Annotated in this window: 38 protein-coding genes, 1 tRNA gene, 1 rRNA gene and 1 riboswitch; of the genes, 27 read left to right on the top strand and 13 right to left on the bottom strand. The window is 35.9% G+C overall.

What is annotated here, in order from left to right:
* Positions 1–178: 178 nt before the first annotated feature.
* The 4 genes from ltaS (at position 179) to PZE06_RS18235 (ending at position 6,431) form a co-directional block, all read left to right on the top strand.
* On the top strand, positions 179–2,143 hold the full coding sequence (ltaS, locus tag PZE06_RS18250) for a lipoteichoic acid synthase (protein WP_275791777.1): 1,965 nt from the start codon (positions 179–181) through the stop codon (positions 2,141–2,143).
* A gap of 514 nt (positions 2,144–2,657) precedes the next feature.
* The gene (locus PZE06_RS18245; protein ID WP_275791776.1) at positions 2,658–3,860 is read left to right on the top strand and encodes a coiled-coil domain-containing protein; all 1,203 of its coding nucleotides are present in this window, start codon (positions 2,658–2,660) and stop codon (positions 3,858–3,860) included.
* A 279-nt stretch (positions 3,861–4,139) separates the two neighbouring features.
* Positions 4,140–5,666: a glycine betaine uptake BCCT transporter gene (locus PZE06_RS18240; RefSeq protein WP_275791775.1), complete on the top strand. Its 1,527-nt coding sequence runs from the start codon at positions 4,140–4,142 to the stop codon at positions 5,664–5,666.
* A gap of 144 nt (positions 5,667–5,810) precedes the next feature.
* Complete coding sequence (locus tag PZE06_RS18235; protein ID WP_275791774.1) at positions 5,811–6,431, top strand: YitT family protein; 621 nt, start codon at positions 5,811–5,813, stop codon at positions 6,429–6,431.
* Positions 6,432–6,662: 231 nt separating this feature from the next.
* On the opposite strand, the gene PZE06_RS18230 is transcribed toward PZE06_RS18235, so the two are convergent.
* Genes PZE06_RS18230 through PZE06_RS18220 form a run of 3 tightly spaced genes read right to left on the bottom strand, consistent with a single transcriptional unit; the run spans position 6,663 to position 8,666 of the window.
* A complete protein-coding gene (locus PZE06_RS18230) occupies positions 6,663–7,349 on the bottom strand; it encodes a phosphoadenylyl-sulfate reductase (RefSeq protein ID WP_275791781.1) in 687 nt (228 codons plus the stop codon).
* Between the two features lie 25 nt (positions 7,350–7,374).
* Positions 7,375–7,914, bottom strand: coding sequence for a histidine phosphatase family protein (locus PZE06_RS18225; protein WP_275791773.1), 540 nt, complete (start codon positions 7,912–7,914; stop codon positions 7,375–7,377).
* The gene (locus tag PZE06_RS18220) at positions 7,896–8,666 is read right to left on the bottom strand and encodes a phosphosulfolactate synthase (RefSeq protein WP_275791772.1); all 771 of its coding nucleotides are present in this window, start codon (positions 8,664–8,666) and stop codon (positions 7,896–7,898) included. The genes PZE06_RS18225 and PZE06_RS18220 overlap by 19 nt, the downstream gene beginning before the upstream one ends.
* A 287-nt stretch (positions 8,667–8,953) precedes the next feature.
* Between PZE06_RS18220 and PZE06_RS18215 the strand changes: the two genes are divergently transcribed.
* The 3 genes from PZE06_RS18215 (at position 8,954) to PZE06_RS18205 (ending at position 12,052) form a co-directional block, all read left to right on the top strand.
* A complete protein-coding gene (locus PZE06_RS18215) occupies positions 8,954–10,180 on the top strand; it encodes an MFS transporter (RefSeq protein ID WP_275791780.1) in 1,227 nt (408 codons plus the stop codon).
* A 94-nt stretch (positions 10,181–10,274) separates the two neighbouring features.
* Complete coding sequence (locus PZE06_RS18210) at positions 10,275–10,559, top strand: hypothetical protein (RefSeq protein ID WP_275791771.1); 285 nt, start codon at positions 10,275–10,277, stop codon at positions 10,557–10,559.
* A gap of 314 nt (positions 10,560–10,873) precedes the next feature.
* The gene (locus tag PZE06_RS18205; RefSeq protein WP_275791770.1) at positions 10,874–12,052 is read left to right on the top strand and encodes a sensor domain-containing diguanylate cyclase; all 1,179 of its coding nucleotides are present in this window, start codon (positions 10,874–10,876) and stop codon (positions 12,050–12,052) included.
* Between the two features lie 45 nt (positions 12,053–12,097).
* On the opposite strand, the gene PZE06_RS18200 is transcribed toward PZE06_RS18205, so the two are convergent.
* Positions 12,098–12,502, bottom strand: a complete 405-nt coding sequence (locus PZE06_RS18200; RefSeq protein WP_275791769.1) for a hypothetical protein — start codon at positions 12,500–12,502, stop codon at positions 12,098–12,100.
* Between the two features lie 918 nt (positions 12,503–13,420).
* On the opposite strand from PZE06_RS18200, the gene PZE06_RS18195 reads away from it, so the two are divergent.
* The 3 genes from PZE06_RS18195 (at position 13,421) to PZE06_RS18185 (ending at position 15,742) form a co-directional block, all read left to right on the top strand.
* Positions 13,421–13,708 carry a CotD family spore coat protein gene (locus PZE06_RS18195; RefSeq protein WP_275791768.1) on the top strand — a complete coding sequence of 96 codons (288 nt, stop codon included), beginning with the start codon at positions 13,421–13,423 and terminating at the stop codon, positions 13,706–13,708.
* A gap of 245 nt (positions 13,709–13,953) precedes the next feature.
* Positions 13,954–14,229 carry a MerR family transcriptional regulator gene (locus tag PZE06_RS18190; protein ID WP_309145450.1) on the top strand — a complete coding sequence of 92 codons (276 nt, stop codon included), beginning with the start codon at positions 13,954–13,956 and terminating at the stop codon, positions 14,227–14,229.
* Positions 14,230–14,446: 217 nt separating this feature from the next.
* Positions 14,447–15,742: a hemolysin family protein gene (locus PZE06_RS18185; protein ID WP_275791767.1), complete on the top strand. Its 1,296-nt coding sequence runs from the start codon at positions 14,447–14,449 to the stop codon at positions 15,740–15,742.
* Positions 15,743–15,814: 72 nt separating this feature from the next.
* Here PZE06_RS18185 and PZE06_RS18180 read toward each other — a convergent pair whose 3' ends face one another.
* Positions 15,815–16,174 (bottom strand): response regulator, encoded by a 360-nt coding sequence (locus tag PZE06_RS18180; RefSeq protein ID WP_275791766.1) that lies wholly within the window; start codon positions 16,172–16,174, stop codon positions 15,815–15,817.
* 69 nt (positions 16,175–16,243) lie between these two features.
* Positions 16,244–16,328, bottom strand: a riboswitch (cyclic di-GMP riboswitch).
* A 96-nt stretch (positions 16,329–16,424) separates the two neighbouring features.
* A complete protein-coding gene (locus PZE06_RS18175; protein WP_275791765.1) occupies positions 16,425–17,033 on the bottom strand; it encodes a cupin domain-containing protein in 609 nt (202 codons plus the stop codon).
* A gap of 170 nt (positions 17,034–17,203) precedes the next feature.
* Here PZE06_RS18175 and PZE06_RS18170 point away from each other — a divergent pair, with 170 nt between their 5' ends.
* From PZE06_RS18170 to PZE06_RS18155, 4 genes are all read left to right on the top strand, one after another.
* On the top strand, positions 17,204–17,893 hold the full coding sequence (locus PZE06_RS18170) for a response regulator transcription factor (protein WP_275791764.1): 690 nt from the start codon (positions 17,204–17,206) through the stop codon (positions 17,891–17,893).
* Between the two features lie 3 nt (positions 17,894–17,896).
* A complete protein-coding gene (locus PZE06_RS18165; protein WP_275791763.1) occupies positions 17,897–18,901 on the top strand; it encodes a sensor histidine kinase in 1,005 nt (334 codons plus the stop codon).
* A 99-nt stretch (positions 18,902–19,000) separates the two neighbouring features.
* Positions 19,001–19,684: an ABC transporter ATP-binding protein gene (locus PZE06_RS18160; protein ID WP_275791762.1), complete on the top strand. Its 684-nt coding sequence runs from the start codon at positions 19,001–19,003 to the stop codon at positions 19,682–19,684.
* On the top strand, positions 19,681–22,263 hold the full coding sequence (locus PZE06_RS18155) for an ABC transporter permease (RefSeq protein ID WP_275791761.1): 2,583 nt from the start codon (positions 19,681–19,683) through the stop codon (positions 22,261–22,263). Before PZE06_RS18160 ends, PZE06_RS18155 begins: the two co-directional genes overlap by 4 nt.
* Positions 22,264–22,346: 83 nt before the next feature.
* Here PZE06_RS18155 and PZE06_RS18150 read toward each other — a convergent pair whose 3' ends face one another.
* A complete protein-coding gene (locus tag PZE06_RS18150) occupies positions 22,347–22,799 on the bottom strand; it encodes a hypothetical protein (protein WP_275791760.1) in 453 nt (150 codons plus the stop codon).
* Positions 22,800–23,408: 609 nt separating this feature from the next.
* Between PZE06_RS18150 and PZE06_RS18145 the strand changes: the two genes are divergently transcribed.
* From PZE06_RS18145 to PZE06_RS18105, 10 genes are all read left to right on the top strand, one after another.
* The gene (locus PZE06_RS18145) at positions 23,409–24,107 is read left to right on the top strand and encodes a response regulator transcription factor (protein ID WP_275791759.1); all 699 of its coding nucleotides are present in this window, start codon (positions 23,409–23,411) and stop codon (positions 24,105–24,107) included.
* A gap of 3 nt (positions 24,108–24,110) precedes the next feature.
* Positions 24,111–25,568, top strand: a complete 1,458-nt coding sequence (locus PZE06_RS18140) for a HAMP domain-containing sensor histidine kinase (protein WP_275791758.1) — start codon at positions 24,111–24,113, stop codon at positions 25,566–25,568.
* Positions 25,565–26,698 (top strand): WD40 repeat domain-containing protein, encoded by a 1,134-nt coding sequence (locus PZE06_RS18135; RefSeq protein WP_275791757.1) that lies wholly within the window; start codon positions 25,565–25,567, stop codon positions 26,696–26,698. The genes PZE06_RS18140 and PZE06_RS18135 overlap by 4 nt, the downstream gene beginning before the upstream one ends.
* Before the next feature lie 356 nt (positions 26,699–27,054).
* Entirely contained in the window at positions 27,055–27,933 is an 879-nt protein-coding gene (locus PZE06_RS18130) for a polysaccharide deacetylase family protein (protein ID WP_275791756.1), read from the top strand.
* A 92-nt stretch (positions 27,934–28,025) separates the two neighbouring features.
* Positions 28,026–29,051, top strand: coding sequence for an LCP family protein (locus PZE06_RS18125; RefSeq protein ID WP_275791755.1), 1,026 nt, complete (start codon positions 28,026–28,028; stop codon positions 29,049–29,051).
* A 577-nt stretch (positions 29,052–29,628) separates the two neighbouring features.
* Complete coding sequence (locus PZE06_RS18120) at positions 29,629–32,688, top strand: hybrid sensor histidine kinase/response regulator (RefSeq protein ID WP_275791754.1); 3,060 nt, start codon at positions 29,629–29,631, stop codon at positions 32,686–32,688.
* A complete protein-coding gene (locus PZE06_RS18115) occupies positions 32,688–33,800 on the top strand; it encodes a response regulator (RefSeq protein WP_275791753.1) in 1,113 nt (370 codons plus the stop codon). The genes PZE06_RS18120 and PZE06_RS18115 overlap by 1 nt, the downstream gene beginning before the upstream one ends.
* 219 nt (positions 33,801–34,019) lie before the next feature.
* Positions 34,020–34,268, top strand: coding sequence for an LPXTG cell wall anchor domain-containing protein (locus PZE06_RS30125; protein WP_369011854.1), 249 nt, complete (start codon positions 34,020–34,022; stop codon positions 34,266–34,268).
* Between the two features lie 527 nt (positions 34,269–34,795).
* A complete protein-coding gene (locus PZE06_RS18110; protein ID WP_275791752.1) occupies positions 34,796–35,560 on the top strand; it encodes a YiiX/YebB-like N1pC/P60 family cysteine hydrolase in 765 nt (254 codons plus the stop codon).
* Positions 35,561–35,741: 181 nt separating this feature from the next.
* Positions 35,742–36,902, top strand: coding sequence for a hypothetical protein (locus PZE06_RS18105; RefSeq protein ID WP_275791751.1), 1,161 nt, complete (start codon positions 35,742–35,744; stop codon positions 36,900–36,902).
* A 132-nt stretch (positions 36,903–37,034) separates the two neighbouring features.
* Here the strand turns inward: PZE06_RS18105 and PZE06_RS18100 are convergent, their stop codons facing one another.
* The 6 genes from PZE06_RS18100 to PZE06_RS18075 all read right to left on the bottom strand — a co-directional run bounded on the left by PZE06_RS18100 (position 37,035) and on the right by PZE06_RS18075 (position 42,234).
* The gene (locus PZE06_RS18100; protein ID WP_275791750.1) at positions 37,035–37,394 is read right to left on the bottom strand and encodes a response regulator; all 360 of its coding nucleotides are present in this window, start codon (positions 37,392–37,394) and stop codon (positions 37,035–37,037) included.
* A 706-nt stretch (positions 37,395–38,100) separates the two neighbouring features.
* The gene (locus PZE06_RS18095; RefSeq protein ID WP_275791749.1) at positions 38,101–39,450 is read right to left on the bottom strand and encodes a sensor histidine kinase; all 1,350 of its coding nucleotides are present in this window, start codon (positions 39,448–39,450) and stop codon (positions 38,101–38,103) included.
* A gap of 12 nt (positions 39,451–39,462) precedes the next feature.
* Positions 39,463–40,071, bottom strand: coding sequence for a response regulator transcription factor (locus PZE06_RS18090; RefSeq protein WP_275791748.1), 609 nt, complete (start codon positions 40,069–40,071; stop codon positions 39,463–39,465).
* 504 nt (positions 40,072–40,575) lie between these two features.
* Positions 40,576–40,851: a hypothetical protein gene (locus PZE06_RS18085; RefSeq protein ID WP_275791747.1), complete on the bottom strand. Its 276-nt coding sequence runs from the start codon at positions 40,849–40,851 to the stop codon at positions 40,576–40,578.
* A gap of 319 nt (positions 40,852–41,170) precedes the next feature.
* A tRNA-Ala gene (locus tag PZE06_RS18080) sits at positions 41,171–41,243 on the bottom strand.
* A gap of 295 nt (positions 41,244–41,538) precedes the next feature.
* Complete coding sequence (locus PZE06_RS18075) at positions 41,539–42,234, bottom strand: MgtC/SapB family protein (RefSeq protein ID WP_483314075.1); 696 nt, start codon at positions 42,232–42,234, stop codon at positions 41,539–41,541.
* A 290-nt stretch (positions 42,235–42,524) separates the two neighbouring features.
* Here PZE06_RS18075 and PZE06_RS18070 point away from each other — a divergent pair, with 290 nt between their 5' ends.
* The 3 genes from PZE06_RS18070 to PZE06_RS18060 all read left to right on the top strand — a co-directional run.
* Positions 42,525–43,436: a DMT family transporter gene (locus PZE06_RS18070; RefSeq protein ID WP_483314074.1), complete on the top strand. Its 912-nt coding sequence runs from the start codon at positions 42,525–42,527 to the stop codon at positions 43,434–43,436.
* A 19-nt stretch (positions 43,437–43,455) separates the two neighbouring features.
* Positions 43,456–44,025, top strand: a complete 570-nt coding sequence (locus PZE06_RS18065; RefSeq protein WP_275791745.1) for a GNAT family N-acetyltransferase — start codon at positions 43,456–43,458, stop codon at positions 44,023–44,025.
* Between the two features lie 623 nt (positions 44,026–44,648).
* Positions 44,649–44,774: ribosomal RNA gene (locus tag PZE06_RS18060) — 16S ribosomal RNA — on the top strand; the annotation flags it as partial.

Below are 44,774 nucleotides of genomic sequence, written 5' to 3'. Positions count from 1 at the left end.
GATGTCTTGAAGAAAACGAATAAACAAACACAGCAATTACTTAAAAATCAACTATCACAATGGGTTACAGGTTTACCCGGTTATATTAGGGCTTACCTGCCTGATTTGGTCTGCGAAAGTTGAGTAAATTATTCATGAAATAAGTATAATAGTTTGCTAGAAGGTAGGTGCAACAAAGATGAATAATGTATTAAATAAACGATTTAATATTTCACAAAAATATATCGGCTTTTTTCTTGTTGCCGTTGTATTCTTATGGTTGAAAACATATATCATTCAATTAAATCAGTTTGAACTAGGAGTTGAAAATGGCATTCAAAAGTTTTTATTATTTTTGAATCCATTGGGCTCATCTTTATTATTTCTAGGCTTTGCACTATTTTTTAAAGGAAGACGAAAATATAGTGCGTTAATGACGATTTATTTCATATTGTCATTCTTGCTATATGCGAATGTAGTTTATTATCGATTTTTTAACGACTTTATTACATTGCCAACGATTTTTCAAACGCAAAATTTTGGTGATGTATCAAGTAGTGTTGTTTCCCTTTTAAGACCATACGATATTCTCTTTTTCGTTGATTTTCTAGTCTTGCTTGCGCTGCTTTTATTTAAAGTTGTTAAAATAGAAGTAAAAGACATGGGCCGTCGAAAAATTATTGCTGTTTTATCATTGGCTTTGGGCTTTTCAAGTTTGAATTTGGCCCTTGCTGAAGCAGATAGACCTGAATTATTAACAAGAGGCTTTGATCGCAATTACATTGTTAAGTATTTGGGAATGTATAATTACACAATTTATGATGCGGTACAGAGCACAAAGGCTTCAGCACAACGAGTAATGGCCGATAGTAGTGATGTAACCGAAGTAATCAACTTTACAAAATCTAACTATGCTGAACCAAATCCTGAATACTTTGGAATTGGTGAAGGCATGAATGTGATTTATCTTCATCTTGAATCGATTCAATCATTTTTAATGGATTATCAATTACATGGTGAAGAAGTGACACCGTTTTTAAACTCGATGATTAGAGATGAAAATACGATTTACTTTGATAATTTCTTCCATCAGACAGCACAAGGAAAGACGGCTGATGCGGAATTTATGTTGGAAAATTCATTGTATGGCTTGCCACAAGGTTCAGCTTTTACAACGAAAGGGCTTAACACGTACCAGGCTGCTCCAGCCATCTTAGGACAGAAGGGCTATACTTCAGCCGTATTCCACGGTAACTCAGGAAGTTTCTGGAACCGTAATGAAATTTATAAATCTTTTGGCTTCGATAAGTTTTTTGATCTAAGCTATTACGATGCTGAAGCTGACCAAATGGCAGAGTATGGCTTAATGGATAAGCCATTCTTTGAACAGTCATTCTCGCTGTTACAGACATTACCACAGCCGTTTTATTCGAAGTTTATTACAGTAACACATCATTATCCGTATACGATGAATCAAGATGAAGCAACAATTGCTCCGCATACTACTGGTGACAAATCGGTGGATAATTATTTCCAAACGGCACGTTACGCAGATGAAGCATTAGAGCAATTCATCACAGATTTAAAAGAATCCGGTTTATATGATAATTCCATTATCATTATGTATGGTGATCACTACGGCATTTCCCAAAACCATAATAGAGCGATGGAACAAGTGTTAGATAAAGAACTGTCCACATTTGATAGTGCAGCAGGTTTACAAAGAGTGCCGCTCTTTATCCGTGTTCCAGGAATGGAAGGTGGAATAAACCATGAGTACGGTGGACAAATTGATATTTTACCAACATTGCTTCACTTATTAGGGATTGACTCTAAAGAGTATATCCAATTTGGTACTGATTTATTGTCCGAAGATCATGATTCACTTGTTCCATTCCGTAACGGAGACTTTGTCAGCCCAACCATTTCATCTGTTGGAGGAAAGTTCTATAACTCTGAGACAGGTGAATTAATTGACGAAGAACAAATGGAAAAGGCGCAACAATTACAGGAAGTTGTAGAATATAAACTGCATCTTTCAGATAAAGTAGTCAATGGCGATTTATTACGCTTTTACACTCCAGCAGAATTTACGCCAATCGACCGTTCTATGTATGAATATAATAGTTCTGACAAAGAAGCTAAAACGTCAATCGATGAATAAATATAACGATGTGAGACCGTCCTATTGGGACGGTCTCTTTTTGGTTGTTTGAGGCTAGTACTCTTATGAGAGTGTTACTTGGTTGCAAGATCTTCAGCAATAAGATAGGAAAAGTCGTTTTATCTATTATATTGTATTGTTTAACGAAGACTTCAGAAGTACTTTTTCTGACATATTTTTTGTTAAGGGAAAAATTGAGAACATAATAGAGAGTTTCCATCTAGTTATTTAGACGGGGGAAATCTAAGGTGGATCATACTATTATCCTAGTTTTTGTATAAAAAAATAGTACCTGGTACTATAAAATTGAAACATAACTGTAATATGATTATAACCTTGTTGTTATGATAGACTGCTATAGTACTAGGGGAGTAGAAAATTGTTAGTTTTAGATGTATTTTGTCATTATTAGGAATGTTGAGTTTAAAATTAAAAAACTTGTAGTTTGATAGAGTTTGTATTAAATACATAATTTAAAAACTTGTCGAAAACATGAAGGTCGGAGGAAATAAGAATGATGAAAAAGAAACTTGTAGCTCTGAATACCACTATCATCTTGGGAGTAGGGAGTTTAGTTACTATCCCGTCTGTGAGTGCGGACTATTCTTCACAAATTCAACAAGTAGAACAAAAAATCGATGAAACAGAAAATAAAATAGCGGCATTAGAAAAAAAGATTCAAAAAATGAATGAAGCGATTGAAGATAATAACAAATTAATCGCAACGACAGAAAAAGAAATTGCTGTTACTCAAGAAGAAATTAAAAAATTAAAAGAAGAGATCGCAGTATTAAACGATACGATTGAAAAAAGAACTGAAGTGCTGGCAAAGCGCGCTCAGTCTTTCCAAGAATCTGGCGGTAAAGTTGGATACATAGAAGTGCTTTTAGGTTCTGAAAATTTTAGTGATTTTATTGATCGCGTATTTGCCGTTACGCAAATTGCAAATGCGGATAGTGATTTAATTAAGCAGCATGAATTGGACAAAGCAGCAGTTGAGGAAAAGCAAGCAGAGGTTGATCAAAAGCTTGCAGAATTAACTGATAAAAAAGAAGAGCTAGAAGGCATGAAGGCTCAAATGCTTGAGCAAAAGAAAGAAAATGACCAATTGAAAAACTCATTAGAAGAAGCGCAGAAAGGAAATCTTGCAAAGTTGGATGAGCTTGAAGAAAAAGCTCGTCAAGAAGAAGAAGCAAGACGTCAAGCGCAATTAGAAGCAGAGAGAGCATTGAGAGCACAAGCGCAAACTAGTAATAGCAACTCAAGTGCTTCTAACTCCTCAAGCGGGGGTTCAAAAGTAGCTTATACACCACCAGCAAATGATGGTAGTCTTAATACCATTTTACAAGCTGGATATAAATACATAGGAAATTCTGTTTATGTATTTGGTGGCGGAAGAACAGCATATGATGTAGCAAATGGAAGATTCGATTGTTCTGGTTTTGTGAGTTGGGCATTTAGACAAGCTGGTATTAGCATTGGTTCAAGCACAAGTACTTTAAGAAACCAAGGTACTAAAGTATCGTATAGTGAAGCTCGTCCTGGTGACTTAGTATTTTTCGACACTTATAAAAAAGATGGACATGTTGGGATTTATCTTGGCGGTGGAAAATTCATCGGTTCGCAATCTTCAACAGGTGTAGCGATTGCTAACATGAACTCTGGATACTATAAAAATACCTTTAAAGGACATGTAAGAAGAGTTGCAAACTTTTAATTGATAATAACTATTGGGTCTATCCTTTAGTAGAGGGATAGACCCTTTTATTTTTGTTGGGAAATTTTCACCATTCAAGATTCATACTTATTTCGTAAATTGGGCTGTCTTCATTGAGGAATAGTAATAATTATTCTAAAATAACAATTATTGATGTTGTTCTATTTTGTGCATCGAAATATCATGGGGCATCTCTACATAAATCTCTTAGTTCTAAGAAAAAATAACTTTGACTTTTCTTATTAATCATTATGAGTTAAAAGGGAGAAGGGAGTAATAATGAAAAAAATATCAAATGTATTCTGGATCTCATTAGCCCTCGTACTTGCAGCTGTTATATTTGGAGCAACAGCTCCTAAAACGTTTGAGGAAGCGACGGGCAATGTACAACAATTTTTAACAACGGCTTTCGGGTGGTATTACTTAATCTTAGTTACAATTATCGTCGTTTTTTGTTTATTTCTTATTTTTAGTCCAGTAGGGGCGATAAAACTGGGCAAGCCAGATGAAAAAACGGAATTCTCTACGCCATCATGGTTTGCAATGCTATTTAGTGCTGGAATGGGGATAGGCCTTGTTTTTTGGGGAGCAGCTGAACCGCTGTCTCATTACATTGATCCGCCTTTAGCCGAGGGTGGAACAAATATTGCACATAAGGAAGCGATGCGCTATACCTTTTTTCACTGGGGGATTCATGCTTGGGCAATTTACGCTTTAGTGGCCTTGGCACTTGCCTATTTTCAATTTAGAAAAGGAGAACCTGGACTTATTTCATCTACCCTTAAGCCGATTTTAGGAAAGTGGATGGACGGGGTTTTGGGAACGATTGTCGATGTCTTAGCTGTTTTTGCAACAGTAGTTGGTGTAGCGACAACTTTAGGGTTTGGAGCGGCCCAAATTAATGGAGGCCTTTCGTATTTATTTGGAATCCCATCAAATTTTATTACTCAGTTTATTATTATCTTAATCGTTACGGTCTTATTTATGGTCTCCGCAGGAACGGGATTGGGGAAAGGGATTAAATATTTAAGCAATATCAATATGATTTTTGCTGTTGCATTGCTAATTTTAATGTTCGTTGTCGGTCCGACGATTCTAATATTAGATATGTTTACAGATACGATCGGAGGATATATTCAAAATATTGTTCAAATGAGCTTTCGCATTGCTCCTTTAGATGAAGAGCATCGCTCATGGATTAATGGCTGGACCATTTTTTACTGGGCTTGGTGGATTTCTTGGTCACCATTTGTAGGAATTTTTATCGCCCGTGTTTCAAAAGGACGAACCATCCGTGAGTTTATTATTGGTGTGCTGTTACTTCCAGCACTTGTTAGCTTTTTTTGGTTTGCTGTATTTGGAAATTCCTCCATTTTCATTCAAGCATCTGGTGCATTAGATTTAACGCAATATGCAACAGAGGAGGTTCTGTTTGCTGTTTTTAGTCAATTTCCTTGGTCAATGGTCCTTTCTATTGTAGCGCTTTTACTTGTAAGTACGTTTTTTATAACATCGGCGGATTCCGCAACATTTGTACTCGGTATGCAAACGACATACGGATCGCTGACTCCACCAACAAGAGTGAAGTATACATGGGGGATTGCTCAGTCAACCGTGGCTCTTATCCTTTTATATAGTGGTGGTTTACAGGCATTACAAAATGCTTTAATTGCTGCTGCATTTCCGTTCTCCTTTATAATGCTTTTGATGATGCTATCTTTGTTCAAATCATTAACAAAAGAGAAAAAAGAATTAGGATTGTATCATAAACCTAAGCCACGTAAAAAGCCAGAAGCTAAGGCGTAAAAAATGACATGATTCCGTTCAATCAGGAAAATGAACATAATTTCTTTTTCTGAGGCATAAAATGGACAAGGGGAGATGTCCAATAGGAGGGAATGCAATGAACGGGTTATACGAAAATATAAGTGAGCCTTTCGATTAAAAAGTATGAAAAAAATTATTTTGATTTATTCCTTCCTATTACTTGGCGCGATCATGCAAGGAATGGCGATGTCTATTTTTTTGTTTCCACATTCCATTCCTTCTGGTGGTGCTGCTGGTATAGCGATTCTTGTTAATCACTGGTTCCACTTACCTTTAGGATTTTCCTTGTGGTTAGCCAATGTTGTATTTCTCGTCTTTGCTTTAAAGTATTTCGGCTATACGTGGACATTCCGAACGATTCTTGCGGTCGCAGCAACCTCGACAACTGTCACATTAATTTCCACAACATTCAACAATATTCCTCATACTCATATTTTACTTGATATTGCTGTAGGCAGTGTCCTTTTTGGAGTTGGTGTTGGAATCCTTATTCGCACAGGTGCTTCTAGCGGAGGAATGGTGATTCCAGCATTGATGATTGCTACATATAAAAATTGGAGTCCTGGGAAAGTCATGATGGGAATTAACTTATTGATCTTTCTCTTAACTTCTTTTGTGATCGATTATAAAATTGTTTTCTTTGCCGTCATTTGTCAACTTATTTCCACAAATGTGATCGATTTAATCTATCAATTAAAGATTTATTCCACTACATTTTTAACACCTAGTTGGAGAAGAAAATAGCAGAACAATAACCTGTTTATCGGATGGTCTGTCCACCTCAAGGGTTTAAGTGGACAACCGCATAGTAAAATTGAGGAGTGTTATTCCGTATGAAGGGTTTAAGTGAATCACATAAGAGTAAAAACTTAAACTTGGGGATCAATAATTGTACTGTCTGCATTCGCATAGTGTGAGGGTGTCCGAAAAGGTAAAGCATGTTTTGGACACCCTCTTTCCATCATTTTTAGGAGTTTATTTGTTTTCTGCAATATGCAATCCACATTCTGTTTTTGTTTGGCCTGCCCATCGGCCATCGCGGAAGTTTCCTGGCTGCGTGCATGGTGCACATCCGATGCTGGCATATCCTTGATCGTGCAATGGATTGTATGGAAGCTTGTTTAATTTTATATATGTGATAACATCGTTCCATGTCCAATGGATAAGAGGGCAAATTTTTATTTTCTTAAATTTCTCATCTTTGTTGACGTATTGCGTGTTGCTTCTAGTTGGGGATTGGTCACGTCTTAAGCCTGAAATCCAAGCTTTTGCCTCTTTCAGGGCGGTTTGTAGAGGAAGGACTTTTCTGATGTGACAGCATAGATTTGGATTGTGTTTCCATAGTTCTTCGCCATGTAGTTCTACTTGCTGATCCAACGAAAGCTCAGGTTGGAGCATTTCTATTTGTAATGACGGGTAACGTTTTTTTATCTTTTCAATCAAGTCATATGTTTCATTAAAATGGAGCCCTGTATCGAGAAAGGTAATTTTGCCTTCTTTGTTAACTTTATGAATGAGATCAATGAGAACGATTCCTTCTGCTCCGAAGCTGCAAGCGTAGATAATTTCATTTTTATATTCCCGATAGGCCCATTTTAACACTTCTAAGTAATCTGACCGTTCATCAAATATTGGGTCACTCCAATTATCATAGGTTAACAGGGCAGACAAAAAAATCACTCCATTTCTAAATTTCAACTGTGATAAATTCAAGTGAAATGCATTCGTTATTGTTTACTGTCATTTTATTCATCGCATTGATGTGACCAAATCGATGATAAGAGCTTAATGCGCGTATCCAGGAACCGTGACCAAATACGAGTAAATGGGCAGCGTTATTGTACTTGTTTAAAAAAGAGATGATTCGTTTTTCTAGATTAGAAAGACTCTCGCCAAGTACGATTTTTTGCGGATGTTCAATCCAAAGCTCACCGAATTCGCAGAGCAGGTCTTCTTTTGGACGTCCTTCAAACGGTCCAAAGTCCAATTCATCTAACAGGGCATCTTGCACGGCGGTATAGCCGTATCGTTCTGCTGTTTGCTTCGTTCTTAGGAGGCTGCTGCAAAGAACATGATCAAAAGACTTTCCCATTAAAAGATTCGTGTTTTTAGCAATATTCAGATGCTGTTTTTCTGTGAGAGAAAGAATGGGAATATCTCTTTTTCCTTGTAATTTTTGCTTGATATTCCATTCAGTTGGAAGGTGTCTTATAACGGTAATGTCCATTCTTGTTCCTCCAAGTTAAAAGTTTCACTTCTTAAGCCACGTCGTTGAGTCTCCAATATTAAAACATCTGAAATTTTTACATTTCCTAAATTAACGTTAGAGCCAATACAATTGATAAAGAACATTTGATGTTTGGGTGATGGTGCTTCAAAGATCACTTTTTTCCAATCAATATCCTCGATCAGTTCAAAGATGAGTTCTGCTTTAATGGAGCCATTATTATCGTAAATTCCAGCAGTACCAGAATCCCTTCCTTCCGTAATCACATATTCACAACCTGCATGAAGCAATGAATTGATTTCTGTTTTCCAGTCACAAATCGGCATTTCATTAAAAGAATCTTTTGAGCCTACCTCGGCAATCACATGGAAATCTTTCTTTATGATAGAAATGATTTGCAACCGTTCATGAAGGGGGATATTTAATGTGCCATTCGAAACTTCAACCCATTCGATATTTAGTTCTTTAAGCCAGTCCAGATATTCAGTTATTTTATTTTGCTGATAACATTTCTCAAATAACGTTCCTCCACAATAAGTTTTAATATTATAGTCTTGGTAAAGCTTTATTTTCTCTTTCAGATTAGGAAAGACATAAGCAGTACCGATACCTAATTTAGCAATATCAATTAGCTGATGATAGTCCTCGAGGATATGTTGTAATTGACCAATGGGCGTTCCAAAATCAACGACCGAAGTAAGCCCAAAGCTTCTAGTTCCTTTTGTTCTTGATGGTAATTGCAAAAAATCCATACGGATCGTTCCTCCTCATTTTTTGAACGCTGCCTTGATAATTAAATTACAGAAAATTCGTGATAACTGTATATAGGTACAACATCATCACAATCTTCACTTGTAAAATTAGCCTATTCAAAAACTGGGTGAATGTGTATATATTGGGCTCTTTTGGCTGGATTTAGGCTTGTGAGTGAGTGTATAAACTTTTATTTTCATTCAAACAATAAAGAAGTGTACTAGCAAAAATCTTGATTTTCATCTAAGGGGGTGTTTGAGCATTGGTAAAGCAAAAACTTAAAGGAATGACAATTTTTGCAATAGGCTCAATTCCGCTCATTCTTGTTTTGGGAAATTCGATGCTGATTCCAATTCTTCCAAAGATGAAAACAGAGTTGGATATTTCGCAATTTAAAGTAAGTCTGATCATTTCTGTGTTTTCCATTGCGGCGGCGATTTCTATCCCTGTATTAGGATATCTTTCGGATCGCTTTTCGCGTAAGGCTATTATCATTCCTGCTCTTATTCTTTATGGGAGTGGTGGACTGCTCGCAGGAATTGCGGCAGCTTGGTTTTCAAATGCTTATACATGGATTATAGCTGGGAGAATCATGCAAGGCCTTGGAGCTGCTGGAACAGCCCCAATTGCGATGGCACTGACCGGAGATTTATTTAAAGGTGGGGAGCAAAGTAAAGTACTTGGTCTTGTCGAAGCGTCGAACGGATTTGGCAAAGTGATAAGTCCGATTATAGGCTCACTCTTTGCACTAGTGTTTTGGTATGCAGCTTTTTTTGCTTTTCCTGTATTTTGTTTAATCTCGGTACTTTTAACCTTCTTCTTTATAAAAGAAAAAAAGGCACACAAAGAGCCTCCTCCTGTCGGAAAATATGTTAAAGGGCTTGTATCCGTTTTTAAAACAGAAGGACGTTGGTTGTTCGTTGCCTATTTAACAGGTGCGACCTGCTTATTCACTTTATTCGGTATTCTGTTTTATATTTCTGATATTTTGGAGAAAGAACACCACATTGATGGTGTGTTAAAAGGAGGGATTCTAGCAATTCCCCTCCTATTTATGACAACTACTTCTTATATAACTGGAAGCAAAATTGGCAAAAAAATGAGATTGATGAAAGCACTTATCGTGTTAGGCCTTCTCCTTATGACGATATCTTTTTCCACACTCGTCTTTTTCGAAAAATTAATACCTTTTTTCTCGGTGCTTGTCATTAGTAGTATTGGAACGGGTTTAGTTCTTCCTTGTATAAATAGCTTTATTACAGGCTCTGTTTCAACAGATAAGCGAGGCTTTGTTACCTCTTTATACGGATCTGTGCGCTTTTTAGGAGTTGCGATTGGACCGCCGGTATATAGTACTTTAATGGAATGGTCTCGAACAGGGATGTTTTTAACGACAGCAGCATTAACTTTTTTAGTCGCCCTATTATCACTTATCTTTATTCATGTCCAAAAAAAGAAAACGTCAGAAGAGAACGATCATGATTCACTGTTTGAAAAATGGCAGTTTACTTAAGTAGTGGAATGAATGGTTTAGTAAGTCTTTCACTTTGAATAGCTGTTTCTTTTCGCCTCTACCCTTTCATTGATATGGCAAAGGAGATGATACTGTGCAAATATATTTTTCACCTGAAGTGATGACAGCAGAGTTTCAAGTGTTGAATATAGTTAATTCGGCAAATAAGGCAGTGGGAAATATCGCTTTTTTATTTGATGAGAAAAAGCTATACGTATATGGTATTTTGGAAGAGGAAGGAGTTAGAGAGGATTTCAAGGATTTGGTTAAACCGTATGTAAAAGGGCTGGCGAAGGCAAAAGAAGGCTTAGAAATCTATTCTTGCCTCTATGTTGGCTGTAAAAAAATCGAATTAAAAGTCGAAGAGGAGAAAGAATGACGAATAAGGTGAGTCCTTCTATTTGGAGGCTCACTTTTTTTTTGATTTCGCCATATGCGCTCAGAGAAAGTAGTCCATCGTTGGACTAACTTTTCCTGAGACATTGTCCATTTGGAACGTTATATGCGCTGTGAGTCTTAATAGTATTGAAATTCCCTTATTCATTGCTCAAAAAAATATGCTTTCTGAAGCTAACAATTAACAGTTAATTTAAATTTGTCTTATAACAAGGCGAGTGGTACGATAACGATTGTGGACCGTTCCCAATAAAACGACAAAATTCGCTAAATAAGCAGACTTTAAAGGAGAACATTATGAACCGCTCGAATGTTGTCAAGATTACCGCCATATTACTGTTTACAATCGTTTTGCTTGCCCATAATTATATATTAGTAAATTCGCTACAAGCTATTACTGTGATGATTATATTGGTTGGTGCGATCAGCATTTGGTCGTTTGCCCATCTTTATCAAAAAACAAGTAAAAAAGCGGCTTTATACGAATTAACAAAAAAAGAACTGGAAACAATTAACGAAGAAAGGCGGCTGATTGAAGTTGCACTCGATACAGTTAATGATATCGCAGTGTTTTCTTATAGTACAGAGACAGGGGATTTTTATATTTCTAAAGGAATTGAGCATATATATGGCTATCCATATCGTGAGATTAGAGAGGATCTAAATTTATGGAAACTAATTGTTCATCCGGAGGATATAGAAGAAATTGAAAGAAAAATTGGCCAACTGACCACCGGAACGGCGACTTCGACTGAGCTTCGTATTATCCGACCGGATGGGGAAATGCGCTGGATTATTTATCGAGGGACACCGATAAAAAATAATTTTGGTCATGTAATCAGTATTACAGGCGAAATTATTGATATAACTGAAAGAAAAATGCTTGAGATGAAATTAAAACAACTCGCGTTTTTCGATGAATTAACTGATTTAGCAAATAGAACACTGTTAGAACGGCATTTAAAAAAGGCGCTTTCCCGCTCAAGGCGGCTCTCCCATCCATTAGCTGTAATGTTTATTGATTTAGATGGATTTAAAAAAGTAAACGATACGATGGGGCATGAAACGGGAGATTTGTTATTAAAGGAGGTCGCAATTCGATTAAAAAATTCAGTGCGAGATGAGGATTTCATTGCTCGGCTAGGTGGTGATGAGTTTATCATTTTATTTGAAGAAACAAAAAGAGAGGATATTCAAGATATCGCTCAGAGGGTATTGACAAATGTTTCCTTTCCTTATTTGCTAGGAGATAAACAACCAAAAGTGACACCTAGCATAGGGATTGCCATGTATCCAGAGGATGGGGAGGATGAGGAAACATTATTAAACAATGCAGATAAGGCAATGTATTATGCGAAAAGCAAAGGGAAAAACAATATCCAATTTTATATGGAAGAAATACGCGATCTGCCGGTTAAAAAGAAAGGGGTGCTCAAGAAAATCTTTCAACAATTACAAACAAATTTTTCCAAGTAGCTGCAAGGCCCCGATTTTTCAGAAATCGGGGCAATCTTAACTGATTTAAGGGGTGAGTCCATCAAGGCTTTTGCGCATCGCATCTTGTAAAACTCTTTCTCCACCAATGGCTTCAACAATCCCACCAATTGATTGGATCCAATCCCCGGTGACAGCATGTCTTTGACCGTAAAAAAATACTGATTCATCCTCTGTCAATAGCTGTTCAGAGAGACCGATCGCTTCCAATAGTGTACCGATTACTTGAATCCATACTCCGTGAACGATTTCAAGGGAGCCTGGTACTTGCTCCTCTAAATAGAATAATTTTGTTACTGCCGCTGCCTCCGCTAATCCTGCAAATGCTTGAATCCAAACATTGGCGACAACTTGCTGCCTTAGTTTTAAAATTCTTCGCTCTCTCTCTTCTTCCAATAATATGGGCACTTGTTCTTTTTCTGTTTTGTTCACGCCACTCCTCACTCCTCAAGTCTTGATTCTTTATAACATATGCTTCGGTAGCTTTTTTTGTTGATGGAGGATGAAGAGTGATTTTAAGAAAAAGAAAAATATCCAGCCATTGACCGGATATTTGAAAGGAATACTATGAGGGTAAATGAAAAGGCAAGCTTTTCTTATTTTTTATTGTAGCTGGTAAATATGAACAAACTATGAATAAATACGTAATAATTGATGAATGGCAAGTCGTTGCTGCTCTTGAAGGAGGGCTTGGAGGGAGTTTTAGCCGTCCATGTTCCTTATTTTGTTTTCAGCTCTATGCCAAAATGTCCTTTTCAAAACTTTTTATTCATCATAAGTTAATATCGCGGCCAATACTTTGCTAATGTTAGTTGAACACATCACCATGTTCAGCTACTTTGATTGCTAAAAGCCTGGCAATATCTCAAAACTGTTGCTTTTTCAACTGAGCTTGGAGGTGAATTTAGTCTAAATTTGCGGGAGTGGCTGGTTCTCTTAAAACATTACTTTCTCAAATTCTTTTTTTAAAAAAAACTAGTTTTTTCCATCATGTAATAGTTCATGATATAGACAGGTGATTTCTATTAAAGATATTCTTCCACTATTGCGGTATAGTAAGCGATTATCCTTTTTTTGCTAATGTGAAGATTTATTTTGCTTCAGAGTCAAATCTTGTTATGACATTATCGCATAATGCCACTATGTTATTTGGCACTTTCGATAAGTTAAACGTATGATACATCGATATGAAGTTTTATATATTTTTTAACAGAACTTCTTTTTAGTATTTTATGCTTTAAGGCGCTCTCATCAATTATCGAAAAATAATAAATCTAACTAAGGAGAAACTTCTCCCTTTTACATATGATGTAGCGTAAGACAAATAGAAATAGAAAGGAGGGAAATGCTATGAGTAGAAAAAAATGTGGATGCGAGAATTCACATGGAAATGTTCAGGGTGATAAAACAATTGTTTCACCAACAGAAACAATTGTAAAGGTGCATACAACTCAGCGCACGGTTAGACGAATTCACCCTACTGAAATTATTAACGTTAACCGAACAGTCGTAAGAAATGAGAATTTCTATCCTGTTACGCAAAGACAGGTAAATGAAGTGGTAGAGGAAAATTACGATTGCGGAAGTGATGTTAATAATCCAAGATGTAGACGAGCTGGGGGAATGTTCAGCTTGTAACTTGCAAGCACAGGAGCACTTACTTTTTTAGTAGGTGCTCCTTTTATAGTGAACGGAATTGCTAGCAGCTCAAAATGGTGAAACGAACAAAACGATATAAATAAACAGTTCGTGAAATATGAGAGGATTCGGTGTATGAAGAATGGCATTCTCTAGCTTTTAAAAAAATTAAAGCCGTAGAAGAACTTTTTTAAGGATATATTTGCTCTGAGAACAAAATATACTTATAATAAAACCACAACGTTATAGTTAGAGGTGAAAAAATTGGGGCTGAGAAGCTGAAAATTGGTGAATTAGCAGAAAAATCTAATGTTACTAAAAGAACAATAGATTACTATACACGTTTAGGTTTGTTAAAAGCAGAACGTTCCTCTTCAAACTATTGCTATTATGATGATTCATCGATCGAAAGAATACATTTTATTGAGAAGCGGAAAGCTGTAGGTATGACGCTCGACGAAATTAAAAAGAGATTATCGAAAAATTCTCTGAAGAAATTGATGTATTTGAAATCCGTTTAAAAATGCGCGGGTTAGAAAAAGAGGTTGCAGAGATTGTATCTCAACTTGAGCAGACAGATGACAAGAAAAAGAAGAACATAAAAAAGAATATTTCTTCTGAGACTTTGTCTTTGATACAGCATTGTTGTTGCTCCTTAGCTGAATTGGACCAGATGAACAAAGCAAGCAAACGAACTTACTAGGAGGTGTACGTCTTACTTTTGTGTAAGACTGATGATTGACGACCATTAATTTATTTTTAATTGTTTTATTAATCGCTTTAACCGCATTTTTTGTTGCAACTGAATTCGCAATTGTAAAGGTCCGTGTTTCACGAATAGAACAGCTGATTTCAGAAGGGAAAAAAGGGGCCGTTTCGGCTAAAAAAGTGGTAACGCATCTTGATGAATATTTGTCAGCATGTCAATTGGGGATCACGATAACTGCATTAGGTTTAGGGTGGTTGGGTGAGCCGACTGTTGAGAAATTATTACATCCGCTTTTTGAATATTTTCATTTAAATCAATCTCTTACCCAAATATTATCATTTGCAATCGCTTTTGCTTTAGTTACTTTTTTACATGTTGTTATTGGGGAATTGGCGCCTAAAACAGTTGCTATTCAAAAAGCAGAAGCTGTCACACTTTTATTTGCGGTTCCTATTATTTGGTTCTATAAAATCATGTTTCCATTCATTTGGTTCTTAAATGGCTCGGCACGAGTACTGGTAGGATTATTTGGTTTTAAGCCAGCTTCTGAGCATGAGGTTGCTCATTCTGAGGAGGAACTTCGCATTTTGTTATCCGAAAGTTATAAGAGCGGGGAAATCAATAAGAATGAGTTAAAATACATGAATAATATTTTTGAATTTGACGAAAGAATTGCTAAAGAAATTATGGTCCCGAGAACCGATATTGTTTCTTTATCTATTGACAGCACACTGGAAGAAATGATCAATACGATTAAAAAAGAGAACTATACGCGATATCCAGTTGTGGATGGAGATAAGGATAATATTGTTGGAATCATTAATGTGAAGGAATTTTTAACAGCTACTTTGCATCAGCAAAGAACAGAAGAAAAATTTCGGATTGATGATTTTATCAACCCAGTTATTCGTGTTATCGAAACGATTCCCATTCATGATTTACTCGTAAAAATGCAGAAGGAACGAATTCATATTGCTATTTTGATGGATGAATACGGGGGGACTTCGGGGTTAGTAACCGTTGAGGATATTTTAGAAGAAATTGTTGGCGAGATAAGGGATGAATTCGATTACGACGAAATTCCAGACATCAGAAAATTAAGTGATAACCATTATATTTTGAAATCACGCGTCTTGATTGAAGATGTAAGTGATTTATTAGACATTTATCTGCCCCATGATGAGGTTGATACAATTGGCGGCTGGTTTTTAACGCAGAACATTGATGCTGAGATTGGTTCAGAAATTGAATACAATGGCTATAATTTTAAAGTCCAAAGTAAAGAGGGGCATCAAATTCTTTATTTAGAAGTTTCTAAAATTTAAACTATAACAAACAAAAAGCACTTGGAATGAATTTCCTCGTGCTTTTTTATATGTTAGGGAATGCTGGAAACTTTACCAAAATAATTTTCTCATTACCGGAATCAGTTCGGAGAAATGAGGTTTAACGACAAAATCCTTAGCACCGAGCTTTAAAGCTTCGATAATGAGTCTTTTTTGTCCCATTGCTGAATAAATAATGACCTTTGCACTCGGATCATAATGAATAATTTCCCGCAATGCATCTAACCCATTCAATATAGGCATGGTTAAGTCTAGCAAAACAATGTCTGCGCGTTTTTTCTGATAGGTAGTAACAGCGCTCCTTCCGTCAGCAGCTTCAGCAATTACCTTGAAGCCATTTTCGCTAACAAGACCCCTAATCAAATTTCGAGAAAATTTGGAGTCATCAGCAATTAATACAGTTTTACACATTTTCTTCACCTTTCGCTATTAAATAAGGCAAATTAGCGAAAAAAGTGTTTCTGTCAATAATAGAATCTTTTTTGCAACCCGGCTACCATAACCATTAAGTCTTAGGCCCGTGGCTTTGCGTCTCTTACTTTCGTAAAATTTGCCCGAAGGTAATGATAACATGGCAAAAAGAGATTTAGCAAACTAAATTAATGATTCAGGAAAAGGGGCTTCAGCATAATAGTTAGACGGGAACGATAGCGTGTTTATTCTAAATGCGATGTTCAGGTTGTTGATGGGCATAAGGATGGATCAACGGTTCGGTTCGTGTCTTTTTTTTCTTGTTTTTATGGCAGTTTTTATATGGACCAATATATGTGCTTGGCTGCACCGGTTGAACGGTCTTAATCCAGCTTTGTTCATCGATGCAATACGTATGGGCAACGATATTTGCTGGAGTGAATTTGAGCAGATCAGAGCCTAGGATCACCTCGGGAGTAGGGGCATTAAAGATGGCAAGTAAATGGGTATGATCTGTTGTTGCCACCTCATAGTGCCACCATGCTTGTGGAACATTTGCGACTTGACCAGGTTTTATTGGATAATTTTGAATTTGCTTTGTGAAGGGGTTAAGAATGGAGACGATCGCTGCTCCGGATATACAGTAAACAAGCTCGGCTGCATTTTGATGATAATGTGGTTCAATGACATTATTAGCACTTAAAAATATATCGAGCAAGGATGTATTTTCCAATGTATTGAGCTGATGTATGCCTAATATATTAATGAGGTTGTCATTATCCTTTTTGAATAATGTGCTTTTATTGACGTCAAAAGTGTACTGTAAGGTTGGTGATGTGTAATCTAAGTAGGCCGCCATATTGTTTTCACCTCTTTTTTCACATTTGAAAACTCTTAGGCATGTTATGCAAATGAAGTTCTTTTCGTGTTTTGTACAATTGTGAGTTAGAATCACTTACGTAAGCCTTTGACGCTTAAGTAGCAATAAAATATGATAAACATAAGAATCCCGTGTAAGGACGTGCTAGAATGAAAATTTTATTAGTTGAGGATGATAGGACGATTGCTGCTGGCTTAGAGTACTCCCTGCAGAAGGATGGGTTTGAAACAGTGCTGTATCACGATGCTAAATCAGCTGAAAGCTTTTTAACAAAGGGATTAAATGAAGTTGATTTGTGTTTGTTTGATTTATCCCTTCCAGACGGTAGTGGTTATGAGCTATGCCAAATTGTTAAAAAACACAGTGATAAGCCCGTTATTTTTTTAACTGCATTCGATGACGAGGTCAATGTTGTAATGGGGCTTGATATGGGGGCTGATGACTATATTACGAAGCCTTTCCGAATTCGTGAGCTTATATCTCGAATTAAATCTGTTCTTAGAAGATATGACCTACATCTGCAAACGCAGCCCAAAACGGTCATTGAAATCGGAAATATCGGCATTAATACGTTGGAAGGAACGGTTTGGAAAAATGGGGAGGAGGTTCTTTTAACGGCATTGGAATATAAATTACTATTAATTTTTGCTAATCACCTTGGACAAGTTTTGACAAGAGTCCAGCTTTTAGAACGAATATGGGATGTCGCTGGTGATTTTGTCAATGATAATACGTTAACAGTTTACATAAAACGCTTAAGAGAAAAGCTGGAAGATGATCCGCAAAGCCCAACAATCATAAAAACCGTAAGAGGTATAGGCTATAAGGTTGGTGAATAGGGAATGCTTCGCAATCGTGAAATCCGTTTTTTCATGCTCGTACAATCTATGATCACTGTTATTGCGGCAATAATGACTGCAATCTTCTTTTCGCTAGAAGTTGCTATTGCAGTGACGAGCATTTCTGTCATTTTAATCATTGTCTCATTCTATTTTACAAGATGGCATTATTCTGAATTAAAAAAGCTCTCTAGTTCGATTAGAAAAATTATAAGTGGAGATTATAGCCTTGACGTTCGTGATAATGATGAAGGGGAGTTAAGTATATTAAAAAATGATCTTTATAAAGTGACATTCATGCTATCTGAACAAAGCTCCTTATTGCAAAAAGATAAGCTGCGGTTAACGGATGCAATTTCAGATATATCGCACCAGTTAAAAACACCGCTTACGTCGATGATCGTTATGTCTGATTTAATAAGTGATCCCACATTAGATGAAGACAAAAGAGCTGAGTTCACAAGAAATATGCGTATGCAATTAGAACGAATTGAGTGGCTCGTTTCCTCTTTGTTAAAATTGTCAAAAATTGATGCAGGCACAGTTCTATTTAAAAAGGATAGAATTCCCGTACACTCATTAGTTAAGAGAGCTGTCGAGTCCATTTTAATTCCCATCGATATTAAACGGCAGTCTTTAAAAATATCAGGGGATGATAATGCGATCTTTATCGGTGATCTTAATTGGACGGTAGAAGCGTTGATCAATATTTTGAAAAATTGTGTAGAGCATACCGATGAAGGTGGCTATATTGCTATTTCTTTTTCAGAAAATCCACTTTATACAGAGATTACGATTCAGGATGATGGCAAAGGAATCGACAAAGAGGATTTGATCAATATTTTTAAACGATTTTATAAAGGAAAAAATGCGGGAGAGGATAGCGTTGGAATAGGGCTTGCCTTATCTTACAGTATCATCACCAACCAGCAAGGAGATATCGAGGTGAGAAGTGAAGTTGATAAGGGAACCACTTTCCAAATTAAATTTTATAAACAGGTGATTTAAGTTAGTATTTAAATGACTATATTGTCATTTTATAGTCACTGAAAAGTCATTTTAGACAGATATACTAAATAGCAATGACAAATGGTGGAGGTTTTTTGCATGGATATTTTAAAAATAGAAGATCTGTCTAAAGTGTATGGAAAAGGGATTACAGAGGTAAAAGCGTTGGATCGGGTATCGTTTTCTGTAAAAAAAGGAGAATTCGTTGTGATCATCGGTCCTTCCGGTTCAGGGAAATCCACTTTGCTTCATTTATTAGGCGGAGTTGATCGACCGACAAGCGGGAATGTTTTTATCGATAATACAAATATTTATGAGCTGGACGAAACACAATTAGCTATTTTTAGAAGAAGACAAATCGGCTTAATTTACCAATTTTATAATCTTATTCCGATCTTAACGGTTGAAGAAAATATAACATTACCGGTGTTGCTGGATGGGCATAAGGTAGATGGCAAACAATTAGATGAGATTGTGAGAATTCTTGGCTTGAAAGAGCGCTTAAGCCATTTGCCGAATCAATTATCTGGTGGTCAACAGCAGCGTGTTTCGATCGGACGGGCACTGATCAGCAATCCGGCTATTATCTTGGCTGACGAACCGACAGGAAATTTGGATAGTAAAAATAGCAGCGAAATTATGGAATTGCTAAAAATGTTTAATAAAACTTTTAATCAAACACTCATCGTTATCACCCATGATGAACGTATTGCTTTACAGGCTGACCGTGTTATTTCGATTGAGGATGGTAGGATTGCCAAAGATGAGGTGCTCCGTCCATGAATATTGTTAATAAACTAACGATTAGACATTTACGCAAGAATAGAAGAAGAACTCTTATAACGATTATCGGAGTTATTATTTCCGTTGCCATGATCATGGCGGTTTCGACTTTAGCAGTTTCCTTTCTTGATTTAATGAAAAGGCAATCGATCGCTTCTAATGGTGAATGGCATGTTCAATATTCAGATGTAACAAAAGGGCAACTGGAGACGATCGCAAAGGAAGAATCGACGAGCAAGCTAGTCGTTTCAAGAGATCGTGGCTATGCAAAGTTAGCAAATTCCCAAAATAAGAATAAACCATATTTGTTTGTAAAGGAACTTAGTGAGCCAGGATTTGAGCAATTTCCAATTGAGTTAAGTGAAGGGCGGCTTCCACAAGCTGCTAATGAGATCGTTATTTCAGAGGAAATTAAAAATGATGCTGGTGTAAATTACAGGATTGGTCAACAAGTCACTCTCGATTATGGGAAGAGGGTTGTAGAAGGATACGATGATCAGTTGAGGCAAAATGATCCACTTGCCAAAGATGAGAACGGGGTAAAAGAACAATTAGAAATTGAGGATTCACAAACATTTACGATTGTTGGTGTCATTAAAAGACCAATATGGGAATCTACTTGGTCACCGGCTTACACAGTTATCAATTTAATCGAACCGAGTTTACTGGCCAATGACGATGTGGTCGATGCTGTTGTCGTCGTTGATAAGATCAATCGTTCCCTTTATAAAACCGTTGAACAAGTAGCAAGTGAAAATAAGATAGAGACAATTAAATTTAATAAGGAACTTCTACGTTTTTATGGAGTAACAGATAATGATGAATTGCAACGAACATTGTATTCCCTTGCCTGTATCATTATGGTTGTAATCGTAATCGGTTCCGTATCTCTCATATATAATGCCTTTGCTATTAGTGTATCGGAGCGGGCAAGACAATTAGGAATGCTTTCTAGTGTAGGGGCAACGAGGAAACAAAAACGAGATTCCGTATTCTTTGAGGGAGCAATCATTGCTTTAATAAGTATTCCCCTTGGAATTGTTGCAGGATTAGGAGGCATTGCTGTCACCTATTTGTTTATTAATTCCTTTATTGAAGGAGCACTCGGAGTTACCGAGAAATTAGAAGTAGTCGTGACACCGTTGTCGCTCTTGCTTGCATGTGTGGTTTCGCTGTTGACAATATTCATTTCCACCTTTTTACCTGCGAGAAAAGCGTCAAAAATTGCTGCAATCGATGCGATTCGACAAACTCAGGACATTAAATTATCTGGCAGAACAGTAAAAACATCAAAGCTAGTGAGAAAAATTTTTGGAATTGAAGCAGAAATTGGTTTAAAAAATGTGAAACGTAATAAAAGAAGATATAAAGCCACTGTATTTTCTTTAGTCATTAGTATTGTTTTGTATTTATCGGTCTCTTTTTTTACAAGTAATATCAGTAAGTCTGCCCAATTGTCACAGGACGGAATCAATTTTGACATTCAAGTGGAAGTGAATGAGAACGATTTGACCAACGAGGAAATACAATCCCTCACAGGTTTGACGGGAATTACGGATTATAGCATTCAAAGGAAAATGCAGTTAATAGCACCAATAAAAAAGGAAGCGTGGCCAAAAGAGCTTCATGACATCATGGAGAATGAACAATCTCAAGGAGATACGTATGATTTTGTCATCAATCTATATGGACTTGATGATTCGAGTTTTCAAAGATATGTAGAGAAAATCGACGCTAATAAAAATGACTTTGAAGACAACTCAACCATTAACGCTATTGTGATTGATCAGATTAAATATCAGGATTATCGTTTAGGTAAATTTGTTGAGACAAAGGCAATTGAGATGACACCAGGGGAAGTGTTGGATACGGTCGTAATGGATGATGACAGCGAAGAGGAAGCATCCCATCAGCAAATAAAGATTGCAGCGTTAACAGACCACGTTCCAATGGGAATAATGACATCAGGTGTAGGAGCATTAGAAGTGATCGTCCGAGAAGAGGTGCTCGAGCAAATAATAAAGGAGGATGTTTCCGATTCAGTGCAGACGAACTTATTTATAAATAGCTCTGATCCGATGGAGACACAGAAGGCGCTAGAGGCTCAGGTTTCCACTACTACCTATGTCTATAATGTTTCTTTGCAGAAACAGAAAGAGGAACAGTTTATTATGCTTTTATCTGTGTTCACTTATGGCTTCATTGCCTTAATTTCATTAATTTCTGTAGCCAATATATTTAATACGATTTCAACAAGTATATCTTTGCGTAAACGTGAGTTTGCGATGTTAAAATCAGTTGGAATGACGCCAAAAGGATTTAATAAGTTGATCAACTATGAAAGTATTTTTTATGGTGTGAAAGCATTGCTTTATGGGCTACCTATTAGTGCAGTGGTAATGGCGCTTATACATTGGTCCTTACAAGGCCCCTTTTCCTACGGATTAATGGTGCCATGGATGAACATTGTTTATGTCATTATCGCTATTTTTATCATTGTGAGCTCGGTGATGCTGTATTCGATTCGGAAGATCAAAAAAGAAAATATCATTGATGGTTTAATACAAGAGAATATTTAGGAGCCTCTAAGAATGTCTTTTCGCCGATGCTTGTGAACTAAGGCACTTTCCCGAATAAATAGGAAAGTGCCTCTTTAAATTCTTTAATGTTCTCGAAGCTTATTATACCCTATTTGAAAAAGGTAAATTAGGATGGATAATGCTTGTTGTATGAGAAATATACCAAAATAATTTATTTTATTAATATCGAAGATGCCAAACTTCTCATATAATTCCATGAATACAAAACAATAGATTAGATCGCTAACCAAATTAAGAATCCAGTAAAGCCAAAAGTAGCCAAAAGTGATGTACAAAAAAAACATCGGTAACACAATATATAATCCATATGTAGCTGGGGGGACATTTGTGAGAGGCACAATCGTTTCTTTTACGTTTACAATATCCCATCTTTCATAGATTTGAAATACGATCGTGATTAAAAGTGAGGAAAATAACCCTGCCGGTAAAAATTGGCTCACCCGCTGTTTATCTAAAAAAAACAATAATCCCCATGGGAGAATCAACATCACCCATAAAATAATTTGATTTAACATAAGATAAATTCCCTTCATGTTTTACTATTATTGTTTGCCAAAAATGTTTTTTTATTAAAAAGTGGCTAAAATTCGATAGGTGTAAATTTAGCTCAAAAAAGATTTGAATGAAACAAGGATAAGTGGTTATTTAAATGCAATGAACTATAATCAAGAGGCGTTTAATGATCGTGTGGTGTGAAGAAACAATAATGTTCACTTAGTTTGGCTTGATGTAAAGGAGACAGTAAGTAAGCATTCTCCTAGCAATTTCTTGAGCCCAGGCGATCCTTCGTCAGAACAAAAAAGCGAGAGAAATTAAGGTTTTTCATCGATAAATAGCTGCAATAGTACGTAGGAGTTAAATAGAGGAGCAGAGAGGAAATGGAGTGCAGCTGAATTTGTTGTGCTACAATAATTTAAAGAGTATCTATGTTTTTAAATAGGCTTTATTGTATGTCGGTGTCGATTTTTGGGGGCTCTTTTTCTCTCTGACTTGTCTGTTTTATGAACAAAGGTGTAAAACCAAGCAGGCAACAGATGCAATGAGTTCAAAATTATTTTTTCAATAGGGCTTTAAAATAATTGCGAAGTAATAATACATACGATAAAAGGAATGAGTGACTGTTTATGAACGAAACAAGGGTTCTTATTATTGAAGATGATGAACCGATTGCGGATTTATTATCTTATCGACTAACATCGGAAGGTTTTGAAACGTGTATTGCAACAAGTGGATCGGAAGGAATGAGTAAATTGGTGCAGTTCAAACCTGATCTTCTTTTACTCGATTGGATGCTTCCTGATTGCAGTGGTCTAGACTTATGTAAAATGGTTACGGAGAATTATAATATACCAATCCTAATGATTACGGCCAAATCTGATATCGCGGATAAAGTACTAGGATTGGAATATGGTGCTGATGATTATATAACAAAACCATTCGATCTTCGGGAAATCGTAGCAAGGATTCGTACGATTCTTCGCCGTTTAAATCATGCAAATTTAAGCGATTATGGAAATACAAAAAACGAAATAATTCGCATTAAAAACCTTGTGATTATTCCAGAGGAAAGGATTGTAAAGAAGGATGAGCAATTAGTGGAATTGACGCCTAAAGAGTTTGATTTGCTCATGACTTTAATTGAATCACGTGGAAGAATCTACTCTCGTTCCGAACTGTTAAATCTTGTGTGGGGATATGATTTCGTAGGGGACACACGCACGGTCGATACCCATATTCAAAGGCTCCGTAAAAAGCTAAATGCAGGTGATTTGATTACTACTGTTTTTGGAATTGGATATAAGTTTGAGAAGCTGGGGGGATAAAGGATGTTTCGAACGATAAAGGCTAAGTTTATCATTGGCTTTTTTGTCATTTTTGTCCTTTCTTTCCTTGTGCTTACTCAAACGGTAAAAGAGACGATATGGTCAAACAATCAAAAGGTTGTTACTTCAGATTTAGTGGATCTGAAAAAAAATAGTATTGTCTATGTAAGACAAGCGTTTCTGATTAATCATTATAAGAGCAATGAACTTTATTTCAGTGATATGGCGACAGATATGGTAAATGATTTAACTCATTCCACAGGTAGCAATGTTAGTGTTTATAGCGTAGATGGTGAATTGTTAGCATCGTCTGATGAAACAGCATTTTTAGCAAAAAGTGATGATGATCTAAAAGAGGCTCTTAATGGAAATACAGCTTATCATATTACTTATAATCGAAGTAAGGCAGAAGCTCTTTTTTCATATCCAGTTGTCATTGATGGAACCAAAGTAGGGATACTCCGTTTTTCAAAAGATTTTAGTCTTCTTTACAAGCAGAGTGGGGAAATTGTGGATTTCATCTTTTATATCGCATTAGCAATATTTGCGATTGCGTACCTTTTTTCTTATATTTTATCCAGAAATATTACAATTCCTCTGACAAAGCTGACGGAGGCATCATCAGAAATTAAGAAAGGGAATTTGGATGTCGATATCAACTTTCAAAGAAAAGATGAAATTGGGCAACTTGCTATTAATTTTAATGAAATGATTTATAGAATAAAGGACCAAATCTCTACAATCGAAAGGGATCGGGATCAGTTAAAGGAATTGAATGAACAGGAAAAACGCTTTTATGATAATATCACCCATGAGCTTAAAACACCGTTAACCTCCATACTGGGGTATGCTGAAATGATAAAAGAAAAGGGAGAATCCGATCAGAAATTTTTTGATAAGGGAATGAATCACATCATAGAAGAGAGCCGACGCCTTCATAATTTGGTACTAAAGCTTCTCGAAATATCACGGAGTTCTTCTATTAATCAAAAGTTTGACAGAGTGGATGTTGGGGGAATTCTAAAAGATGTTTGTGAGTCAATGTCGTTTCGGGCAGAACGATATAAGAGAAGGATTCGATACGATGTTGAAGAAAATTTATTCGTATACGGCCAAGCAGACAGATTACGTCAATTATTTATTAACCTCCTGGATAATGCGATTAAATATAGCTTTGCCAATTCAGAAATAAATGTTGAGGCGAAGACGGTTGAAGAAAAAATTCATTTTATATTTAAAAATCCTAGTCCTCCTTTTGAGGATGTTCAATATTCAAAACTGTTTCAACCTCATTATTCAGCAAATGAAACAGTGGCGGAAAAGGGAAGTATGGGGCTGGGTTTAAGCATTGTAAAAGCGATCGTTGAGGAGCATAAAGGTACGATCAAAATCTTCTATGAGGAAAATCAGACCATTGTTGTGATGGAAATCAATCGTTTAGGAGAGGAGGAACCATCATGAACAAGCAGTTTATTAGAGCGATATGGATCGTATTGTTTATGGTCTTGTTCGTATCCGGTTGCAGTGGAGAAAGAGCGGAAACAATCGTGATTCCAACACAGGAAGAAAACAATATTGAAAATCATAATTCCCATCCATTCCTGGTAAAAAAGATCTATCCTCTCCCTGCTGTTAATAAACTATTTGGTTGGTCCTCAACGAATTCTATTATTGGCGTTTTTAAAAAAGAAGAGCTTGCCAAACAGGTAAGTAATTATCTTCACACGCTTGCGTTCCCTTATGAAACACCAGAGATGTTACAAGAATGGAATCAGTATACTTTCAATTTGTTAGTCTCACCAGATGGCAAGAAGATAGTTGAATTCATGATGTCTTCAACCTCAAATAAGGGAATCATAAACTTGATATCCGTTCAGGATGGCAGTAAAACGGAAATAGCTACCATTGATTATAATAAATCAATGTATGTACAGGGAGGATCGTGGTCCAATAATAGCCGTTATATTTGTTATCTTGTACTAACGGCAAAGAAAAAGCAGCCAGCCGAAGTTCATCTCTTCGATACCGACACAGGATCACTTAAAACATATCCATTAAAGGAGATAGAAAATGAATCTCCTACAGCTATAAGCATTTCTGACAATGGCGATAATTTGTTATTGACGATACTACCGAACTCAAAACGAGATTCCAGTATCATCATGGGAACCATTACTGAAACTGGGATTAATCTTCATTCCGAAAAGTTAAGAACACTTGGTGAACCTACATGGTTGAATAATAACCAGTTTGTATTTTTGGGACCAGAAAACACTCTTTATGAGTACGATCAGCGGAATGGTGAACTTTCAGCACTACTTGAAAAAGTCACCAGTTTTAAATTTTCTCCTGATCGTAAGAAAATAGCTTATTTTTTATACGATCGTGACACCGTTTATGCAGGAAAACTTCAAGGAAGGAATATTTTGTTTCAAGAACCTGTATATCATGGCATCGTGCCGTTTGAATTGTTTTGGAGTCCTGATGGCAATAATCTTCTCATTCATGGGCAGAAGCAAAGTTCACCGGTGGAAGGCTCCTTAACGCAAATGGTTCCCAGTAATGACTCTGCTTATATAGTGACCTTTTAACTATAAAAATGTAAGCTTCTTATTGATTGTGTAAGCCTCATTTTAGCTTTTGGCTAAGAGGAGGCTTTTTAATTTGTTCTGCTTTTAAAAATGGGCTCTTGTCTCACAGTTATATTTTACGTAAAGACATAGACCGAAGTCGTAAGAAGCTTCCTTCATTTCTCACACAAAAAGATAGATAGATATTTTTGTGACATTTTGTTTACAAGTAGGTCAAACTTCTATGACATTTGTATTTTATATTTAATCTTGCAAAGAAATATGTCGGGTTTTGTCTAAATACAGCAAAATGATCGAAGCGATCATTCTTGTAAAGAAGATTACTGTGTAGTGTGGTTATATTTGGGGGGATCAATATGTCAAGTTCACAAAGAAAAAGATATAAATTGAATGTTAAGGGGAAAATAACAGTATTTATACTAACTATATTAATGGTATCATTATGCGTAACATGGGCAGGAAAGGTCGTCGGACAAATGTTTGACTTGGCTAAAGAAGATACTAAAATAGCAGAAGCAAAGATTAAAGATGCTGATAGTCAACAAGTGAAAGATGTAATTGAAAAGGATGTTGATGAAGATACAGGTAGAGCAATCATTGAAGATGAAGAGAGAGAAGAGTTAGAACTTGGGAAAGTAGTCTACTTAACTTTTGATGATGGGCCGCATTCAACTGCTTCAGAAAAAATATTAAATCTGCTTAATCAGTATAATGCCAAAGCGACTTATTTTATGTTAAAGCCAAATATCGAACAAAATTCTGCTATGGTGGAAAAAGTGGCTGAAAGTGGTCACTCTATTGGCGCTCATGGTGTCACACATGATGTATCGAAAATCTATCAATCTCCTGGAAATTTTGTAGCGGAAATGAATGAAACGTTAGCGGCGATTTTTGAAAATTCCCATTTGAGATCTCGGTTGATAAGAGCACCATATGGTTCAAAACCTTATATCACTCAGCCTTTTAGAGAAGCAATTGAGGATGAGCAATTTATTTTATGGGATTGGAATATTGATTCAGAGGATTGGAAGATGACGAAAGGTCAATACGTGAATAATGTGATTCAGCAGGTAAATCAATATGTTGGTAAGAGACCATTGGTTATTTTACTGCACGAGAAGCCAACTACAGCTAATCATTTAGAAAAACTGTTAAGTTATTTTCATAAAAATGGATATGAGATGAAAGCAATAGATGAGTCGATGAAGCCGTTGCAATTTAAAGTGGATCAATAAATAATAATAGTCCTCTTTTGCTAGTCTCGAAGGAATACCACACTCCATTCATCACTGTAAATAAATTTTAGCTTAGAAAAGAGGAAATACGTTTGAGAGCGAAAAAAAGAATTAAGTGGAAAAAATATATAATAAGTGTTCTTTTGCTGTTAGTAATGACTGCTGTTGCGTATGGTGGATATTTCTTTTTTCATGCTTATAATGCAGCAACTGAAGCATATGAGGAGATAGATCGTCCAGATGGAAACTCAGAGCTGAGAAACGCAGCTGTTCATATAGGAAAGGAACCGATATCACTTCTATTAATTGGTATCGAGGAATATGCGACAAGCGGAGAAAATGGGCGGGCAGACTCCCTTATTGTTGTGACATTAAATCCAAAAACAGAAAATGTAACGATAACGAGTATTCCACGTGATACAAGAGTGGAATTTACGGAAGAAGAGGCTGGAAAATATGCCGGTACTCATAAAATTAATGCAGCATACTCATATGGATCCATGAATGATTACGGTGCCAATAAACTTACAGTTGAAAAAGTCGAGCAATTATTAAATATTCCAATTGATGAGTATGTTACTGTTAATTTTGATGGTTTTAGAGATCTTGTTAATGCATTGGGTGGTGTTACCGTCAATATTAAAGAACCATTTTGGGAAAAAGATATATATGCTGGTGGCGAAAGAATTTATTTTGAAAAAGGTGAAAAGAAATTAAATGGTGAAGAAGCCTTAGCCTTTGTGCGAATGCGAAAACGAGAAATTAACAATATTTATTCGCGCGATGAAAGACAGCGACAATTTATTGAAGCTACTATCGATGAGGCCATTTCGACCAATACCCTATTTAAAGTTGGCGAAATTTCTAAAATACTAGGGAAAAACGTTACAACAAGTTTAAGCCCGACAGAGATTTTTCAATTGCAACATGTCTATTCTTCGATCAATACAGCTAAAATCAAATCCTTTGAACTAGAGGGAGAGGGGCAAATAATAGATCGGATATATTACTTTGTTCCATCCGAAGAAGGACTTGATAATATCTCAAATACATTAAAACAAGAGTTGGAATTGGCTATGCAAGAGGGTGCAGAAGATATAGAAATTAAAAATAATTAGTTCTTGTATTTTTCCATTTATGAAAAAAGCTTTTGATTAATAATAATTTTGTACCTGTTTCTGTGGCCAAACCTAAATTGAAAAGTAAAAATAGCGTAGAGAGTGTTTCAAAGCATTGCTTTTGAAAGGCTCTCTTTTTTATGCGGGTGGAAATTTTTTCACCTGTCGAGTATGGATCTCTTATACTTGCTGCTCTAGATTACCATATTTTAAAGCTTGAATTTTTAAAATGTTCGCTTTGTTAAACAAAATTGTTGATTAAACGATTTTTGGCTCATTTCGTGGGCAATTTTTGTTTCACACGCCTTTCAGTTATACTGAAAGGTCTTCTGATTTATGAAGCAATGTGAGAAAATAAGTTTTCTCCATCGTTTCATGAAATCAGAGAGAAATTAGCCTAAAACAAAGCCAAAATATTTAATAAAACCACTATTTTTTATTGAAAGTGTTCTAATGTGATTGAACATACTTACTATTGTTATATAATGGGAAACAGAGACTTAAGTTTAAATCTATTTATCTCACAAAAATAAAGCAATCATTGTTTATATGAAATATGACTATTTGTAGGTGACTAATGGAAAGAAAAGTTACGTTATTTTTAACAGCGTTTGTTATTTTATTTACAGTGGTGTACGTCATTAATGTATCAGATTGGAAAGATTCTGAACTTCCTAAATCTAATAAAGGTTTATTAGATGTGAGCCATTTAACATTTACGAATAATCAAGTGATTACATTAGATGGGGAGTGGGAATTCTATCCTGGCGTCCTTATTGATCCTGAATCGGATAAATTTGCTCTCTATGAGGAGCAGAGGCAGTATATAACAGTCCCAGGCAAATGGGATGATCATATCTCAGCTGAAAAGCCGTTTGGAACGTACCGATTAATCATTAATACCCCATTTTCTGGTAATTTTGGTATGAAGATCAATATGATCGGCTATTCTAGCAAAATTTTTGCTAATGGCAGTGTGATTGGGAGCAGTGGACAAGTATCTGAACATGAGAAAGATTATATTTTTGGTAATGCAAGTTACAATGCCTTCATTCATAGTGATTCAAACCAGCTTGAATTGGTTATTCATGTCTCAAGTCACCAGGTTACGACCGGAGGAATTTTGCGTCATATAAAATTTGGTCCGGCAGACAATATTTTAGCAAATCGGGATCTGTTTAAAATATTGGATGCAATGGTCTTTTCTGGCTATCTAATTTTAGCATTAATGTATATCGTTACGTACTTGCAACAGCGCAAAAATTTGTATGAATTGTATTTTAGCTTATTTTGTTTTATTCAAGGATTTTATACAGCAGCGATAAATGAAAGATTATTATTATTGGTATTTCCGGAAATTGGAGAGAGATTATTGCTGCAATGGCAGCTCATGACGATTCATTTATCTATGCTCTTCTTTTTATTGTTTATGTATAGTTTTTTTATAGAATATGTCAACAAGAAAATGACTACAGCTCTTTGTTTTTTACTTTTAATACCCGTCATTTTTTTAGGACCGTTTCGTCCTATACAGCTTTCAGATTTCTTTCCTCTTATATATTTACAGATCTTTGTTGTTGTCGTTATTGGAATTGCTTATTGCTATATACTGTTTATATTAATAAAAGCTTATCGAAATAAAATGGAGGGTTCACTGTATATCATAAATGTGGTTGTATCTTATGCATGTTATGGAACTCTTCTCGGTGTTAATTTGTTATTTGAGGTGGAATTTGGTGGAGCACCGCTTTTCTTATTTTTATTTATGATCTTTGGTCTGTCATCGCTGATGAGTTATCGCTCTCAACAAGCCTTTAAAAAGGTTGATGAATTGACGAAGGAACTTCTGCATTTCGATTCCCTTAAAGATGATTTCCTTGTCAAGACGTCACATGAATTACGGACTCCTCTGCATGTGATTCTTAATTTATCAAAATCAATTTTGGAGGGCTTCTTAGGACCTTTAAAAAAAGAACAACAGGAAAGTCTACTGCTTATTCATAATGTTGGGCGAAGGCTAGCTACTTTAGTTGAAAACTTGCTGGATGCAGGAAATATTAAAAGAGGGGAAATTCATAATGAACCAGCACCAACGTCCCTCCAAGTCGTAGGCGATATTATAGCAGAGATGTCCTATTTACTGCCTGATCGACAATCTGTCAAAATCATTAATCGCACTGATCCTTCGCTCCCATTGATGTATGTAGATGAAAATAGATTGAAGCAAATCCTCTTTAATCTCATACATAATAGTATTAAATATACGAAACAAGGCGTAATAACGGTTACAGCAGAAGTGCAAAATAACCACATGCAGTTTTCAGTAGAGGATACTGGTATTGGAATTGATGAAGAAAATTTAACACGTATTTTTTCCTCCTTTTATCAAGTGAAGAATCACCATGATCGGAACCAAATTGGCCTAGGTCTGGGATTGAGCATTACAAAGGAATTAGTAGAGCTTTCCGGAGGAAGCATTTCCGTAACGTCTACTCGAGGGGAAGGGTCGTGTTTTACCTTCACGATACCTTTGGCAGAGGATGGGCAAAAAAACAATGATAGAACTGAAAAAACAGTTGCTTTACCTCAAGTGGCTGCCGCTGAGCAATTGCCAGTACAGTATCATTTTCCACAATCGATAGCAGGGGAGAAAGACTACACCATTCTAATCGTAGATGATGAACATCCAAATTTGAAAATATTAATGGATATGATCGTCTCACTAGGGTATACGGTTATTGCTGTTGATAATGGGCAAGCTGCATTGGAGGTAATTCACGAACAGGAAATTGATTTGGTCATTTTAGATTTAATGATGCCAAATTTATCTGGCTTCGATGTCTGTCAACAATTGCGCAAAGAGTTCGACTTATTTGATTTACCGGTTATTGTTTTAACGGCTTCCGGGCAATTAACTGATTTGATTCATTCACTGCAAATTGGTGCAAATGAATTTTTACAAAAGCCGATTATTTTAGATGAGTTAAAGGCCCGCGTTGAGTTTCTTTTATCGATGAAGAAATCCGCGAAAGATGCGCTAGTAAATGAATTAACGATGTATTATTCTCAAATTAAACCACATTTTCTCTATAATACTCTGAATACGATCATTGGTTTAACTTTTACAGACACGAAGCAAACAAGGGAAGCGTTGGTGCATTTAGCTACTTATTTTCGCGCGAAACTTGATTTTACGAGCTATCGTTCAATCGTGAGACTAGAAGATGAAATTGAACTCGTTCAATCGTACTTAGAAATTGAAAAAATAAGATTCGATGAACGTTTGCAGGTTGAATACGATATCGATGATACAGCGGATGCTATTATCCCATTAATGATCATTCAACCGCTTATTGAAAATGCGGTTCAGCATGGGATTGCTATGAAAGAGAACGGTGGTATAGTTAAGCTCTCAATTGATAAAGTCGGTGATCAAGTGAAAATTGTGATTGAGGATAATGGGGTCGGCATTTCAAAGCAAAAGCAACTGGAATTAATGAAAGGGAGAAATTCACGGGTCGGATTTACAAACCCGTTTAAAAAGCTCAAATTAATAAAACGCTCTTCCTTCACGTTGGAAAGTGAAGAAGGAGTTGGAACAAAAATCACAATACTTTTACCAGGAGTTAAAGAGTGATGAGAGTTAGTATTTTGGATGATGAACCTTACGCAATTGAAGTGTTAAAAGATTTGCTTCAATCATTGAATGATGTTGAGATTGTAGGAACATTTACAAATCCTTATACTGTTATGGAGCAACTTCCTCATCTGCAAGTGGATGTTCTTTTTCTTGATATCGAATTAGGAGACAGACATGGTATTGAAATTGCTAAATGGCTGCATCGGGAGTTTGAGCATTTAGAAGTTGTGTTTGTTACCGCCCATCCCCAGTATGCGTTAGATGCTTTTGAAGTGAGTGTGATTGATTATTTGCTTAAACCAGTAAAGCGTAATCGCCTTCAAAAAACGATTGCGAAGATCAGGGAAAGGCTGGAAATGTACGAAAAATTGCAGGAAACTTCTTCGCAATGCAAAGAGCTGTATATTTACACGATGGGAAGCTTTCGTCTGCTCGATTCAAAGGGGAATGATGTCTCTTGGCGGACGAGAAAAGTGAAGGAATTATTTGTTTACTTATGGCATTTTCGTGATAAGCCTGTTCATAAAGCAAAAGTAATTGAGGATCTTTGGCCGGAAATGAGGGCTGATAAAGCCATTGCACTTCTACATACAACGGTTTATCAGCTTAGAAAAACGGTAAGGGCTGCAGGAGTGCAGAAGAACCCTCTAAAATTTAATAATGATCACTATCAATTAATGATTTCTCCTGAAAGTGACGTAACCGAAATTCTTAAAATTTGTGAGCAGGATGTTATCGATCATACAACCGTCGAAAAGTTGTTGAACCTTTATGCTGGCGATTATCTTGAAGAAGAAGATTTTCATTGGGTATTTTTAGAAGGTGAGCGAATAAAAAAATCTGTTCAATATGTTCTAGCGAACTTTATTAAAGATAATATCGACGTAGAAAAAAACCACATCATTGTTGAAAAATGTTTAGAAAAACTACTCCAGTTTGATTTGTATAATGAGGAGTACATGCTGATGTTTATGAAATTTTTAATTTCAAGCAATCAGTTGCAGCAGTTGAAAACATTATATCGCGATTTTAAAATTATATATGAAGCCGATCTGGGAATGGAATTACCAAAACAGATTGAGAAATTATATAAAAGCCATCTAGTTTAACATAGGCAGTCTCCTGCTATAAGAAACTATTAAAGAAAAATGTGTGATTTTTCTTTAATAGTTTTTTAAAAGTGTGGTAAGAATCTGCAAATCGTATACCATGTTCAGATTTTACATGTTCTTAATGTTTATAGTTAAAAGCCATTGTCTGTTCTTTTTCTCCTTAGCGATGAAAAGTTCAATATCTTTGTTTAGTGAGTATGATTAAAATTTGTTGAGATGTGGCGGTATTTACTATATACCATAAATCTAAAGAGTGGAGGGAATCATTCCTTTCACTCAAGATTAAATCATTTTTTGTCAGAGTCATGTAAGAAGGGGAGCAACAAAAGCTCCCAAAATAGTGACATAGCTGTTCTTCCACAAACAGGGGAAGAAAGTTCAATCATGAACATCATAAGTGGACTGGTCCTCATAATATTCGATTTAGTCTTTCTTATGTATAAAAGAAAAACGACTATAAACTGAAAAAAGCTGTTCTTTATCTGAAAGGGTAAAAGAACAGCTTTTTATAAGTAGTGGTGTTGAAGCATTGTTATGATTGCTCAAGTTTTTGTTTGAGGCTCTTGTTTTGAGAAATGATCGTTAAACTAAAAATTGTTGTTGTAATGATACTTAAAATTGAAAAGAAGATAAGAACAGCAAATTTGTTTTCCATTTGACACCCCCTATATTTATCGTTATTATGCAATTTCTAAGTGAATTATATTCAATCTTAACCACGGTAAAGCTTGTTGTTTTATGTATACATGACTTGTCCAGCTTTTTAACAAAAGACCAACCGTCTGTAAGCAATTTTACGATACTATAAACGATCATCACATGGAGATAAATGACAGAATAGCGAGGCGTTCAAGATAAATGAAAGGCTCGATGTCAGTGTAAGAAATTATTATATTTAAACAATGAATTAACAATTCTTAACTTAAATACTATACATATATTTTCCATTTCCGTCATAATATCCTAGGGAATCTCAATAAAGGAGGAATGAAATGGTGGTAAAAAGGAAAAGAGCGTTTGTACCCTTTGCTATCGTCGTTTTAGGACTATCACTCTTATTCTCACCGTCTAGCTATGCTAAATCCTCAGAAATTGACATGTACCTCAAGGAAATAGTTCAACTTCAGCCTGGTACGACAGAACAAGAAATTCTTGAATCGATTACCGACTATGCCAAATCTCAAAAAATGACAAAAGACGAAGTAATCAAAATGGTTTATCAAGAGTTAATAACAGATAAAGAAGAGGGAGACAAGGTAGCGAAGGAAAACGGCAATGAGAAAAAAGATGCGGTTATTTTTGGCGGTTCATCCGGTTCCTATGTGTTGCCAATGAGTACGAAAGGAAATATTTTTTATTCAGATTCCTATACCGCTTACTATAACCATGGTCATGTTGGGATGTATTCAGCATCTGATAAAATTGTTGAGGCTGTTCCGGGGGATGGTGTTCGTCAGATTAAATATAATGCTCGTAATGTAGAAAAAAACAGTATTATTCAAAGGGTAAACGTTACGACCACTCAAAAGAATAACGCAGCAGATTGGGCAGTCAGTCAGGTGGGAAGCTCATATTCTTTTAATTTTGCAACCAATAGATTAACAGGGCACGATGGAGATAAAAATTGTTCAAAATTACTTTGGTCTGCCTTTACTTTGAAAGCTAACATCGATATAGACCATAATGGTGGCTTAGGGGTATATCCGCGTGATATTACCGCCTCATCTTACACAACCACGATCGCGACGATTAATTAAAAGCTTATCAATAGATTTGGCACTTTTATAAGGGAATATGGAGTTAAAAAACGAATATTTACAACTTCATTGATGTTAAAAATAGTTTTTGCACTCAATCTTTTATAGATATTCGTTTTTTAATTCATCATGGTGCATTGTGAAACCGCTTTACTCACTAAATTAAGTATGAGGAGAACGTATGAGGAAGAGATGGATGGTGCTCATTTGTTTCATTTTAATAACGATATTGGTAGGCTGGTTTTTTACAAAGAATGGCGATACGAAAAAAGCAAGTGATAGGGATCTTGACGAGGAAAATTTCTTAGATAATAAGGAAGCGATCGTTTATTTCTCAACTACAGCTGACCAAGATACGTATGGCGGAGGAAAAAGTGCAGCAGTATTTATTGATCATAGAGGTAAACTGATGACTTATGAGATGGAAGGACTGGAGTTGGGAAGCATTGGTGTGAAAGAGAATGAGATTCTTTTAGTGGATAAGAGTCGCTTTTATAAAATTTCGAAAGGGTTTAAGAGGATTGAAAGAGATGATTACCAGCATACGGGAGACCATCTTGGATTCCTTGAACAAACGGCTGGTTTTTATGCTGTTTTTAATTCTGGCTACGATAAAACAAACGGAGGCTACCGTTCGGATTTTTATTGGGAAAAAGATGGGCATTTCGAAAAAGGGGTCATTCCTTTCTTTATTGAAGCCTCTGTGTTGCATCAGGGGAGTCTTTATACACTGTCATCATCAGAAGATGAAAAAAGCTATCAGCTTAATGAAGTAATATTAGGAGAAGAGCCAATTGTTAAGCAAATGTTGGAAATTGAGAAGGAAGAGAATAGTACGACATTTGGACAACTTCAGACCGACGGGCATCATTTATATTTCATTCGGCAAACTGGAGCTTTAACCGAAATGGTCAAGGTTAATTTGCAGTCAAAAGAGTATTATTTTAAAAAAGTGGCGGCGTATGCTAATGATGAGCAAACTTTTTACAAGCAGATACCTTTTAGTTATAAAAGATGTGTATTTCTTTATCAAGATAACCTTTATTTTATCGATGGCTTCGGAGATGTTTATCGAATATCGACTAAGACAGGAAACAGTGAAAAAGCATTTTCTCTATTGGAGACCAGTTTTGAAGGAAGCTTAGAAGTGTTCCCCAAAAATGGCACTCTTTATGTCTTCTCCCTTGAACATGAAAATAGGCTTGCAAAAATTGAAGGCTTTAATCTCCTTACTGGAAAAAAGCAAGAGGAGCTAGTCCTGAAAGATTTTCCAGAGTTGAATACTTTTAATACAAAAATGCATTTATATGATTTTGTGATGATTCACCCTGAAAATGACTGAGTCGTAGCTTTAATTATGAAAAGGGCGATTTAAATAATGGGTATATGTGTAGATTCTTCATAGTTCAGTTACAGCAGCATCTTTTGATAAAGTTGTCCTATTGAATATACTACTGATTGAAAATTTTAAACTTTACCAAAATATTTTTTTCATGGCAGGGAGCAGTTTATTTATATTAGGTTTAATGACGAAATCTTTTGCGCCAATTTTGAGAGCCTCGATAATCAATCTTTGCTGCCCCATTGCCGAGTACATAATTACTTTTGCTTTTGGGTCATAATCAATGATTTCTTGTAATGCCTCCAAACCGTTTAATAAAGGCATGGTTAAGTCTAGTATCACGATATCAGTCGCTTTTTCTTGGTAGGAAGTAACAGCGCTTCGTCCATTAGAAGCTTCTGCTATCACCTCGAAGCCGTTGTCACGAACAACATTTTTGATCAAATTTCGAGAAAACATTGAATCATCAGCAATTAATACGGTTTTAGACATTTCTTTCACCTTCTGTTTATAAATGGATCAACAATGAGATAGTTGCTGAATAAATAAATCCACTGACTTTATTATTACAACAAAGGGGAGATGGTCGCAGTTTCACCTTATAAACTTTTAAGATTGTTTTGATACTAAGGAGTAGTCCACTATCACTTGCTTTTTCACTTCATCCTTGTTCTGGTAAGGTATTGAGAAATTTCTCCTTAACAAGGGGAAGGTTGCAAACTTTACGTCATTCCGGCGGATAACGCATGGTCCATGGTGGTTAAGTGATATTGACACTTTCTTTATAGTGAAAATTACTTAAAATTAAAAGCACTTTCGCAATGTATTCTCTTAATGGAATGGCTTTGTAATAAGATAGCGCAAACGTAATGCAGCTTTTTCGCCCTGGAATGATAAATGCTCATCTGTTCACATAATTGATGAATGTTGCTCGCATAAAAATGATGAGAAATATACAAGTAAGTTAGCTAGAATTTTTTATTAAACTACCTGATACATATCTTTCTAACATCCTTTCAATATTTAATTCATACTAATTATACTTTCTGCTTTTTTAAGGATGGAAGTGGAAACTTTTTTGTGTACTTTGCTTAAATACCTAAAAAACCTTTATATGCTGCTGGTTGGTTCTGCATGCAATTCTCGATTTAATGCAAGTGTAGCGAACGGGTCATGATGAAACTTATATCTGAATCGTTTATTGAGGCTGTAGTTTTTTTGTCTTCGCTAAAATAATGGAGATAGTCGTCCCTTTAGTTGGCTGACTTACCACTTTGATTTTTCCTCTATGCGCATTGATGATTTTTTTTGCGTGAAACATTCCTAGTCCAAAATTTTGGCCTGTTTTATGTTTTGTTGAATAAAACGGTTCAAACATATTGTTAATCTGCTCCTTGTTCATCCCTTTTCCTGTATCTGAAAAATGAATCTTTATATGACGTCTTCCTTTTTCTATCGTAATGGTAATCTTTCCTTGACAATTCATGGCTTCGATTGCGTTATTGATAATATTTGTAAAACATTCTGCGATTAAAGTACGATCAATATTTACAATTTCCGAAGAATAGTTTTTCTCTAATGAGACTGATGTATAGTGAAATTGGTCAATCAATTCATCCAATAGTAGAGAAATATCAGTTGGTTTAAGTTCAGCTGATAGTCGACTTTGGGTTAAATAAGAGAGCTTGGACACCATATTCATTAGATGTTCATTGGAACGCAATAAGCTTCTCAAGTGATCGTCGACAACTTCATAATGTTTTCCTTCAAGGCTGCGCTGCATATTGAGCGCATGCAATTTGTTTTTGGATATCGCATTTTTGAATGCGTGTTGCATCAAGCTTGTTCCAAGTTGCATTTTGGTTAACACAGCAGAGGCTTGGAAGCGAGTAAAGACATTATAGACAAAAAAAATCAAACCAAAAAGCAAACTAATTAGACATAGTATCGGAATTAAAATGAGAATGTCGATAGGAAATTGAATATAGGTACCTTCCAATTGTAAAAGTAGTAGAAAAATTTCAGGAATTAAAATGATCATCCCGATACCAAAATATTGAAGCTTCTTGATTATTTCGTTTTCAGCAGTGAGAATTCCCCTCACAAATAGCAAAATTGATGCTAACATGTAGGGAATACCCCAGCTCAATATATAGGAGTAGTTCATTTGAGAAGTGCTATATACATCGGTAAATATAAAAGATAATAATACCGGAATGAGCAGTAGGGTATTAAGGGTTTTTCCCTGTGCATACCCTGCGAAATGAATAAAGTAGATAAGAATTAAGTAGTATGGAAATGCGTGGACGATAATATTTAAAAAGGAAGAAGCAAAATACATTACCTTTAGTAAAGACTCACTTGATTCGAGAGAATCCATATATGGAATCGCAAGTTTTTCTAAGCCAACTTGCAACCCGCTTAATCCAGCAGTCAAAATAATCAGTGCTGCCCAAACAAGTAGACGGTTTTCTCCGTGCTTCCTTAGTAAGTACAGACTGATCGGTGTCATGACCATAAACAATAATAAAAAGAAAGCAATCAGCATTGCTAGTTCCTCCTACTCTAATAGCCCCCATTTATAACACTTGTTAGCCAATTCCTTAGTTGAACGACTCCAATGAAATTTTTCTAATATACGGCTTACTCTTTTTTTCACAGCTGATAAACTCACACTATTGAGATCCGCAATTTCCTGTTGTGTTTTTCCCTCAAGAATGAGCTTAAGCAGTGCGATGTCATAAGCATTAAGAAGCTTTTTTTTCTTATCATAAACAAGTTTTTTTAATCTTGGACCGTATTTTGTATCCTGATCGTTCATGGCATTAGCTATAATTGTAGGGATTTGCTCAAATTCATTCTTGTAGACAAAATCGTACGCTCCATTTAAGAATGCTTCATTAAAAACCTCATCGTCATCTTCCAAGGAACTTAGCATAATGACTTTGATGTTAGGGTGTGTATATGTAATTTCTAGGGCTGCATCTAATCCTGTTGCATGGGCATTGCCCAAGATTATATCCATGAGAACAATATCTACTGTTATATGATTGAGAGCAGAAAGACAAGAATCCATGCTGTCCACACATGAAACAATTTCAAAACAGCTTTCGTTGGAAAAATAGACTTGCAAGCCGTTGCTCCAGTCCAAATCATCTTCAACAAGCATTACTTTTGCACGAGCTACCTAGATCACTCTCCTTCTATTATATTAAATTATTATCTTATATTTTAACACCGAAATAAAAGTAGACATTTTAATGTGTACCATTAAAATTTTTAACTTTCTTGCTTGGAACTACATTTGTGCGGGAGGGATATTGTGGCTCTTTTTAAGGGAGGGATTAAACGCAGTAAAAAGAAAAAGCCTTGAACAGAAGGCTTTCGGTTTGTCGACAACAATTCCTTATACACGAAATAGCATTGATTTCCACTTCAGGCACTTGCTTTCCGAAGGATGTTTTCTCCGAGTTTCATCGTCACGAATACTTCTGCGGTGCTTGCCTGTAATGCGACTTCTCTAGTAGTCACCCCTCCGCTTTCCACTAACTAGCATTAAGCTCTTTTAAGCAACCTGTTAAAGGTAATCATTCCTTCATGTCTTTTTTGACTTTTTATGATTGTTCACTCGTAATGTCTTTCTTTTACAACAGCAAAAGCCGTTAATGCTAGGCTATTTTTGGTTTCTGAAATAAATAAGTGCGGTTTTGGTAGCTGCATATGAACCTATTGCAGCGTAACCATAAAACCATCCCATAAAAAGACCCGCAGGCAAATCATGACGGTGACTAATAAAAGTGGAGATTGTTAAACCAATAGCGAGCGCTAACGTTGGCACAAAATGTTTTGGGGTTTTAAAAACTATTTTAATGATCTGCGTTAAAACCATGATAGATGGGACTGCTATTACTGCATCCCAAAAGTTTGTACGTATTGTTGGAAAGTCCATCACAGTATCACTCCAAAGGACATAAATTATCAGGTTGATCATGCTGATATAGTTTGTCCATGATTAGAGGATTGAAACATAAAGTTAGCGGTAATTTTGGACAAGAATGTATGAATGCATAAGTGCTGATAAGTTTGATAGAGAAGCTGCAAGTTGCATAGCGAATATGCACAAAAAATGTCTCGCAACTTTATTGTTTAATTTAATAGGGAATGCAGTCTGAAAATTTAATAAAAACTATTTCGTCAACAATACTTAAAATAGTGATGCATGATAAAATAGTACAAAAAAAAGCCTTGATACACAAGGCTTTTCGGGATGGAGAATAGGGGGCTCGAACCCCTGACCTCAACGCTGCCAGCGTTGCGCTCTCCCAGCTGAGCTAATCCCCCGTATGATATTTACATCGACTATTATATAAGGAAATTATTCAAAAGATCAAGAGGAATTTTACTTGTGAAAAAGTCGTGCGCATTAAAAATATAAAGTTTAAGAGCAAAAGCATTAAATGAAGTCCTTAAAGTATTGGCAAATAAAAAAAGTTGCCAGCAGTTAATAGGATCATATATGTTTTCAAGGGGATGAGCCTTGAGAGGAGCGGAGCGGGGTTATCAATAAAAAGAATGTGCATCCTAACAAGGTGAACACTAAAGAAAATGAACGCTTGCGGACAGAACCTGAAGTCTTTTAATGTATACTTTCAATTTCAACGCTACGTACAGCTTCAATTTTTGAAACAGTATGATACACATCTGTTGTTAATCTTTTATGATTGACGGTAACTCTTAATTGCACAAGATGATCATTGTCGTTTAAATCTTTGATTCGTAAATGTTTGAGGGAAATTTTCTCGTCTTTTAAATAGTTAATGATTTCGACGATTTTATTTTTGTCTTGTACATTTAGCTGAAGTTTAATTTCTTTTTCTCGCAATTGGCGTGGGCCGATCCATCCCATAATAATTGGAACGATTTCAACGCTAATGATTAACAATGCGACCCCTGTAGTTGCCTCAATATAGAAACCTGCTCCTACGGCAATTCCAATTCCTGCCGCACCCCAGATTAATGCAGCAGTCGTTAGTCCTGAAATGCTGTCATTTCCCCTTCGTAAAATAACCCCGGCTCCAAGAAAGCCAATCCCGGAAATGATCTGTGCAGCTAATCGGAGTGGATCCATTGTAATGTTTATATCTTCTCTCGGTGGTACCATATAGGCAGACTCGATCGATACGATTGTAAGAAGGCAACTGACGATTGAAATGACTAAACTTGTTTTAAGACCGACGGGTTTTCTTTTCAATTCCCTCTCTAATCCAATAATTAATCCAAGAAAAGTTGATATCCCTAATTTCATGAGTATTTCCATATCAGAACCAAGCAATTTTTTCCCCACCTTTCTTCAGAACGAGCTGCTTGTTTTAAAGAAAATATTATTTTCATGGTAATTGTCTTATTAAAGGTTGTAAAATAAATGATATACACGTTACAGTAAATGAGCATTTTTAAATTTAAGGCTTTGTTTAACGATATAATTGCTCAAATCATTTTTGGCTCAATTCGTGTGAAACCTTGGTTTCCCCACGTCTTTCAGTTATTCTTTATAGAATCAAAGAGAAATGAGCCAAAATCAACTGACATCTAACAAAGCCAATTTTTAAGGAGTTTTATTTGATGAGGCCAAAAGTAAATCCATATTTTATTTTAGCCATTGGCGTCATTTCAGTTTCGACATCGGCTATATTTGTAAAGGTATCACAAGCTCCTTCCGAGGTAATTGCCTTTTATCGTTTGTTTTTTTCAGTAATCATTATGCTTCCTGTGTTTTTAATAAAGTATGCCAATGAATTGCGTCTTATTACGAAGAGAGATTGGCTATTTTCTTTGGTTGCAGGAGTATTTCTAGCATTTCATTTCATTCTTTGGTTTGAATCACTAAATTATACGTCTGTAGCAAGTTCCACCGTATTGGTTACATTGCAGCCGCTTTTTGCTTTTGTTGGCACTTATGTATTTTTTAAGGAAAAGTTTACAGTGCGGGCTATTTTCTGTGGGGTTTTGGCGATCATCGGCAGTTTCATTATTAGCTGGGGTGATTTCAAAATCAGCGGTTCGGCCTTATTTGGTGATATTCTTGCACTTATTGCTTGTGCTTTAGTTACTGCTTATCTAATGTTTGGTCAATCAGTGCGAAAAAGAGTCTCCCTTATAACTTACACATTTGTCGTCTATGCTATTAGTGCGATAACACTATTCATTTATGTTCTCATATTAGGACAACCATTAACGAATTATCCAACGAGTGACTGGCTATACTTTGTTTTGCTAGCGATCATTCCAACTTTATTAGGGCATACGTTATTTAATTGGTCTGTTAAATGGTTAAGTACTTCAACGATTTCGATGGCTATTTTATTAGAACCAATTGGGGCAACGATATTAGCCTACTATCTATTGAATGAAAAAATTATGCTGACGCAGATTATTGGTGGCTTAATTGTAATGGCATCATTAGCTTTCTTTTTAATAGAAGGAAAAATGTCTAAAACAAAGGTGAAGATGAAAAAAGAAAAACGAGTGATTTAAGAAGAAATGAGGAACTGCTATGGGCTGGGATGCTCCTTTTATGAAATTCCCCATTATTGAAACGAAGAGGCTAATTTTAAGAAATTTGCATAGCCATGATTCACCTGTGATTTATTCTTATTTATCGAAGAAGGAAGTGATGAAATATTACGATAGGGAACAGCTTTCTTCATTAAAAGAAGCAGAGGAGCTAATCGATAGCTTGCTTTTTCGATATCAGACCAGAAATCAGATTAGATGGGGGATTACCCTTAAAGGAGAAAAAGAAATCATTGGAACCTGCGGTTTTCATTCACTTGAAGAGGAACATTTAAAAGGAGAAATTGGTTATGACCTTCACCCTGCTTATTGGAGAAAAGGGATTATGTCTGAAGCAGTTCGAGCATTGGTTGAATATGGATTTAGAGAAATGAATTTCAATCGAATCGAGGCGCTATATTCCCCTTTAAATTATGGCTCTAAGAAAGTCCTTGAGAAAAATGGTTTTAAGGAAGAAGGAATCCTTCGAAAAAGGTTTTTTATAAAAGGTAAGTACATGGATGCTGTCCTTTGTGCGGTTCTACAGGAAAATAAGAGAGGTGCCTTATAAAAAGCCCTCTCTTCTTCCTTTTAAAGAATGTAAGTAAATCCTGAAAAGATAAATGCTAGGGTAATCGTAAAAATAAAGGTACCGCCCCGAACTCTTTCTTCTGAATTTGCAATTTTGAGTCCCTCGATATAGGAATAAATGAATAAATAGATTGCCATGATAAATGATAGATATAAAGCTACGGACTCTAGCATGTCTCTCAATCCTTTCTAGAACATTATTTCTTTCTCTATTAATTAATATGAGAAATCTTTTTTTTTATTACTGGAAGGTAGAAAATGTAGCGAGGATAGTGGGGAACTTAAATTTTATTGTAAAAAAATCAAAAGTTATATTGAAATCTTTTTTAAGACATGGTATATTATTTCTTGTCCTAAAAAAACAGTTTGTTTTGAAAATGAATTTAAAATAATTATCAAAAAAACTGTTGACTCAAGAAAAGGTTTTATGTTATATTTATAAAGTCGCTTCTGAAGCGATGTTTTGGTTGAAAGTTTTATTTAAACCATGATTGCACTTTGAAAACTAAACAAATCATACGTCAACAAATCATAGTGGAGGCACTCTTATGAGAGCCGAAACTAGCCAACGTTTATTATAAACATAAGAGCTAATCTTACTCTTTTTTGGAGAGTTTGATCCTGGCTCAGGACGAACGCTGGCGGCGTGCCTAATACATGCAAGTCGAGCGGATCGGAGGGAGCTTGCTCCCGATGATTAGCGGCGGACGGGTGAGTAACACGTGGGCA

It is taken from the genome of Robertmurraya sp. DFI.2.37 (genome assembly GCF_029211245.1).
Classification (GTDB): Bacteria; Bacillota; Bacilli; order Bacillales; family Cytobacillaceae; genus Robertmurraya; species Robertmurraya methanolica_A.
This window is presented reverse-complemented; position numbering and strand designations above follow the sequence as displayed.

Bases quoted from the DNA above. Each gene is read 5' to 3' on its own strand.
- ltaS (WP_275791777.1), top strand. From the start codon at position 179: ATGAATAATGTATTAAATAAACGATTTAATATTTCACAAAAATATATC.
- PZE06_RS18245 (WP_275791776.1), top strand. From the start codon at position 2,658: ATGATGAAAAAGAAACTTGTAGCTCTGAATACCACTATCATCTTGGGA.
- PZE06_RS18240 (WP_275791775.1), top strand. From the start codon at position 4,140: ATGAAAAAAATATCAAATGTATTCTGGATCTCATTAGCCCTCGTACTT.
- PZE06_RS18235 (WP_275791774.1), top strand. From the start codon at position 5,811: ATGAAAAAAATTATTTTGATTTATTCCTTCCTATTACTTGGCGCGATC.
- PZE06_RS18225 (WP_275791773.1), bottom strand. From the start codon at position 7,914: ATGGACATTACCGTTATAAGACACCTTCCAACTGAATGGAATATCAAG.
- PZE06_RS18220 (WP_275791772.1), bottom strand. From the start codon at position 8,666: ATGGATTTTTTGCAATTACCATCAAGAACAAAAGGAACTAGAAGCTTT.
- PZE06_RS18215 (WP_275791780.1), top strand. From the start codon at position 8,954: ATGACAATTTTTGCAATAGGCTCAATTCCGCTCATTCTTGTTTTGGGA.
- PZE06_RS18205 (WP_275791770.1), top strand. From the start codon at position 10,874: ATGAACCGCTCGAATGTTGTCAAGATTACCGCCATATTACTGTTTACA.
- PZE06_RS18195 (WP_275791768.1), top strand. From the start codon at position 13,421: ATGAGTAGAAAAAAATGTGGATGCGAGAATTCACATGGAAATGTTCAG.
- PZE06_RS18180 (WP_275791766.1), bottom strand. From the start codon at position 16,174: ATGTGTAAAACTGTATTAATTGCTGATGACTCCAAATTTTCTCGAAAT.
- PZE06_RS18175 (WP_275791765.1), bottom strand. From the start codon at position 17,033: ATGGCGGCCTACTTAGATTACACATCACCAACCTTACAGTACACTTTT.
- PZE06_RS18170 (WP_275791764.1), top strand. From the start codon at position 17,204: ATGAAAATTTTATTAGTTGAGGATGATAGGACGATTGCTGCTGGCTTA.
- PZE06_RS18165 (WP_275791763.1), top strand. From the start codon at position 17,897: ATGCTTCGCAATCGTGAAATCCGTTTTTTCATGCTCGTACAATCTATG.
- PZE06_RS18160 (WP_275791762.1), top strand. From the start codon at position 19,001: ATGGATATTTTAAAAATAGAAGATCTGTCTAAAGTGTATGGAAAAGGG.
- PZE06_RS18155 (WP_275791761.1), top strand. From the start codon at position 19,681: ATGAATATTGTTAATAAACTAACGATTAGACATTTACGCAAGAATAGA.
- PZE06_RS18150 (WP_275791760.1), bottom strand. From the start codon at position 22,799: ATGTTAAATCAAATTATTTTATGGGTGATGTTGATTCTCCCATGGGGA.
- PZE06_RS18145 (WP_275791759.1), top strand. From the start codon at position 23,409: ATGAACGAAACAAGGGTTCTTATTATTGAAGATGATGAACCGATTGCG.
- PZE06_RS18140 (WP_275791758.1), top strand. From the start codon at position 24,111: ATGTTTCGAACGATAAAGGCTAAGTTTATCATTGGCTTTTTTGTCATT.
- PZE06_RS18135 (WP_275791757.1), top strand. From the start codon at position 25,565: ATGAACAAGCAGTTTATTAGAGCGATATGGATCGTATTGTTTATGGTC.
- PZE06_RS18130 (WP_275791756.1), top strand. From the start codon at position 27,055: ATGTCAAGTTCACAAAGAAAAAGATATAAATTGAATGTTAAGGGGAAA.
- PZE06_RS18120 (WP_275791754.1), top strand. From the start codon at position 29,629: ATGGAAAGAAAAGTTACGTTATTTTTAACAGCGTTTGTTATTTTATTT.
- PZE06_RS18115 (WP_275791753.1), top strand. From the start codon at position 32,688: ATGAGAGTTAGTATTTTGGATGATGAACCTTACGCAATTGAAGTGTTA.
- PZE06_RS30125 (WP_369011854.1), top strand. From the start codon at position 34,020: ATGTGGCGGTATTTACTATATACCATAAATCTAAAGAGTGGAGGGAAT.
- PZE06_RS18110 (WP_275791752.1), top strand. From the start codon at position 34,796: ATGGTGGTAAAAAGGAAAAGAGCGTTTGTACCCTTTGCTATCGTCGTT.
- PZE06_RS18105 (WP_275791751.1), top strand. From the start codon at position 35,742: ATGAGGAAGAGATGGATGGTGCTCATTTGTTTCATTTTAATAACGATA.
- PZE06_RS18100 (WP_275791750.1), bottom strand. From the start codon at position 37,394: ATGTCTAAAACCGTATTAATTGCTGATGATTCAATGTTTTCTCGAAAT.
- PZE06_RS18095 (WP_275791749.1), bottom strand. From the start codon at position 39,450: ATGCTGATTGCTTTCTTTTTATTATTGTTTATGGTCATGACACCGATC.
- PZE06_RS18090 (WP_275791748.1), bottom strand. From the start codon at position 40,071: ATGCTTGTTGAAGATGATTTGGACTGGAGCAACGGCTTGCAAGTCTAT.
- PZE06_RS18085 (WP_275791747.1), bottom strand. From the start codon at position 40,851: ATGGACTTTCCAACAATACGTACAAACTTTTGGGATGCAGTAATAGCA.
- PZE06_RS18070 (WP_483314074.1), top strand. From the start codon at position 42,525: ATGAGGCCAAAAGTAAATCCATATTTTATTTTAGCCATTGGCGTCATT.
- PZE06_RS18065 (WP_275791745.1), top strand. From the start codon at position 43,456: ATGGGCTGGGATGCTCCTTTTATGAAATTCCCCATTATTGAAACGAAG.